Origin of the sequence: Streptomyces sp. NPDC048604 (genome assembly GCF_043199435.1) — a bacterium.
GTDB lineage: Bacteria > Actinomycetota > Actinomycetes > Streptomycetales > Streptomycetaceae > Streptomyces.
The window spans coordinates 1-54,237 of record NZ_JBICVX010000011.1 but is presented as its reverse complement, the minus strand read 5'-3'; the positions used below and the strand labels follow the sequence as shown (position 1 = coordinate 54,237).

Sequence of the window (54,237 nt, the reverse complement as noted above, 5' to 3'; positions counted from 1 at the left end):
CGCGCGGCAGGACGAGGAGCTGGCGCGGCGCCTGGTCGCCGACGTGACCCGGCCGGAGCGCGGTGTCCTCCCCGAGGGCAGGGCGAACGTCGAGGCGCCGCTGGACGCCCTGGTCCGGGATCTGCTGGGCGAGGAGGGCTGGACCACCGACGAGCCGTGGACGCCGCTGTGCCGCGACCTCACGCAGCCGGTCGGGGATCCCGGCGTACGGATCGAAGTGGTCGACGGGCCGGAGCAGGCGCACGCGTACGCAGCCGTGCACCGGGCGGCGTTCGACGGGGCGCGGTTGACCGGGGAGGGCTGGCGCGCGATGGCGTCCGGCTCGGCGTTCGCCGAGGCCCGCTCCCTGCTGGCGTACGACGACGAGGGCAACGCGGTGGCCGGGGTGACCGTGTGGTCGGCCGGCCCGGGTCGGCCGGGGCTGCTGGAGCCGATGGGCGTACACCGGGACCACCGCCGCAACGGCTACGGCGCGGCGATCAGCCTCGCCGCGGCAGCCGCCCTGCGGTGCCTCGGCTCGTCGAGCGCCCTCGTCTGCACCCCGACCTCCAATGCGCCCGCCGTCGCCACCTACCGGGCCGCGGGCTTCCGGCAGCTCCCCGAGGTCCGGGACCGCTGCCGGGCGGCCTAGGGGGCCCGGGTTGGGGCGACCTGCGGGGCGGATCGACCGATACTGAGTACATGACGCGGAATACTGCGAAAACGCACGAGCACTCCACTTTGACCGTCAAGGGGCGAGACGTTCGGTTGCGCACCATCGGCTTCGTCGTGCTCGCCGCTCTGGCCATCTGGTTCATCGCCGCCAACACCGAATCCGTCACCATCCGCCTGTGGGTCTCCGATGTCACGCTCCCGCTGTGGACCGTCCTCACGGGCACCCTCCTTGCCGGAATCGTGCTCGGCCTGCTCATCGCCTACCGTCGCGCCCGGCGCTGACCGGGGGGGCACCGGCCGTCCGAGGCCGGCGTCGCCCCTCGGTGCGCGCCGTACTAGTCGACCGGGCGCCCGGTGTTCCGGAGCATCTGCCGGAGCACCTTGAGCGTGGTGACGTAGTCGGCGTCGTCGATGCGCTCGTGGACGCGGGTGCGGAACCCCGGAACGCGTGCCTTGAGGCCGGCGCGGGCGTCCTCGCCGGCCTCGGTGATCCACAGCCGCGCCGCCTCGTCGCGGGTGAGCCAGCCGCGGCCGACGAGGAGCTCCGACTCGATCGCCAGGTCGTCCTCGGGGCGGAGGTAGGAGCTCATCGCCTGCTCCAGTTCGGGCAGGGTCATGCCCTGCCCGTCCGGGGACAGGTCGTGCTTCGACAGGTTGCGCAGCAGCCAGTACCCGGGCTGGGTGAAGCCGAGTTCGGTCAGCCACACCCGGGTGAAGGCGACGAGTGCCTCGTTGGCGAGGCCGGTCCAGTACGCGGCGGGCTGGGCGGCGAGGTCGGCGTCGGTGAGCTGCTCGGTGTCCATCTGCGGTGCTCCTCCGGTGAGTTGGCACATCGCTGTCCGATGTGCCGTGTCGATGCCGACCGTAGGACCTCAAGCGGACTTGAGGTCAACGCTCACCTTCCGGCCGGCATGCGGGTGAAGAAGCGTCCTCCGAGGTCGGCGCCGATGATCGTCCCCGAGGCGTCGCGGGTGAAGGAGCCGCGGTGGCCCTGGAGTCCGCCCTCGGTGACGATGAACGCGTCCCCGTGCCCGTCCGCGTCCCCGTCGCCGGGCAGCAGGCCGAAGGCGGCGGCCGGGAGGTCCGGGGGCAGCTCCGTGTCGGCGGCGGCGCGCAGTTCGGGCTTGATCGCGCAGGCGATCGACAGGCTCGTGCCGTCCGTCGCCATCGTGACCGTCATCATCTCGTTCTCGTAGTCGCCGACCACCTCCGCGGCCCGCTCCGCGTCGAACGGCAGCGGCTCCGGGTCCTTCTCGACGACACCCAGGTAGTGCTCCAGCGCCCAGCGCAGGGCGGCCTGGTTGAAGGCCAGGCCGCTGTCCGGGCCGGCGTTGGAGAGCGAGACGACGGCGAAGTCGTGCTCCGGCACGATGAGCAGCTCGGCGAACTGCCCGTTGGCTGAGCCGCCGTGCCCGATGGTGGCGATGCCCTCGATGTCGCGCAGGAACCAGCAGAGGCCGAGGGCGTCGCCGATCGAACTGCCGGGCAGTTCGACCGTCTGCTCCCGCATCAGGTGCAGGGCGTCCGCCGGCAGCACACGCGTTCCGTCCGCGGCCGTGCCGTCGCCGAGGTGGAACGCGGCCCAGCGGATCAGGTCCTGCGCCGAGGCCGCGGCGGCGCCGCCGGCGTTGTTGGCGCGGCTGTCCTTCCACTGCTTGGCAGTGGACAGCGTGCCGTCCTCGGCGAGGTTGTGGCCGTTCGCCGAGCGGTGGGTCAGCTTCTCCCGGGTGGCGAAGGTGGTGCGGGTGAGCCCGATCGGCTCGAGGAGCAGCTCGGCGACGGCCTCCTCGTACGTCAGACCGGTGACCTTCTCGATGACGCGGCCGAGCAGGTTGTAGCCCAACTGGCTGTACGAGGCGCGGGTGCCGGGCGGGGCGATCAGCTCCGACTTCGCCATATCCGCGACGTACAGGGCGAGCGCGTCGTCCCCCTCGCCGGTGTCGGCGCTCAGCCGCCAGTCGAATCCGGCGGTGTGGTTGAGCAGGTTGCGTACGGTGATCTCGTCCGCGGCCCGCTCGTCGGCGAGCGTGAACTCGGGCACGTACCGGCGGACCGGCGCGTCCAGTTCGACGCGGCCTTCGGCGACCAGGCGCATGAGCGCGGTCGCGGCGTAGGTCTTGGACACCGAGCCGAGCGTGAAGACCGTCTGCTCGTCGACGGGTTCCGGGGCGTCGATGTCCGTGATCCCGTGGCTCGCGTACACCTCCTGGCCCCTGGACCAGACGGCGACGACGGCGCCGGGCACTCCGTACGCCTCGGCGGTCTCCCGTACGAAGGCGGCCTGGTTCTGGTGCTGAGAGTCCTGCGACATGGTGGTGTTCCCCTCGTTTTCCGTGCGACTTGCACTGTGTTCAAGTGGAACGTTAGGCCAGGACTTGCACGCTGTGCAAGTCATTACTTGAACTTTGTGCAGGGCGGTGGCGTGGTGGGGCGGTGGGGGCGGTGGGGGGCGGTGGGAGCTGGCGCGCATCAGGGCGAACGCGCGGAGCGACGCCGAGATCGTGGGCGAGATGAGTCCGGGGCGGGGTCAGTCGTGCTCGGTCGCGGGCTGCCCCACCGTCCTCGGGCGCAGCATCACGGCCTGCGGTGTCACGGACGACCAGTGGTTCGCCATCTGGTTCGACCACGGTGACGAGATGGTCGCCTATGTCTCCTGGGCCTGCGCCATGTCCCAGCCCTGACGGGGGGCGGGTCCGCGACAGTGCGCCGCCCGCCCGCCGGCCTCACACGCGGCGCGGTCAGTTCCCGTACAGCCTGCTTCCGAACGGGGCGGCGTCCACGAGGTGGTACAGCCCGTACGGCCCGGGGAAGAGGACCAGGCCGAGCACCCCGACCCGGATGAGCGACGGGGCCATGATCGTGACGGCGTCGGTCTGGCCGGTGATGGTGCGGAGGTCCCGCCACCGGCGGATGTCGCCCAGGCAGCAGCCCCAGAAGAACAGACCGATCACGAGGAGCGCGCCGCCGGCGATCAGTCCGAGCCCGGACACGACCGCGAGGTATTCCTCGCGGTCGTTGTGGTCGGTGACGAAGGCCATGCCGAGCGCTGCCAGGGCGTTGGCCGCCAAGCCGTAGAGTGCGCCGCGGCAGGCGACTTCCCAGAAACGCAGCCGCGGCAGCAGGACTCCGTCCTCGTCCCGCTCCCCGTCGCCGGATCCGTTCCGGCCCCCGGCCGTCCGACTGGTCCTGTTCTGAGTCGAAGCCATGGTCGCCCACGCTATCCGATGCGTTGACAGCGCTCCGCACGGGTCCTGATACTGACTGACGGTTCAGTCAGTAGCCAGTCCGTCAGTACCCCTGTCACCATCCCGTCCCGTCGGGTCCGCATCTGGAGGCACCGTGTCCGACCTCCCCACCGAACTGGTTCCCTTCACCGCCGAGCAGCACGGCATCGTCGAGCTCACCCGGGCCTTCGCCCGAGACGAGATCCGCCCCCGGGCGCGCGCCGTGGACGAGGCAGACGTCGAGACGCCGTGGGACCTGTGGCGCAAGGCCGCCGAGGTCGGCATCACCGGCTTCATGCTCCCCGAGGAGTACGGCGGCGGTGGCTTCACCGACGTCTTCACACAGTGCCTGGTGCAGGAGGAGCTCTGCGTCGGCGACCTCGGCATCGGCAACCTGCTCTGCTCCAACGGCTTCTTCGCCGACCCGCTGCTCGACCTCGGCAACGACGAGCAGAAGCGGACCTGGCTCACCCCGCTGACCGGCCCCGACACCCCGATGACGGCCCTCGCCACCACGGAGCCCGGTGCCGGCTCCGACGCCGCGTCTCTCACGACCACCGCGACCCGCGCCGACGGCGGCTACCTGCTCAACGGTCAGAAGGCCTGGATATCCAACGCCGGCGAGGCCGAGCAGTACGTGGTCTTCGCCAAGACGGACCCCGCGCAGCGCTCCCGCGGCGTCACCGCCTTCCTGCTGCGCAAGGGCACCCCCGGCGTCACCTTCGGCGCGCCCATGCGGAAGATGGGCCAGCGGGCCATCGTCTGCCGGGAGATCTTCTTCGCCGACGCCTTCGTGCCCGAGGAGCAGCGGCTCGGCGACGAGGGCCGCGGCTTCCACGGGCTCATGCGGACCTTCGACATCTCCCGCACCGTGCTCGGCGCGGCGGCGACCGGCGTCGCCAGGGCCGCGTACGAGTACGCCCGCGACTACGCGCGCACCCGGCAGCAGTTCGGGAAGCCGATCGTCGAGCACCAGGCGGTCGCCTTCCGCCTCGCCGACATGCGGACCCGCATCGAGCAGGCCCGGCTGATGACCTGGCGCGCCGCCAAGCGCCTCGACGCGGGGCGGCCCGCCACGACCGAGGCCGCCATGGCCAAACTGACCGCCTCCGAGACGGCCGCGTACTGCACCTGGGCCGCCGTGCAGACCCTCGGCGGCTGGGGCTACTCGCGCGAGTACCCCGTGGAACAGTGGATGCGGGACGCGAAGCTGGAGGAGATCGAGGAGGGCACCTCCGACATCATGCGGCTCGTGATCGCGCGGGGACTGTGATGGGGACTGTGACGACGACGCCCGGCACACCCCGCGAGGCCGCGGCGACCGGCGGCGAGGCCGTCGTCCGCGCGCTCGCCGCGCACGGCGTGACCGACGCCTTCGGCATCCCCGGCACGCACAACCTGGAGATCTACCGCCACCTCCCGGCGTACGGCATCCGACATGTGACGCCCCGTCATGAGCAGGGTGCGGGGTGCGCGGCCGACGCGTACGCCCGCGTGTCCGGCCGGCCCGGCGTGGCGATCACCACCACCGGGCCCGCGCTGCTCAACATCGCCGCCGCCGTCGGCCAGGCGTACTCCGACAGCGTGCCGCTGCTCGTCGTCTCGCCCGGCATGCCGCTGCGGCACCCCCGGCAGTCCACCGGGCTGCTGCATGAGATGCGCAGCCAGACCGAAGCGCTGCGCGGCGTCGCCGCGTTCAGCCACCGCGTGTCGTCCGTGGCCGAGATCGGCGCGGCCGTCGCCCGGGCCTTCACCCTGTTCCGCACCGGCCGGCCCCGCCCCGCGCACCTCGAAGTACCCCTGGATCTGCTGGAGTCCATGGAGCCGGCCGGCCCGGTACGGCTCGCCCCGCCGGCCGCCCCGCAGGCGGCGGACGCGACCGCCGTGCGGCAGGCGGCCGACGCGCTGCGCGCGGCCCGCCGCCCCGTCCTGGTCCTCGGCGGCGGTGCGCGGGCGGCCGCCGCGGAGTGCCTGGCCCTCGCCGAGACCCTCGGCGCGCCGGTCGTCACCACCGCCAACGGCAAGGGAACCGTCGACGAGCGGCACCCGCTCGCCCTGGGCGTCTCCCTGCACAGCCCTGCCGTGCAGAAGTGGCTCGCGGAGCGCGACACGATCCTCGCCGTCGGCACCGAACTGGCCGAGTCCGACACCTGGACGCCCCTGCCGCCCCTGGCCGGGATGCTGATCCGCGTCGACGTCGACCCCGCCCAGATGTACGCGGGCCTCCCGGCGGACGTACCACTGACCGGTGACGCGACGGCCGTCCTGCGCGCCGTCCTCGAGGCCACGGCATCGGACGCGAGGGCCCACGCCGCCCTCGACGGAGTCCCCTCCCATGCCGCCGCCCTCGACGCCGCCGCCCTCCGGGCCGCCCGTGACGACGAGACCCGTGCCCGGGACGCGCGCTGGGTCCCGTATCTGCGCGCCCTGCGCGAGGTCCTCGCCGAGGACGCCGTGGTCACCTCCGACAGCGCCCAGTGCTGCTACTACGGAGCCCTGCCCCACCTGCCGCTCGGCCCGCAGGGCCGCTACCTGCACCCCACCGGCTTCGGCACCCTCGGCTACGCCCTGCCCGCCGCGATCGGCGCGAAGACCGCGTACCCGCAGCGGCAGGTCGTCGCCCTCAGCGGCGACGGCGGGCTGCAGTTCTCCGTACAGGAACTCGCCACCGCCGCCGGGCTCGGCGCACCCCTCCCCGTCGTCGTCTTCGACAACGGCGGCTACGGAGAGATCCGCGACGAGATGGCCGCCCGCGGCGACACCCCCACCGCCGTCGCGCAGCCGCCCGTCGACCTGCCCGCACTCGCCCGCGCCTACGGCGGTCACGGCACCATCGCCCGTACCCCCGCGCAGCTCGCCCGCGCCGTGGCCGAAGCGCTCACCACCCCCGGACCGACCATCGTCACCGTCCCCGAGGAACCCGAGGAGATCCCCCGATGACGACGCCTTCCCCCTCCGACGCCCCGCTCCTCTCCCTGACCTGGACGGATCATGTCACCGGCCGCCAGGGCCACCTGGTGATCGACCGACTCGTGCGCGGCGTGGCCAGCGGCGGGCTGCGGATGAGAGCCGGCTGCACCCTCGACGAGGTCGCCGGACTGGCCCGCGGCATGACCATGAAGGAGGCCCTGCACTACAACCCCGAGGCGCGCTACATCCCCCTCGGCGGCGCCAAGGGCGGAATCGACTGCGATCCGCGCGACCCCGAGGCGTACGGCGTCCTCGTCCGCTACCTGCGCGCGACGCGGCCGCACATCGAGCACTTCTGGACCATGGGCGAAGATCTCGGCCTCACCCAGGACCTCGTCGACCGCGCCGCCGCCGAGGCCGGGCTCGTCTCCTCCGTCCAGGCCGTCTACCCGCTGCTCGACGACGAGGCCGCGGCCCGGCAGCGGCTCGCCGACGCGTTCGCCGTGGACGTCGACGGCATCGGGCTCGACGAACTCGCGGGCGGCTGCGGCGTCGCCGAGTCCGTCCTCACCGCGCTGGACCGGGCCGGCGTGCCGCACGCCGGCACCCGGGTCGCGGTGCAGGGCTTCGGGACCATGGGCGGGGCGACGGCCCGCTTCCTCGCCCGCGCCGGGCTGAAGATCGTCGCCGTCGCCGACGTCAAGGGAACCGTCGCCAACCCCGAGGGCCTGGACGTCGAGGCACTGCTCGCCGCGCGGGACGCGTACGGGACGGTCGACCGCTGCGCGCTGCGGGCCGGCGACGTCGAACTGCCCGGCGACGCCTGGCTGTCCGCCGACGCCGACGTGCTCGTCCCGGCCGCCGTCTCGTACGCGATCGACGCGGACAACCAGGCCGCGATCACCGCCCGCTGGATCGTCGAGGCGGCCAACATGCCGGTGCTGCCGGAGGCCGAAGAGCTGCTGACCGCCCGCGGCGTCTGCGTCCTGCCGGACGTCGTCGTCAACTCCGCGACCAACGCCTGGTGGTGGTGGACGCTGTTCGGCGACATCGGCGCGGACGCCGACGAGGCGTTCGCCCACATCCGCCGGTCCATGCGCGCGCTGGTCGAGCAGGTACTGACGCGCGCCGGGGCCGACGGCACCACCCCGCGGACCGCGGCGCACGGCGTCGTCGCGGACCGGCTGCCGGCGATAGCCGAGCGCTACGGCTGGTACGCATGAGCCTCGACGCCCTCTTCGACCCGCGCTCCGTCGCTGTCGTGGGCGCTTCCGCGAACCCCGCGAAGTGGGGGTACTGGCTGGCGTCCGGCGCCCTCGCGGGACGCCGCCGGCGTACGGTCCACCTGGTCAACCAGCGCGGCGGCGCCCTCGACGGCGTACCGTTCCTGCCGGACCTGGGTGCCGTGCCGACCCCGCCCGAGCACGTGGTCGTCGCGGTCCCGCCCCCGCAGGTGCGGTCCGTGGTGGTGGACGGCCTGGCGGCCGGCGCGCGGTGCTTCACCGTCATCACCTCCGGCGGATCGGACCCGGCCGAGGAACGGGAACTGGCCGCACTGGTCACCGCGCACGGCGGGCGGCTGCTCGGCCCCAACTGCATGGGCGTCGTCGACACCACGACCGAACTCCGGCTCAGCTGGGGCGACTTCCCGGCCGGCTCGGTGGGGCTGGTCTCGCAGAGCGGCAGCCTCGCACTTGAGATCGGCCGGCTCCTGGCCCGCGCCGGACAGGGCTTCTCCCGGTTCGTCTCGCTCGGCAACCAGCGCGACATCGACGCGGCGGACGCCCTCGACGCACTGATCGGCCACGAGGGGACCCGCGTGGTCGCCGCGTACATCGAGGACTTCCGCGACGGCCGCCGCCTCGCCCGTACGCTGACCGCCGCGTACGCGGCCGGAAAGCCCGTCCTCCTGCTCACCCTGGGCCGCAGCGCCGCCTCCGGCCGTGCCGCGGCCTCGCACACTGGCGCACTCGTGAGCGCCCGCGCGGTGGTGGCGGCCGTCTGCCGCGACGCGGGAGCGCTGCTCACGGAGTCCGCAGGCGAACTGGCCGACACGGCCGTCCTGTTGGCGGCAGCGGGGGAGCGCATCGGCCGGCTGCCGATACCGAGAACGGACCGTGCCGGCGGCCGTCCTGCCCCACCCCGGCCCCTGCGCGTCTCCGTCGTCGGTGACAGCGGGGGACAGGGGGCGCTGGCCGCCGACGCGCTGGTGTCCCGTGGGCTCGACGTGCCCGTCCTCGACGAGCCCACCCGGATCGCCGTCGCCGCGCACCTGGCAGGGCGCGCCGGGGGCGGCAACCCCGTCGACCTCGCCGGCGCCGGTGAGGCCGATCTGCGGAACTACGCGCGGATCGCGCGGGCGCTCCTCGAGGCCGGGGACACCGACGCCACCGTACTCACGGGCTACTTCGGCGACTACGCCACCGCCAACCCCGCGCAGGCCGGGCTGGAGTGCGGGGTCGCGCGGGAGCTGGGGGAGGCGGCGCGGAAGGCCGGCCGGGTCCTCGTCGTGCACACGATGGCCCGCGACACCCCGGCCCTCGCGGTCCTGCGCGAGCACGGCGTGCCCGTCTACGAGCGCATCGAGCAGGCAGCAACCGCCCTCGCTCATGCCGCCCGTCTGCCGTGCACGCCCCCGCAGCCGCCGGCCGCGCTGCCGAGACGTTCACCCGGCCGCCGTGTGGCGGACGGCGCGTACGAGTCCGTCCGCGAGCTGCTCGCCGCGCACGGACTCGCGTTCCCTGTCGCCGAGTTCGTCACCACCGCCGACGGCGCCGCCGACGCGGCCCGACGCCGCACCGGCTACCCGCTCGCCCTCAAGGCCATGGGGCTCGCGCACAAGTCGGAGGCCGGCGGCGTCGCCCTGGGCATCGCCGACGAGGCCGCACTGCGGGCCGCCTTCGCCCGCATGGGCGCGGCCACCGGCGCGACCCGGTACGCCGTGGAACGGATGGCGGTGCACCCGTACTCCGTCGAGCTGATCGCCGGGGTCCGGTACGACCCGGCGTTCGGCCCGGTCGTCATGGTCGGCCTCGGCGGCGTCACCGCCGAACTCCACGCCGACACCGCCCTCGCCCTCGCCCCGCTCACCCCGGGCCGCGCCCGCGAACTCCTGCTGTCGCTGCGCCACGCCGCCCTGCTCACCGGCTGGCGCGGTGCGCAGCCCGTCGACCTCGACGCCGCCGCCGACGCGCTGTGCGCGCTCGCGCGGGCCGCCGTGGAGCACCCCGAACTCGCCGAACTCGAAGTCAATCCGCTGCTGGTCCATTCCGGCGGCGCCCTCGCCCTCGACGCCCATGGCGTGCTGCGGGGCAGGCAGGTGTACGGCCGCTCAGCCGTCAGATGACGCGGGCCGCGGCGCTCAGGGGGCGGTCCCGGCCGCCCCTCGAGCTGCCCGCCGTCGCCTTCATGCTGCCCGCCGTCCCCTTCGTACCGCCCGCCGTCGCCGCCGGCGTGCACGCCGCGTCGGCGAGCTGCCGCACGGACGCGCGGGGCGTGCCACGACCTCCGACGCCCTCGATGCGGAACGCGAAACACCCGGTCACGAGCGTCTCGTTGACGAAGATGAACGTCGTCGACGGGCCCTGACCCAGCAACTCGGCGGTCACGGTGACCGCGTCGCCCTCCCGCCGGACGGCCACCAGCCCCTCGGCGGGCTTCGCGCGCGGGAAGAGCCGGGTGAGGGCCGCGTCCGGCAGCCCGTCCGCGCCTTGCGCCTCCGCCGCCAGTTCCTGACGCCGTGTCTCGGCGTGCTCGTGCAGGTTCTCGCGTGCCTTCTCCTCGTTGCGCTCCGGCGCCGTCTCCAGCCAGTACATGACGCTCACGACCGCCACCAGCACCAGAGTGAGCACGGTCACGCACCCGTTGAAGAAGTAGCCGCCGACGGTGCCGGCACGGACCGCAGGTCTTCTCGCCATGACGGCAGCCTCCCATGTGTCCGCGGCCACACGGCGCTGTCAACTGCTGTGTAGGGTGACGCCGTGGCCAGAGTCCGGTTGAGCGTGGAGGAACGGCGCGCGGAGATTCTGCGCGTCGCCGTCGAGCAGATCGAGGCCCGCGGCGTGAGCAACGTACGCCTCGCGGACGTCGCCTCCGAACTGGGAGTCAGCAGCTCCCTGGTGCTCTACCACTTCTCCACCAAGGAGCTCCTCGTCGCCGAGGCGTTCGCCCACGCCGCCGCCGGCGACCTCGTCCAACTGCGCGCCCTGCTGGACAAACCCCGGAGCAGCGCCACCCGCCGGCTGCGCGCCGCCCTGCGCTGGTACGCCCCTACGGGACAGGCCAAGGGGTGGCGGCTGTGGATCGAGGGCTGGGCGGCCGCGCTGCGCGAACCCGCCCTGCGGAAGGTCACCCACGACCTGGACCGGCAGTGGAAGGCGGCGATCGCCGGGGTGGTCGCGGAAGGCGTGGCGGCCGGGGAGTTCGTCTGCGACGACCCCGCCGACGCGGCCTGGCGGCTGACCGCGCTCCTGGACGGGCTGGCCGTCCAGACCACCTCGTACCGGGCGCCGCTCACCCGCGCCCGCATGCAGGAGTGGGTGGACGACGCGCTGGCGCGCGAACTGGGCCTCGCCCACGAGGGTCTGACGGCCTCTCGCTGAACCCCGCCTGAAGTCGGCGCGTCGGCCCGCCGGTGCGTCGGAGTGGTTCCGCGGGAGTCCGCGTGTCGGCGATTCACGGCTGATGGAATGGGCATGTCAAGCTCGCCGCGGTGCGCCCACCGCACGAAGACCGGGCGCGCCGCCCCCCCATCCGACCAAGGAGCCGTAGTGAAGCAAAGGCGTTACCTCGTCAAGGGAGCGCTGACCCTGAGCAGTTCCCTCGCACTGCTCATCGCCCTCCCCGGCAGCGCCCTCGCCGCCACCCCGCCCACGGCCCTCCCGGCCAACGCCGACGGCCTGGAGCAGACCTTCCAGCCCGCCTACGACTACGACACCGACGGCTGCTACTCCACGCCGGCGATAGGTCTCGACGGCACGCTCAACGGCGGCCTCAACCCCTCCGGCGCGCTCAACGGCCAGTGCCGCGACTCCTGGGACCTGACCAACACCAACGGATACGCGCGCTACAAGTGCAACAACGGCTGGTGCGCCATCCTGTACGGCCTGTACTTCGAGAAGGACCAGGCGGTCCCCGGGAGCAGCCTCGGCGGCCACCGTCACGACTGGGAGCACGTCGTGGTATGGATCCAGAACAACCAGGCGCAGTACGTCTCCACCTCCGCCCACGGCAACTTCAACATCTACTCCCGCGACCGCATCCGCTGGGACGGCACACACCCCAAGATCGTCTACCACAAGGACGGCTGGAGCACCCACTGCTTCCGTCCGGCCAACAGCAACGACGAGCCGCCGGAGAACCACCAGCACACCTGGCAGTTCCCCGCCCTCGTCGGCTGGAACGGCTACCCGCCCGGTATCCGCGACAAGCTCAGCCAGGCCGACTTCGGCAGCGCGCACTTCGGCCTCAAGGACGGCAGTTTCAACAGCCATCTGGCGAAGGCCAAGCCCGCCGGCATCCCCTTCGACCCGAACGCCTGAGGCGGGCGTACACCTCTGTGCTCCTCGTCGCCGCCTGCGGCGAGGAGCGCGTCCGCCCCCGGGCGCACCGTGGTGGAGTCGGGAAGACGCCATGACGAATCTGTGAAGTTGGCGCGCCACTCTGGTGCTCACGCCAGCGCACTGTGCGCTCATCGATCGGGGGAACAGAACATGAGCACCGTACTGAGAGGCACCGTCGTCCTCGCCGCCCTGTCGGCGCTGACCCTGACGGCCTGCGGCCCGTCCGAGGACGGCGCGGCGGGCGCGCCCACCACCCCGCCGGCGTCCACGCCCGCGACACCCGGCCCGATCCTCACGGAGGTCCCGGACGCCGACGAGCCCTCCACGCCGGCGAAGCCCTCCTGGCCCGCCAAGAAGCCGACGCCGTCGAAGAAGCCGTCGAAGAAGCCGGGCTCCGGCGGCAAGGAGCCCGCGGACCCCGACTTCGACGTCTTCCCGTGCAGCACGTTCGACGTGACGTTCACCGCGACCCTGGCCGAGCCCACCACCAGCAGCTACCTGCTGAAGATCACCAACAAGAGCGGCAAGCCCTGCCGGGCCCTCGGCCACCCGGTCGTCACCTTCGGCAGCCTCGACGGCGCGGCCACGGAGCGCGGCACGGCCCCCGGGATCGAGGACGCCATCCGGCTCGCCCCCGGCCAGTCCGCGTACGCCGGGCTCATGGGCGGGCTCAAGGACGGCAAGGGCAAGACCGTCAACTCCATCGCCATGACCATGAGCACCGAGTCGGACCTCGTGCAGACACCGCTCAAGGCCTCGACTCCCGGTCTGTACGTCTCCCCGGACAAGAACTCCGTGACCGCGTGGGTCACCAACGCGGAGGACGCACTGAGCTAGCAGAAGCCGGCCGCCGCTCAGGCGACCTCGGGCCGCGGCTCCCGCCACATCCCCCACAGGACGGGGCCGCCGCCCGGCAGTCGGACCTCGTGGCGCACGGCGAAGCCGAAGTGGGCGTAGAAGGGGAGGTTGGACTCCTTCGAGGACTCCAAGTAGGCCGGCAGGCCCGCCTCGTCCGCCTTCGCCAGCCCCGAGCGCAGCAGCGCGGCCCCCTGGCCCTGCCCCTGCGCGGCGGGGTCAGCTCCGATCAGGGCCAGGTACCAGTGCGGCTCCTGGGGCGTGTGCTGCGCGGCCGCCCCGACGGCGTCCCGGAACAGGCCGGCGCGGTCGCCGAGGATCTTCTGCAGCTCCTGGATCGTCTCCGCGTCCGGGACGGCCTTGTCCTGCGCCTCCGGCGGCACCCAGAACGCCGCCGCGTCCTCGGTGCGCTCGCACAGCGCGTTGCGCAGGTACTGCCGGGTGAAGATCGTGGCGAAGTAACTGTCCAGCGACGCCTCGCGCGTGGCGCCGTCCGGGAAGAACCACCGCATCATCGGATCGTCGTCGAAGGCGAGTGCCAGAGTCCGACTGATCTGTCCGGCATCGCCGATTGCCGCCGCCTTGGGCGTATTCGTGTTCGACATGCGGACATTGTGCATCGGATGATCTTGGTCGCGGCGGGCGGGGTCGGGCGGGGTCGGGCGGGCGACGGACCGGCTGACATACTCCCGCCATGGAAACCCGGCTGATCGGCAGCGACGCACGGACGAGGAACTGGACGCTGCGGTCCGCGAAGCCGGAGGACGTCGAGGCCGTGGCGGAGCTGCGGGACACGGTCATGCGCGCCGATCTGGAGCGGCTCGGGGTGTACGACGCGCACCGGGTACGGCAGCGCGTGCGGGACGGCTTCTCGCTCGCGTACACCTCGATCATCGAGGTCGACGGCGCCTTCGCCGGAAGCGTCACGATCCGGCCCGCCGAGAGCCGCGAGTGGCTCGAGCACTTCTACGTCGAACCCCGCCACCAGGGCCGGGGGCTCGGCTCGGCCGTCCTGGCCTCCGTGCTGGAGGGCGCCGACGCACGGCGTGCGACCGTCGCGCTCCAGGCACTGCAGGGCAGTGCGGCCCGCCGCCTCTACGAGCGGCACGGGTTCACCGTCGAGAGGGAGGACGCGATCGACGTCTTCATGGTGCGGTCCGCGGGAGCCGGCGCTCCTGCCTGACCCGCCTGCCGTCGGCACTCCGCGCTCCGGGATACTGGCCCGATGCCGCAGTCGGAGTCGCAGTCGCCCGCCATCGCCGAGCCGGCTCCTGAGCCGGCGCCCGAGCCGCGGTCCGAGGTGCTCACCGAGCCGATCACCGCCGATCCGCCGTACGCCACGGACCGGCCCCTGCTCACCCAGTCGTGGCTCGACCTGGCCTTCCTCCACTGGGCCGTCGACCCGGCCGAGGTGGCCCCGCTGCTTCCGCCCGGCACCCGGCCGGACACGCTGGACGGTGTCACGTACATCGGACTCGTCGCCTTCCGGATGCACCGCGTCGGCTGGTTCCGCCTCCCCGGCATTCCCTACCTCGGGTCCTTCCCCGAGACCAACGTCCGCCTGTACTCGGTCGACGCCCACGGCCGCCGCGGCGTCGTCTTCCGCTCCCTCGACGCCTCCCGGCTGATACCGGTGGCCGTAGGCCGCGCCGCGTTCCGCCTGCCGTACGTCTGGTCGCGGATGGAGATCCGCCGGGAGGGCCGCACGGTCGCGTACACCAGCCGCCGCCGCTGGCCCGGTCCGCGCGGCGCGCACAGTGACCTCGCGATACGGATCGGCGAGCCCGTCCTGGAGCCGACCGACGTCGAGCACTTCCTGACCGCCCGCTGGGGCATGCACAGCGCGTTCTTCGGCCGTTCCCTCTACCTGCCGAACGTCCACCCCCGCTGGCCGCTGCACCGCGCCGAACTGCTGCACTGCGACGAATCCCTGATCACCGCCGCCGGCCTCGCCGCCCCCACCGGCCCGCCGGTGAGCGTCCTGTACTCGCCGGGCGTCCCCGTCCGCTTCGGCCGCCCGCCGCGCAAACCCGCCGGGATCCCCACCCCGTAGGGGCGGAGGCCAAGCCGCCCCCGCCGGGCCCGGCCGGCGCCGCCTCTACGATGCGGTACAGGCAGACCACGGCAGGACGAACGGCAGGACGAACGGCAGGCGCCGGGGACAGGAGCGACACCATGGCCACGGCCCGCACCCCGCGCCGCAGGTGGATCGAGGAGGGCATGCGCGCGCTGTCCGCCGGCGGTCCCGACGCTGTCCGCGTCGAGACCCTGGCACAGACCCTCGGCGTCACCAAAGGCGGCTTCTACGGGTACTTCCGTAACCGGGGCGCACTGCTCACCGAGATCCTCGACACCTGGGAGCGCGAGGTCACCGAGGACGTGATCGAACGGGTCGAGGCCGGCGGGGGAGAGGCCCGGGAAAAGCTGATCCGGCTCTTCACCATCGCCAACGCCGGCACCACTGAGGGAGCCGACTCCGCTGAGGATGCCGGTTCAGCCGAGAGCCCGATGACCGGGCTGCCCGCCGAACTCGCCGTCCGTGACTGGGCCCGGCGCGACGAGGACGTGGCGGAACGCCTCCGCCGCGTCGACAACCGCCGCATCGCGTACATGCGCACGCTGTTCGGCGCGTTCTGCCCCGACGAGGCGGAGGTCGAGGCCCGCTGTCTGATCGCCTTCTCGCTGCGCATCGGCAACCACTTCATCGCCGCCGACCACGGCCCCCGCAGCCGCGCCCAGGTCCTCGACCTCACGAGGAAGTGGCTCCTCGGCTAGCGCCGGGCGTCGCGCGATACCGCCTGTGACCTGCGGGAACGTCGCGCGTGTCATCCGATCGGCTGACCTCTGGGTCCGCCGGCCCGCGTGCGTGCAGCCGCCGGGCCGACCGGGCGGGGCCGAGGGCGGGCCCAGGATGGATGACAGAGCGGGACGGCACGACAGCCTCCCGGTCTCCGGCCCCGGGAGACACCTGAGGCGGGACGTACCGACGACCGCGAGGAGTCAGCGACCATGAAGAAGATCTCGATGCGGACCCGAGTCCTGACCGGCGGCCTGACCCTGGCCGCGCTCGGCGCCGGCGCCTTCGGCGCCGTGTCCGCGAACGCCGCCACCCCGGCCGCCGCGCCTGCCGCTGCCGTCGCCAAGGCGGACGCCGCCGCCGGCAACACCGCGCAGAGCACGCACCTGACGATCGAGGCCGCCACCGAGGCCGCGCAGGCCGCCCTCGACGCCGCCGAGAAGGAGAACCAGCGGGTCTCCGTCGCGGTCGTCGACCGCAACGGCAACACCATCGTGACCCTGCGCGGCGACGGCGCCGGCCCGCAGTCCTACGAGTCCGCCGAGAAGAAGGCGTACACCGCCGTCTCCTGGAACGCCACGACGTCCACCCTCGCCGGCCGCCTCGCCCAGGCGCCGAACCTGAAGGACATCCCCGGCACCCTGTTCCTGGCCGGCGGCGCCCCGGTCACCGCCAACGGCGCGCCCATCGCGGGCATCGGCGTGGCCGGCGCCCCGTCCGGCGACCTGGACGAGAAGTTCGCCCAGGCCGGTGTCGCGACCCTCGACTGACGCCACGTACGCAGAAGGGCAGCCCTCGCGGCCCGACTCGTGGCACACTCCCGGAAGAGCCTGGTGTCCCCCGTTCACCGGGCTCCCCCGCAAGGCCCCACCGGCCTCCCCCGTCCGGTGGGGCCGCCCCCTTTTATCTGCCCGTGACCGTGACGCGCAGTGTGTACGGCCGGCCGGTGCTGATGGCCTCAGCCTGTTCGCGCAGGTCGTTCCAGGTGAACCCGAGCAGGGCGCGGTCGGCGGCGTCCTTCAGCGCAGGCAGGATCTCGTGCGGCGGCCGCCCGCGGTGCGAGGCGGCGAGCTCCGCGAACGCCTGCTGATAGGGGACACCGTGCCCGGCCGCGTCGCCGTCGGCCAGCAGACGGTTGAGGTGCTGCCGGTTCACACTGATCCTGCCCATGACCGCTCCCTACGCCGGTGGGCCGACACCACACCGGCCCTGCACCAACGACGTTACGAGGGGGGTCTGACAGTCCCTTTCCGCCAGGCCTCTCCGTCAGGCCGTTCCGTCAGGCCTGTCCGCCGTACTGCACCGGCCCCGTGCCGAAGGGCGGCAGGGCCTTGAAGCCGTCGTGCAGGCCGAGGCCCGGTGTGAGGCGCGCCAGGGTCGCGCGGACGCGGGTCAGGGGGTGCTGGGGGAACTGCGGGTCCCAGTGCTCGTGATCGCCCATGTGGTACGGCAGGCCGCCGGTCGTGTCCGCGCCGTACGGGTGCGGGGCGAAGTAGCGGTCCGGTCCCATCTGCGCCATGACCATGGCCTCGCGCATCCCGGTCGGTTGGCCCTCCGCCGCCTGGACTTTCACCACCGTGCTGCAGGTGGCTCGCGGCACCGTCCAGGAGCCGAGGAACACCTGCCCCTGGCCGTTCGGGCGGGGGACCTTGATCAGCTGACGGACCGCCGGCATCGTGTCCACCTCGCCGATCACCGCCTCGATGAGGCCGCCGCCGGCGCGGGTGGCCAGCCCGGCGAGGCCGTGCTGCAGCCGCTGCGGCTCGGCGAGGGTGGCGGGCAGGTCGGGGACGAGGTCGAAGAAGTGGATCGACAGCACGAGCCCGTGGTCGTCGGTCCACACTCCCGCCTCCCGCTCGGTGAAGCCGGTGAGGTCCATGTGCGTGATCGGAGTCATGGCCCCATGTTCGCCATGAACGCGTCGAACGCCGAATCGAGGGGGAGTTGGCGACCTCACGCCATCGAGTGACGGATCGGTGTAGCCGCTGCGGACGGGGGCAGGACTTTCGTGACCAGTGGATCATCACTGGACGAAACGCACGCACGGGGGTACCACCATGTCATCGTCTCTCCCGACCGCCGAGCCGGTCTTCACCGCCGACTTCACGTCCACGGAGCAGTGGGTCGCCGGCCGTTCCTGGGCCTATCCCGACGGCGGCCCGGTCAACCCCGGCGACAACAAACTCGACCATCTGACCGCCGATCCGGACTACAGCCGCTCGGGGGTGTTCCGGGCGACACGACGCCGCGACGGCCTGTGGGACGCGGGACTTCTGACGACCGAGGGCAGCACCGAGGGCTTCCAGGTGCGCACGGGCGACATCCTGGAGGCCCGGGTCCGCCTCCCCGAGGAGCTCGGGGCCTGGCCCGCGATCTGGACCTGGCGGGACGGCGGCCAGGAGATCGACGTCTTCGAGTACCACCCCGACAACCCCGACCTGTTGGAGCTCTCCAACCATGTGCGCGGCGGCTCCCACTACCACCGCGACCCCGGAATCCGTCCCGGCGGCTGGGTACGGCTGCGCACGGAGTTCGGGGCCGGCGCGGTGGTGTGGTCGGTCGACGGCGTGACGGTCCACTCCGACGGCCGCGGCGTCGGCCGCTCCTGGCACGCCTACCTGATCGTCAACCTCTCGGTCTGCGCCGGCCGTTACCACCCGAAGCCGGACCGGGGGACCAAAGAGATGTCGTACGAGGTCCGGGATCTGCGGGTGTTCCGCGGGGCGAGATCACGGCCGGCGGGATCGGAGGCGGCTACGGTCGCGATTCCCGCTCCCGCCACGCCCGCTCCCACTTCCGGGTCAGCGCCGGATAGACGATGAGGTACCTGAAGGGGGCGATGGCGGCCATGTAGACGCGGCCGAAGCGTCCGTTGGGCTTGACCAGCACGGCCATCCGCAGCTCGTGGTCGCCTTCGTCGCTCGGGGCCCAGCCGAGGTGCATGACGGTGTGGACGGTCTTGTTCGCCAGCTCGCGTGCGCACTCGTGGGAGAGCTCGTAGACGGGCTTGAGGGGCATCGCCGGGTCGTCCGGCCCGCGGGGTGCGGCCAGAAGATCGTCCGGGAGCCGGTCGCGCAGCGAGGCGACCCGCCGTCCGACGCCCGCGTCCGCACGGTCCCAGCCCAGCAGCGCGCCGAGCTTCCACCGCACGGCGAACAGGAAACGGACGGGAAGGGGCTGTTGGGTGAGTCCGCCGGCGGCGCGCATGGCGGCCAGCATCACGGGAAAGTCGTCGGGCCCGGCACCCGGGCACCGGTAGGACCAGACGTCCTCGACCGTGAAGTCGCGGGTGAGGTCGTGGATGCGCCAGGGGAGTTCGGTGTAGGCGGTCGCTGTACGTCGGGACACGGGCGGTCATCTCCTCGTCCAGAACATCTATACGCTGCCGTATATGCGTCGCGACTCACGCTAGCGGATGCCACCTTCGGACAGCACGGGAGGGTCATGTAGAACGAAGGGGCGCTCCGGACTGGATCGCCCACCTGCGAAGGGACCGGCACACCATGACGACCATCCTGGTCACCGGCGGCACCGGAACACTCGGCCGACACGTCGTGGAACGGCTGCGGCAAGACGGCGGGAACGAGGTGCGGGTTCTCAGCCGCAGCTCCCGGCCGTACGCGGTCGACCTGCGCAAGGGCGGCGCCGAGTTGGACGCGGCCGTCGCCGGCGTCGACACGATCGTGCACTGCGCCAGCTCGCCGGGCGGCGGCGACGAGCAGGCGGCGCGGAACCTCGTCGCGGCGGCCCGGCGGGCCGGCGTGCGGCACCTGGTGTACATCTCGATCGTCGGCGTGGACCGGGTGCCGCTCGGCTACTACCAGGCCAAGCTGGCCGTCGAGCGGCAGATCGAGGAGTCGGGCCTCGGCTGGACGGTGCTGCGGGCGACCCAGTTCCACGACCTGCTCGTCCGGTTGTTCCAGGCCATGGCGAAGCTCCCGGTGATGCTCGTCCCCGCAGGCGTCTCCGACCAGCCCGTGGACGCCTCCGAGGTGGCCGCCCGCCTGGCCGAACTGGCCCTGGCCGCACCGGCCGGCCGGGTCGAGGACCTGGGAGGCCCCGAGGTACGGCCCCTCGACGACCTCGCCCGGTCCTATCTCCGGGCCACCGCCCGCCGCCGCCCCCTGATCCGCGTCCCCCTGGCAGGCAAGGCGTACCGGGGCTTCCGCTCCGGCGGCCACCTCGCCCCCGAACACCGCGTGGGCAAGGGCACCTTCGACGACGACCTCGCGGCCCGCTTCAGTTAGGCGGACCGGGGCTACCCGACCCCGCCAGCAGCCAGTGGCGGCCGGTCGTCCAGCCGAGGAAACGGCGGGCGCGGCCGTCGAGCGCCGAGCCGTCCGGCTCGAAGCAGCCGCCCGCCGCCACCAGGCGCAGGCCCGCCAGAGCAGGGGCGAGGCGGGCGGCCGCGTGGGCGGGGTGGCGGGACGCCTCGGCGTCAAGGGCGGCCAGGGACCGCGCCTGGGTCTCCGCGTCGCACAGCGACAACGCGAAGAGCATCTGCCGCCAGGCGTACGCCGCGTCCTTGACGGTCGACAGCGGACGCGGGAGGCCCTGCAGACGGGTCGTCAGGCGGCAGACCGCGGTGAAGCAGCGCAGGGCCAGACCGTCCCAGCCCTCAGGACCGGGACCGATGCCCACGCGGTGGACCAGCGTGGACAGGTTGTGCGTGGTCAGGATCTGCCCCTGCTCGATGATCATGCCGTTGCCGGCCACCGACCAGTCGCGTGAGCCGGCGTCCTGGCCGGCGCGCACCGTGCACAGCGCGGCAAAGTCAGGCGAGACGTGCGGCGTGCGCGTGCGCATCGCGTTCCGGCCGGCCTCCGCCACGGCCGTGTTGCGCAGGGCCGTGTAGTCGATGCCGTAGTACCGCTCGTACAGCGTGCCGCGCAGCAGTTCGGCCGCGAGGCGCGCGGCATGGAGGTACTTGGCGCTGAACGTGCCCATGAAGATGTCCGCCGCCAGCTCCTCAACCAGCGGCGCCCCGAGGTCCGCCTGCCGGGCGAGGACGGAGAGTTCGCGGACCAGCGGGTTCGGCAGGATCGTCCCCGGGAAGCCGCGCACCGCCGTCTCGCCCAGCTCGCGCAGCGCCTCCACGGTGCCGTCCGCGCCGCCGCCGTCCGCGCTGCCGCGCGCGGCAGCGACGGCGCGCACCCACGGAAGCTCCTCGATGCGGACCTGCCGCTCCAGGTTCAGCAGGAGCAGCGAGCGCCGGTTGCGGAACGCCCCGTAGTGCGCGGTCATGAGCGTCCTCAGTGCCCCGTCCGGGTACGCACGGGCCGTCGTCACCGCGACCAGCTGCGGCACCAGCTCCGCCAGCACCTCGGCGGACGGCACCACGCCCCGTTCGACCAGCGTGGCGAGCGGCGCGCTGAGCGTGGCCTCGACCGTCCGGCGCACCGCCTTCGGCAGCGCCGTCCCCGCCGGTACGCCCGACTCCTCGGCCTCCCGCACGGTCACCTCCGCGACGAGCGGGCCGAGGTCCTCGGCGCCGGAGCCCTGCGGCAGCGCGGCGAGCCGCCCCGCCACGACCTTCGCGACGGCGTCGTGCGCGGGGAGCGCCGCCTGCGCGGCCTGCGCCCGGCGCAGCACACCGAGCCGCTCCGAGCCCGGCAGCCCGCGCCGGCGCACCATCGCCTCCACCGCCGTACGCACCAGGCCCAGCCGGCGCGGCTCCAGCGGCCGCCCCGCCGCGCACTCCACCAGCGCCGCGACCAGGATGCCCGTGTTGCCCTTGGGATCCCGGTGCTTGCGGCAGTGGGTGTGCGACGCGGCCAGGTAGCGGTAGCGCAGCAGCAACGTGGCGCCGCGCGCGTACCAGTCCGCATCCGGGACCCGCTCGAACACGCGGCCGTCGCCGGCGGCCTCAAGCCAGTGGGCGAGGAGTTCGTCGGCGAACGGGTTCCAGACCGTCAGCGCCTCCCGCTGCGTCTCCACGGCCTCGTTCGGCGCCCGGCGCTCCAGCGTCCCGCGCGCCTCCCCGACCGTCCGGCGGTGCACCGCCCCCGCGTCGCCCCCGCCGTCGCCCGCGCGGGCGACGGCCGGACGCGGCAGGAACCGCAGCGTGTCCGCGTACGGCGCCAGCTCCTCGACCAGCTCGACCGCAGCCGCGACCTCGCCCGCCCGCACCAGCCACGCCACCGTCAGCAGCGCGGCCTCCTCCGGCACGGTCACCTCGTAGCCGCCGCTGTCGAGCAGCGCCCCGAGCGCGTCCAGACCGGGTTCCGTCAGGCCGTACGCGAACAGTGCCCCGCGCGTCGCCAGGACCCCGAACTGCCGCGCGTACTCCTCCTCGTACGGCTGGACCGGACCTCCCGCGCCCGCCGTGCCGGTGGCGAAGCCGCCGCGCACCACCTCGGGCGTCACCCACGAGGGCAGCCCGGCCACCGGAGTCCGCGAGCCGATCGTCAGCCGGCCCTCGGCGATCCCGGTCAGCACGGCGCGCCAGCGCCGGCCGCGCTCGGCCGCCCGCTCACGGGTACCGGGGTCGGGGTGGAGCACGGCGGTGGCAAGCGCCTTCGCCAACTGGTCCGCCGCATAGGAAGGCGCCGCAGAGGAAGGCGCCACGGAGGCGCGGACCTCGGATCCGGACTCGGAATGCTGCTGCTCAGCGTCGTCGTTCATAGCCGACGTGGCGGGTTCCGCCCCCGCGCCCTCCGGGTCCCTAGCCCGGTGCTCTGCTGCTGAGCTACACGTCGATGTCCCCGGACCCTAGGGCCACCGCCGCGGCCGGCTCAACCGGAATTCCGCGCCGCCGTCGGCCGTGTCGGCGTCCCGCTCGGGCGTCCGGGGAGCAGGATGGGCCCACGTTTCCCGTCCGTCGAGTCGACAGGAGTCGCACCGGCATGCTCGAACGCAAACACCGGAAGAACCGGACCGAGATCACCTTCGTCCTCCCCGCCGACGTCCCGCCCGGCCCCGTCAGCGTCGTCGGCGACTTCAACGACTGGGACCCGTATGCGCACCCGCTGCGCGCCCGCGAGGACGAGACCCGTGCCGTGACGGTCGCCCTGCCCCGCAGGAGCAGCATCTCCTTCCGCTATCTCGCGGCGGGCGACTACTGGTTCAACGACGAGTCCGCCGACGCACAGGACGGCCCCAACAGCCGGGTGGACACCTGACCGTCGCACCCGGAATTCCCCACCGGGAATCCCCGGCCGGGAGGCGCGATACGGTCCCGGCATGGCTGAAGTCCGGTTGACCACACCCTCGTACCTCGTCCTCGGCATCGTCGACAAGCTGGGCGAGGCCACTCCGTACGACGTGAAGGGGGAGGCCGCCCGGACCGTCGCGCCGTTCTGGTCGATGCCGCACGCGCAGGTGTACGCGCAGTGCGACCGGCTGCTCGAAGCCGGGCTGCTGTCCGAGACACGCCAGCCCGGCGGGCGGAACCGTCGCCTGATGAAGCTCACCGACGCCGGCCGCGGCGAGCTGAAAGCCTGGCTCGACGACGCCTCCTTCGTCCCCGTCGAGGCACGCGAGCGCGGCATCCTCAAGCTCTGGTTCGGTGCGGACCCGGACACCCTCGCCCCCGTGCAGCTCGACGAGCACCGTCGCACCCTCGCCGAGTACGAGGGCCTCGCGGAGAGCGTGGGGGACCTGCTGACGGACGGGCAGCGGGGCGCGCTGGAGTTCGGCATCCGCTACGAGCGGATGATGGTCGACTTCTGGCAGTGGGCCCGGCGCACCGAGCCCGGCGACGCCTGAGCTTCCCCAACCTCACTTTGTTACCGACCGGTTGACCGGGACGGTCCACCCCTCTACCGTCTCGATAGTCCAGGATGGACTGTCCAGAAGAGACCATGGGTGACCGAGCGGGGGACTGCGCGTGGACCGACCGAGCCGGCTCGGAGGGGTGTCCTGGCGGCGCGTCGCCACCGTGACCGTCGTGGCCATGTGCCTCGGCTACGCGCCGATCGCGATGACCGAACTCTGGCCCTACGCACGGCCGGGCGCGCCCGCCATCGGCGAGTGGCTGCTCGGCAGGGCCGTGTCCCCGCAGTACGTGGCCGACGCGCTCGCGACGCGCATCGAACCGTACCGGCGCAGCCTCGTCCCGATGATCCTGCACTCGGTCCTGGGCGGGATGTTGATGCTGCTGGGGCCGGTGCAGTTGCTGACGGCGGTCCGCCGCCGGGTCCGCCTGCACCGGACGTTCGGCGTCGTGTACGCGCTCACGGTGTACGCGTCCATGGCCGGCGCGGCGGTCTATCTCGCCCGGACCGCGCCCCCCGAAGCCTTCGACGGGGAGTCGTTCTGGCTGGTCCTCGCCACGATCCTCGTCGGCACCACGCTCAGCGTGACGTTCGGCGTCCTCGCCGCCCTCGGCCGCCTGCCCGACCTGCACCAGCGGTGGATGCTGCTCTGCTACGGCTACCTCATGACGGCCCCGCTGCTGCGCCTGGAGTGGGGCGCACTGCCCTGGATCCTGCCGGACGGGCTGCCGATGGAGGACGTCAACCGGGTCGCGGTCATGCACCTCGGCTCCGTCGTGGTCTTCGGCGCGCTGCTCGCCTCGCGCTCCCTGGACCGGCGGGACTCACTGCCCTCGCAGGGCGGTACCTGGGCGCCGTGGCCGGTCCTCGCCGTCGCGCACGCGGCGGGCGCGGCGGCGCTGGTCCTGCTGGGACGGTCGTTCCTGGAGCACGGCGCAGAGGGACGGCGGCTGCTCGTCGCGTTCCTGCTGCCGTACGCGGCGACCTGGGCCGTCATGGTGTGGCGGCAGCACGCCGCGGGCCGGGACGGGCGGCCCTGGGCGCTCGAGGAGTGGCGGCTGCACCTGACCGCGCTCTGCCTCGCCCCGGTGTTCTCGGCGGCCGCGACCGTGTGCTTCGAGCGGTACATGCGCCTCGACGCGCTCACCGCGCTCTCCGCCGGCGTCGGCATCGGCTGCGGTGTCCTGGCCTTCGCCGCGACGACGGCGGTCAGCCTGCGCGTGCTGTACGCCCGCGAGGTGGTGCGCCGGGCCGCCCCCAAGCGCGACGGCGCACGTCCGGCCGAGTCCCGGCGCGAGGGAGTGGGGACGAAGTGAGCGACGAGACCAGGGAGGCAGCAGAGCCGAAGGGCACGGGGGTGCTGAAGGGCACGGAGGTGCCTTCGGCTCCACAAGTGCCGGGCGGCGGCGGGCGGGAGCTGACCGCCGGCCTGACCGTACTGTCCGCCGTCGTCGCCGTCGTGTCGCTGCTGACGGGCGGTCTGATGGCGGCGGTGAGCCTGACGGACCACGTGTTCGGCGCGTGGACCTCGCCGGAGGCGCTGACGCCCGGGCTGATCGGCGCAGGCATGGCCGGTGTGGCACCCGGGCTGTTCGCGGTCGGCCGGGCGCGGGCGTGGGAGGAGGTCCGCACGCTGGTCGTCCCCACCGTGATCGTCCTCGTCGGCCTCTTCGCCGTGACCGTCCTCAACGCCGGCGAACTCCAGGCGGCCGTGGGCGGCTCGCTGTTCCTGGTCCTGTTCAGCCTCGGCTGGGTCGTCGTGCTCGCGCTACTGGCCTCGGCTGCCGTGGTCTGTGTCCTCCTGCAGTACCGCCGGCCGGCCGCGCCCCGCGCGGCGGCGACCGTGCCCATGCCGGGGTGGAGCAAGCCGTTCCTGGCCGTGCTCGGCTCGGGCTGGCTCGGCATCGGCGCGGGCCTGCTCTTCCTGCCGGGTTTCTGGGCGGAGTTCGTCCCCTGGACCGTGGGCCGCGCCGACGCCCAGGGCCTCGGGGTGTGGGGCCTGGCCCTCGGCGCCGGCGTCCTCGGCTCCCTGGCCGAGGACGACCTCGCCCGCGTACGCCCGGCGCTGATCGCCGTCCCGGGCGTGGCGGTGGCCGCGGCCCTGGTGCTCGCCGCCCATGCGTCGGAGGTCGACTGGTCGTCGGGCCCGGGCCTCTGCCTGGTCGCGCTCCTGACCGGCCTGCTCTCCACCGGCCTGAGCGGCGAGTGGATCCGCCGGCGCGCGACGACGGCGCACAGCCGGCAGGATCCGGCGGAAGCCGAGGGCCCGTCCAGCGGATCAGGACCGGACGGACCCTAGGACCCTAGGACGCCGGCCGACGCGGCGGACTGGCGATGCCCTGCCGGCGGCCGCCGAGTTCGGCGTCGAGGGTCTCCTGCGCCACGCGCATCGACTCCGCGTACACCGGCTCGGACAGACGCTTCCAGGCGACGTCCGGATCGACGTCCTCGGTGCGGGCGGTGACCCACCAGATGTTGCCGAACGGGTCGCGGACCCGGCCGCCGCGGTCGCCCCACGCGCTGTCGGCGACCTCGGTGACGACCGTGGCGCCGTGCGCGACGGCGGCGGCCACGGCGGCATCCGCGTCGGGGACGTAGACGCGGAGCAGCGAGGGCATCCGCGGCCAGTCGGGGCGCCGGTCGAAGGCGAGCACGACGGTGTCGCCGACGCGGATCTCGCCGTGCCCGATGGAACCGTCCTCGACCGGCACCCGCACGAGCTCCTCGCCGCCGAACGCGGCGGTGACGAAGTCGAGCAGAGCGCCGGTGTCGTCGGTGACGACCCACGGAGCGACGCTGGTGTAACCCTCGGGTGCGGTGCGGTTCATGACCGTCCTTCCTGCCGTTCGACGGGGACGGTACGACCGTAGGACGGAAGTAGGGCAGATCCTGACCTGGAAGGGGAGGAAGCGCTCGGACGGACGAGATGGTCGCAGCAGGACACGTGCCCCTCCCCGCACATCGGCAGGCGCGCCCGCCGATGCGCGGCCGACTGCCAGGCCGTGGTGACGGCCTGACGGGCGAGCCGGGTCGCGGCGGCGGCGTCCGGCGGCAGGTGCGCCGGAGTGCCGAGGTGCACGTGCAGCCGGGGGCGGCGCAGGGGCGCGGTGAGCAGTCCGGCCAGCTGCTTGGCGGTGCTGCCCGACGTGATGCGGCGCGCTCCGGCCTGCCCGAGCGGGACCAGCGGCACCCCGGCGGCGGCCGCCAGCCGGGCGGGGCCGGTGCGGAACTCCTCCGGCGGCGCGTCCGCGGAGTCCGGCCGGTCGGGGATGCGGCCCTCGCCGTACACCAGCACATGACGCCCGGCGCGCAGCGCCGCCTCCGCCTCCGCGAGCGCGTCGGCGGCGCGGGCCGTGCCGCGGTGCACGGGCACGTACCCCTCGCGCGTCAGGGCCCGGCCGAGCAACGGGATCCGCCACAGGCCGGCCGCGCACAGCACCACCGGCTCCGCACCCATGCGGCGCAGCGCGGCGAGCACCACCGCCGGGTCGGCGAGGCTGGTGTGGTTGGCGACGATGACCGCGCCGCCCTCGGGCAGCCGCGGAATGTCCGCGGAGACGGTGAGCCGGCCCACGACGGGGACGAGGGCGGCGGCGAGGCGACTGAGCACGTGGATCACTCCTGGCTGGTCCGTGACGTGCCTCCATCGTCGGCCGCCCGGCCCCGCACCGCCTGGGTGCGCGTACTCAACTGCCGCCGCCCGCCCGTCCCATGACGCCTGAGTACCTGCCCCCGGGGAAGCCGGCGCGGGCGGTCACGACCCGCTGTGCACGGCGGTCACGACCTGCTGTGCAAACCCGCCCTGGTGAGTTCGAGCAGCCGACCCATCCAGTTGCGGGCGGCGCCGTGGGAGCCCCAGAAGTCCGAGAACGGGGCGCCGTAGAGCAGCGTGGCGTCGTCCGTCGCCAGCAGGATCGCCGCCAGGTCCGGGTGCTGGTCGTACTTGGCGTGCAGCAGGCGCGTCATGACGGCGAGGCGCTGCCGCTCCCAGCCGTCCCGCCGCGGGGCCTCGGCCGCCAGCCGTTCGGCCGCCGACGGGCTGCCCGCCGCGGCGACCGCGTCGTGGTCCGCCGGATCGGCGACCGACCGGGCCCAGTAGGCGTGGGCCACCGTCGGGTACGTGACGCCGTCGACGACGATGGGGGCGGGGTACTCGTTGAACAGCGCCTGGGTCCCCGGGTTGTCCCGGTGCCGGATCGGGTACGACTGGCGCAGCTGGATGGCCGGAGCGTGCGGGGTGTCCGGGCCGTCGGCCGGGACGCGGGAGTCCGCTTCCGCGATCCACCGGGCGCGGTCCTCGAAGTAGTCGATCGCCTTGTCGTACGCCGCCTGCGCGACGGGCTCGTACGGGAAGTTCGGCGTCCGGCCGCCCGGCCCCGCGACGAGGACCTGGAGGGGGAAGTCCTTGCGGTCCATGTCGCCCAGCGCGTACCGGCGCCGGGTCTCCGGGATCGCCAGGTACGCCTCGCGGGCGGCGGCCCGGTTCTCCTCCGTGCGGTCGGCGAGGAAGACGTCCACCGCCGCGAGGCAGCGGCCGGTCGAGTCGGGGCGGCCGTTGAGCCGGTCAATGGTGTCCCGGACCTCGGCCATCAACAGGTCGGGGGTGAACCAGCTTCTCGGCTCGGCGAACTTCCACCCCGCCAGGTCGTGCGCGGACGCCTGTCCGCCCTCGGGCAGTTCGGTGGCGATCCGGCCGCTGCGGAGCTGGTCGTGGAACTCGTCGAGGGCGACCAGTCCCCAGCAGTCGACCAGCCCGTCGGCGTAGATGAACAGGTCGGTGAGGAAGTAGTTGTCGCCGTTGCGGATGAACGCGGGCCGCCAGGTCCCGGGTATGCGGACGCCGTCCGCGTCGCGGTGGATGAGCCGTTTGCCGATCATGGCGGGGATTGTGCCGTACGGCGGCTGCGCGCCGCCTCCCCATTCAGCCCTTGTCAGGCCCCGCGCGGCCCATCTACCCTGCATCGCACCTATTCAATTTGTTGGGTAAGTCCAGCGAGGGGTTCCCATGCATCCGTTCCGCACCGCGGTCGAGGACCGCGACGCCGCCGCCATCGAGGCGCTGCTCGCCGACGACGTCGTCTTCACCAGCCCGGTGGCGTTCAAGCCCTACGCGGGCAAGGCGATCACCGCGGCCATCATCCGCGGTGTCATGCGCGTCTTCGAGGACTTCACGTACGAGCGCGAGATCGCGAACCCGGACGGCCGCGACCATGCGTTCGTCTTCACGGCCACCGTCGCCGGCCGGCAGATCCAGGGCTGCGACTTCCTGCACTTCGACGACGAGGGCCGGATCGACGACTTCACCGTCATGGTCCGCCCGCTCTCCGCCGCCCAGGCGCTCTCCGAGGCCATGGGTGCCCAGTTCGAACAGATCGCCCGCGAAGCGGCGGAGACGGGACCGCGTGCTGCGGCCCCGTCCCCGCTCGGCTAGCAGGTCAGGACCTGCCGAGCAGCTTGTTCATCTGGGCGATCTCGGCCGACTGCGACGTGATGATCGCCTCCGCCATCTTCTTGGCCCCGGGGAAGGCGCCCTGCGCCTGCTCCGTCTTCGCCATCGCCACGGCGCCCTCGTGGTGCTTGATCATCAGCTCCATGAAGGACGTGTCGAAGGCCTTGCCCGAGGCCGCCTTCAGCCGGTCCATCTCCGCCACGGTCATCATGCCGCCGCCGTGGGCGGAGTGATCCGCGGCCCCCGCGGCGGGCACCTGCTCGCCCCACGAGGTCAGCCAGCCCGAGAGCGTCCTGATCTCGGGGTCCTGGGCCTTCCTGATGTCCGCGGCCAGCTTCTTCACGGCCGGCGACTCGGCGCGGGTGGGCGCGAGGTCGGCCATCTCCACGGCCTGGCGGTGGTGGGGGATCATCCCCTGCGCGAAGGCGACGTCGGCCGCGTTCCGGCCGCCCTGGGTGGCGGCGGCCGGCGTGGACGGGGAGGAACTGGCGGCGCCGTGGCCGCTGTCGTTGTGGCCGCCCGCGGCGTCGGTGTCGCCGTTCCCTCCGCAGGCGGCGAGGACGAGGGCGGCGGCGCCGGCCGCGACGACGGCGGCGGCACGACGGACGTGGGAACGCTTGCTGATCATGATGGTGCAACTCCTTGCCGCGCGACCGGGCCACCGGCCTGCGCGCAGTACGGATTCACGGTTGAAGAGACGCCTCGGAGCACGGCCTGTCGCCGGAGGGCGAGGCAGGCCGCGCGGGCGGCTCTAGATCCGCAGGAGTTGCAGTTCGGCGAGGTCGGGCGGCGCGCGCCCGCTCACGGTGGACGCCGGCGGTGTGCCGACGGCGGCGGCTGTCACGGGGAGGTCCGCGAGGGCCGCGGCCAGGGCCGGAGGAGAGTACGGGGCACTGACGCCTGCGGCAGAACAGGTCGCGTCCGCGTGCTGCAGATGACCGCCGCTGCCCGGACTGTGCGAGCAGCTCAGGGTCTCGTCGGTCGCGTGACGCGCCTCAGACGGCTGTGCGGCGCCGTGATGCCCCGCCGCAGCCTGATGACCGTGGTGACCCGGCCCGGACGGCTGACCGGCCTGGACCGTGTCCGTCGCCCCCTGCCGCACCGCGCCCTGCGCGGGCGACAGGGCGTGCATGCCGAGCAGCCCGGCGAGCACGACCAGCACCAGCAGCACGAGGCCGCGCCCGGCGGGGCGGGGGCGGCTCGTCGGCCGGGCGGTGAGGATCATGGCGCCATCGTACGGGGGACCGGTCGCCGGCCTCGACCGGACTCGTCCGTTCGCCGGAGTCCCAGGTCGGCGGAACGCCAGGGGCCCCCGCCGTGACTCGATGGGCACCTCGCCAACCTCGCCAGTCACTCCGCCTTCCTCATGCTCGGCAAGCAGGGCACGGCGGTTACGTGGTGTCCCTCGGGGTCGCCGTACGCTGACCGAAAGCCGATAGACGATACGGTCCGTCTCGTGTAGCGTCTGCCGTATGACGACCACACCCCCTGCGCACATCGCCATGTTCTCCATCGCTGCACACGGCCATGTGAACCCCAGCCTGGAGGTCATCCGCGAACTCGTCGACCGGGGTCACCGGGTCAGCTACGCGATCCCCGCGTCCTTCGCCGAGAAGGTCGCCGCGACCGGCGCCACGCCCGTCGTCTACGACTCCACCCTGCCGACCGACGACGACCCGGACGCCTGGGGCACCGAACTCATCGACCACATCGAGCCGTTCCTCGACGACGCGATCCACGTCCTGCCGCAGCTCGCCGCCGCCTTCGACGGCGACCGCCCGGACCTGGTGCTGCACGACATCACCTCGTACCCGGCCGCCGCGCTCGCCCACGTGTGGGGCGTCCCCGCGGTCTCCCTCTGGCCCAACCTCGTTCCCTGGGAGGGGTACGAGGAGGAGGTCGCCGAGCCGATGTACGCGCAGCTCAAGGCCTCCCCGCGGGGCAAGGCGTACTACGCGCGCTTCGCGGACTGGCTCGCCGGGCACGGCATCGACACCGACCCCGACCGCTTCGTCGCCCGCCCCCGCCGCGCCGTCGTCCTCATCCCCGAGGCGCTCCAGCCGCACGCCGACCGGGTCGACCACTCCACGTACACCTTCGTCGGTGCGTGTCAGGGCGAGCGCGCCGACCAGGGGGAGTGGCGGCGGCCCGCGGACGCCGGGAAGGTCCTCCTGGTGTCCCTGGGCTCCGCGTTCACCAAGCAGCCCGACTTCTACCGGGCCTCCGTCGAGGCCTTCGGCGGCCTCGACGGCTGGCACGTCGTGCTCCAGATCGGCAGGTTCGTCGACCCGGCCGAACTGGGCGACGTGCCGGACAACGTCGAAGTGCACTCCTGGGTCCCGCAGTTGTCCGTACTGAAGCAGGCCGACGCCTTCGTCACGCACGCCGGCGCGGGCGGCAGCCAGGAGGGCCTGGCCACCGCGACCCCGATGGTCGCCGTCCCGCTGGCCACCGACCAGTTCGGCAACGCCGACATGCTCCAGTCCCTCGGCGTCGCCCGCCACCTGCCGATGGACGAGGTCACCCCGGACCGGCTGCGGGAGGCCGTCCTCGCCCTGGTCTCCGACCCGGAGGTGGCCCGCCGCGGCCGTGAGATCCAGGAGCGGATGGCCGGCGAGGGCGGCACCCGCCGCGCCGCCGACCTCATCGAGGCCGAACTGCCGCCCACGCCGTAGTGCGACCGCGGCGGACCGCCGGCCCTACTTGGCGTGCCACCCGCCGAGGTTGTTCACGTTCGACTCCGCCGCACGCCGCATCGCGTCCGTCGTGCCCAGCAGGGCCTGCGGCAGGTAGCCGGAGCGGACGGCCGGCTCCCAGCCGTGCACCTGGACCGCGAGCGCGGCCAGGGCGAGCGTGTCCAGCGGCAGCAGCGTGCGCGGGGCGGGGTCGGCGCCGACGCTCTCCCGGTGCTCCACGAGCCGGGCCGCCAGGGCCTGCTCGAAGGCGGCCCGGTCGTCGTCGAGCAGGACCCGCAGCAGCCGCTGGTCCGGCGTCGGCTCGCCGACGGCGTCCAGGCGCGCGGCCGCCTCGGCCCGCTCCTGGGCGTCGGGCTTGCGCAGCGTCACGGTCGGCCAGTCGCGGGGCAGGTGCCCCTGGGACTCGGCCAGGTACAGGCACAGCGCATCCATCGCGGCCATGCCGCCCGGGTCCTCCGGCGGCGTGAACCTCGAGTACGGCGCGCCCTTGCGGATCTCGCCGGCGCAGTCGCCGCGCAGCAGCAGACCGACGACCCGCTGCCAGTCCCCCATCAGTCCGCTCACCAGGGACACCGCGAAGGTGTCGAGCCAGGCGCGGGCCGACGGGGCTTCGTCGACGACGTCCTGGAACGAGATGTCCTCGCTGGTCAGAGGCTCGCCGCCCATCGGGAAGGGGATCTCCTGATCGCCGTTGGGCCAGCAGTCGATGCTCAGCACGCCCAGCGAGCACTCCGCCGCCGTCAGCAGCGCGGAGCGCGCCGTGTCGTCGAGCGCGCCCTCCTTCAGGAGCCGTGCCGCGACATGGTCGAGCAGCTCGTCGCCCAACTCCCGCAGCTTCTGCGGGGAGACGTGGTCGTAGTGCATTCTGTGCCACCGGCTCCACGCCCGCCCCTCGATGTCCTCCAGCGCCTGGGCGATGCGCTCCTCGCCGACCTCGTGGTGTGCCACATCCTGCACGGTCTCGTCCCCTCATGATCGTTCGACCGGATGCGTGAACGCTATCAGCGGGCTGTGACACCGGCCGTCACGCGCCCCGGGCCCGACCGTGCAACACGGCCGGGCCCGGGATCCGTCGGCATGAGCGGTCTCAACGACCGTGCGGCTAGCGCGACATGTAGTCCTGACGCAGGGCGTCCAGGATCTGCGCCGCCTCCGGGAGGCCGGCCTTCCGGCAGCGTGCCGCCGCCGTCGTCAGTCGGGCGATGGCCTCCTTGAACCGGCCCAGCGCGTTGCCCTCGATCAGCGCGGCGATCCGCAGCGCCTCGGCCCGCGCCGACTCGCCGTCCTCGCCGCCCTGTTCGTGCGCGGCGGCCGCTGTCTCCGCCTCGGCGAGCGCCTCCTCGAAGCGCTCCGCCTGCGCCAGCACCCGGGCCCGGCGGTAGTGCACCGTGCCCCGCTCGAACCACGGCACGAAGTCCTCCGCGCCCGCCGGCACGGCGGCCGCCAGCGCGTCCGCCTCCGCGAGGTGCTTCAGGGCCGTCTCCAGACCCTCCGGGCCCTGCGCGTTCATCACCAGACGAGCGAACTCGCACATCATGTGCAGCAGCAGCGACGGGTTCGGGGCCTCGGCGTGCGCCGCGAGGGCGCGCCCGTACGCCGTGCCCGCCGCGTCCCAACGGTCCGCCAGGGCCAGTGCGATGGCCGTGTCCGCCGTCACCAGCGTCTTGATCGGCGCGTCGTCCTCCCAGCCGGAGATCGCGTCCGCGAGCCGCACGAACTCCTCCGCCGACGGCAGGTACTCCTCCAGCTCCCGCAGCCCACGAGCCAGCGTCAGCCGGGCCTGCGCGACCATCCGCTCGTCGAGGGCGGCCGCAGCCTCCTCGGCGACCAGCGACTCGAGCACGGCGACGCCGTCGGCGTGCCGGCCCGTCCGCATCAGGACGTCGACCAGCTGCAGCCGCACGTCGGCGGCCTCCTCCGGCGAGCCCGCCTGGTCGAACCGCGCGGCCGCCTCCGACAGGTGGCGCACCGCGCCCGCGAAGTCGCCCAGGTGCGAGACCGCGTGGCCGAGCATCGCGTACGTCGGCGCCATCGGGAAGTCCGCGTCGTCGTAGCGCACCGCGTCCGCGAGGGCCTGGTGCAGCAGGTCCACCGCCTCCGCCTGTCGCTCCTGCGCCATGAGGATCTGCGCGAGCAGGGCCCGCGGCCGCGAACCGCGCCACGGCCGGCCGGCGGACTCCAGGTCCTTCAGGGCCGCCCGCAGCCCCGCCTCGGCGTTCGCGAAGTCGCCGTGCCGGCCGGCCACATCGGCCGCGAACTGCCGCGCGTTGGCGACCTGGTGCGCGAACGCCAGCCGCTCCGCCTCGCTCCGCAGCGCGCCGACGCACGCCTCGAAGCGCGCGACGGCCGCGGGGGAGGGCTCGGGACGCCCGCGCCCCAGCTCCCGGTACGCCGCGTACGTGCGGGAGTAGAGCACCCCCAGGTACGCCAGCTTGCGCTCCTGCGCCAGGTCGTCGCCGGCCGCCGCCTCCGCCGCCCCGAGGGGCTCGCCCGTGAACGGGGCCTCGGTCTGCAGCCGCTCCGCCTCGGCCAGGAGTGCGTCGAGCGCGTCGCGGATACCGTCCGCGTCGATGCGCGCGGCGTCCGTGTCGGCCGTGTCGATGCGCGTGGCCTCCGTGTCGCCCGCGTCGACGTGCGCGGCGTCCGTGTCGGCCGGGGAGTCCTCCCCATCGGCCGGCGGGTTCGTCCAGGCGAGGGCACGGGCTCGCGCCGAGAGCGCCTGCCACGGCATGCCGATCCGCTCGTACAGCTCCGCCGCCCGCCGCATCTCGACGGTGGCCTCGTCGTCGCGGTCGGCCATCGCCAGCTCGCCCGCCCGCTGCTCGGCGAGCTCCGCGCGCAGCAGCTCCTCCGGGCCGAGCCCGTCGGGCACCGCGCCGTCGGCGTCCAGCCGCTCGGCGATCCGGGTCCACAGCCGGGTGTCGCCGGGGTGCCCCAGGTTCGCCATCCGCCGCGCCTCGCGCACCAGCGTGACGAAGTCCTCCGGCACCTCCACGACCGTCGCGGACACCGTCGTCGGCGCCGCGGCGCCGGCCGCCGGCCGGGCGACCGAGGTCCGCAGCCCCAGCGGCAGCGGCGCGTCGAGCAGCGGACGCTGCGCCAGCCGCTCCTTGCGGCGGTCCCCGACCGCCGTGGTGCCGTTGCGCGCGTCGAACGCGGCGGTGAGCCGGTCCGCCTCGGCGCGCACGTGGGCGAGGAGTTCGTCCGCGGTCCAGTTCCGTCCCGGCGGGCCGGCGACGGCCGTGTCGGCGTGCCCGTCCTCGACGATCCGGGCGAGCAGCAGCTCGACGCCGGTGAGGAAGTCCAGATGGGCGTGCGGAGCGCCGGTCGCCTCGAACAGCGGCCGGTTCTCGGCGAGGATCTCCAGCCCGCGGCCCTCGTTGCGGGACAGGACGCAGAACTCCAGGTGCCGGCCGACCCACGCCTGCATGCCGGTGTTCCCGCGGACCCGGCGGTAACCCGTCAGGTGCTCCGAGCGGGCATCGTCGAGCCGGTCGGTGCGCAGCAGGGCCGCCAGCGCGAGCGCCTGGCTCATCTGCGGCTCCTCGGCGCAGCCCACCGTCCCGTCCAGGACCGGCCGCAGCGTGTCGAGGGCCTTGGCGTCGGCGCCCTCGTCGATCAGGTGCGAGGCGAGGTGCCGGGTCTCGCACGCCTCGCAGTCGCTCAGCTCGGTACGCGGCCGGGTGACCCACAGGTCGTACGCGTCGGCCACTCCGACGCCCGTGTGGGCGGCGACGTGGTAGCGCATCGCCGCCACGGGCTGCATGCCGTGCTCTGCCTTCTCGTACCGGCGGCGCATCTCGTCGATCCAGCCGTGGATCGAGGCCAGCGGCACCTCGGGCACGTCGAGCAGCGAGGTCGCCACCCACTTGAACCGCCAGTAGACCTGGTGGCCCTCCCACTCGCTGAACTCCTCGGGGGACTCGTCCCACAGCTTCAGGAGCCGGCCGAAGACCACCGGCGACTTGCGGTACTCGCCGGTGAACTCGTACGCCGACATCAGCTCCAGCAGGGCCGTGACCAGCACGTCCGGCTTCTCGAACTGCCCGGCCGCCTCGACCAGCTCTTCGGCGGCGACGGTGCGCTGCATGCCGTGCGGGCGGTCGTGGTTCTCACGCAGCCCCTCCATCACGGCCTCGGGGGTGTCCAGCATCAGATGTCCTTCCGGGGCCCGGCGCCGTCCGCGTCCGTGCCGGCGTTGTGCATGGCGTGGGTGAGCAGGCCGATGAAGGCCCGGTTCAGCAGGGCGCTCTCGCTCGCCTTCAGCGGGCGGCGGCTGAGCAGCAGGGCCTGCCCGTACAGCGCCTCTGCGGTGGTGACGGCCAGACCGCGCTCGGCGATCGTGATCGCCTGCCGGACCAGCGGGTTGAGGTGGTTCAGGACCAGCTGGGCGCGCGGCGTCTCGTTCCGCAGCGAGCCCAGGATGTCGGCCCACAGGCCGTCGCTCTCGGCGGCCAGGCTCGACCGGGTCCGCTCGTGGCGCGCCTCCCGGTTGTCGAGCAGCAGCGCCGGCGCGGTCACCGGCTGGAAGTCGCGCAGCACGACGTCGCAGTCGTGCACGGCGATCGTCTCGCGGGCGACGGCCAGGAACGCCGCCGCGCGCAGTTCGGCCGTCGGCTCCACCGCGTCCAGGTGCGCGGTGACGGTGGCCGGGTCGAGGTCGCTCACGGACGTGCCGGGGCGGATCTCCGGCAGCCGGTGCACCAGGTCGCGGTCGTACGTGTAGCCGCCGTTGACCACGCCCAGGCCGGCCGCCGCGGCGATCGGGGCGACCTGCCGGAACTCCTCGACGCTGCGGGTGACGAGCAGCGTCGGATGCGTCCGCGCGAACTCCTCCAGCGTCACGTTGCCGTCGGTGGTCTCGAACGGCAGCCACGGCAGCACGACCCGCAGCAGCTCGTCGTCGTACCGGGCCAGCGCCTTCACCGCGAGGTGGTGGGTGTCGATGAACCGGTGCAGCAGCGCCGGGTCGCTGGCCGCGAGCCCGGTGAGCCAGTCCCGGATCCGGTCGCCCAGGGCGTCCCGTACGGCGGACAGCGTGCCGTCCTCGTACAGCGACTCGCGCGAGGCCGTCGGCCGCAGGCTCGTGGTGTCGACCACGCAGCGCACGAAGAACGCCCAGTCCGGGAGCAGTTCCGGCGCCCGGTCGGTGAGCAGCATGCCCTTCAGGTGCACCCGGTGACCGGCGCGCTGCGCCGGGCTCACGGCCGTCGGCAGCACGTACGCGACACCGCGCAGCCCGGCGGCCGGCAGGTCGAGCTCGATGCTGTCCAGCGGCGTGAACTCGAACAGGTCGCGGCAGTACGCGGTCAGCGCCTCGCGGCGGGCGAGCGGGGAGCGGTGGGGCTGCTCCCACGGCGGCGTGTCGTTGATCCGCGTCTTCTCGCCTTGCGCGTCGACGACGGTGACCTCGTGCCGCAGCAGGCTGCCGTAGTGGCGGGCCAGCTCGACGACCTGCCGCGGGCTGGTCCACTCGGCGTTGTCGGCGCGCGGCACGAGCCGCACGGTGGTGCCCGGCTCGGGCACGGCCGACGCCGGCAGCGTACGGATCGTGTACCGGCCGTCGGAGTGGCCGCGCCACTCGACCGCGGGCGCCGCCGGGTCCGCCGCGGACCGGCTGAGCACGGTGATCTCGTCGGCGACGACGAAGCAGGCAAGCAGGCCGATGCCGAACTGGCCGATGAACTCGCCGCGGGCGGCGTCGAGCCCGGCGCCGTCCAGGGCGCCCTCGGCGGTCCGCTTGGAGCTCCGGCCGATGGTGGCGAGGAAGCGGTGGACGTCGGCCTCGGTCAGGCCGATGCCGGTGTCCGTGACGGTGAGCGTGTCACCGGTGCGCACGGTGATCGAGCCGGGCGCGTCCGGGGACACGGCCTGCCGGGCGGTGATGGCGTCCACGGCGTTCTGCAGCAGCTCGCGCAGATAGACCCGGGGGCTGGAATAGAGGTGGTGGGAGAGCAGGTCGACCAGGCCGCGCAGGTCGACCTGGAAGGTGTGGGCGGTCTCGGATGACACCGGACGAAATCCTTCACTGGCGCGCCCGCGCCGGCGAGGCGGTGCGGGCGGGAGGACGGTCGAAACGGGAGGAAAGGGGAGGCGTGCCCCGGGTCAGCGCCCGGCGGACGAGCGGTGCTTGCGGTAGGCCGCGACGGGATCGGAGCCGTTGAGGTAGTCCCACGGGGACTCCGTGACGCGTCCCTCCGTGGCCTGGAAGCACTCCCGGGCGGCGCCCTTGTCCCCGGCCAGCGAGAACGCCATCGCGAAGCTGTTCAGCAGCCCCAGCCAGGAGCCGGCCTCGACGAAGTCAGGGTGCCGGTACGAGTGGTCCGCCGCCTGGCGCAGCGACTCCAGCACATCCGGCCGGCGCATGTACGCGGCGTCCGGCCCCGAGTCGAGCGACAGCCACTCCTCGATGTGCGCGTCCGGCACCAGCTGGCCGAGCAGCGTGCCGCCGGGGGCCCCGGACACGGACGCGCGGGCGAACGCGTGCATCTCCTCGTGCGAGCCGCCCCACTTCTTGCAGATCTGCTGCAACTGCTGCGTGTGCGCCCCCAGGTGGAACGGGTCGCGGCGCACGGTCGCCTCGAACCGGCGGCGCGCCGTGACCTGCCCGACCTCCAGACCGCGGCCGGAGATCTGCAGCGCGTACCAGGGCGAGGTCCAGCCCGGCTCCCGCTCCGCCGCCTCGTACAGGTACTCCTCGGCCTGGCGCAGCCGCGAGTGGAACACCTCGAACTGCTCCCGCGAGACGTCCTTCGCCCGCGCGGCCGTCCGGGCCTCCCAGCCCCAGCTGATGTACCGGATGCCCGCCACCGTGCGCGCCAGCGCCGACTCGGGCTCCGCCTTCAGCACGTCGCCGATCCAGCGTTCCACCCCGGCCGTGTCGGCCACGGCCCACAGCAGCCCCGTACGGTCCGCGCTCTCCGGCCGCGCCTCGAGCACGTCCCGCACGACGGCCCAGTCCGCGGCGGCGGCGGCCACCCGCACGCGTTCCACGTCCGGATCGTCGCCGCCCCGCACCAGTCGCGCATCGGGCCGGCCGGCCCATCGTCCCAGCGTGAGCCCCCAATCACGGAGCAACGCCATGTCCCCACCCCTTGGTGTTCTCGAACGGGGAGGCAGATGATCACCCCCCTCGTGGAGGTAGTGACTATCACGCGCGACTGACATTCGCACATCCGTTTAGTTACCGGTACGTCGGGACGCCCGCCAGGCCCGGGCCGCGTACCCGGCGCCGACCGGGCCGAGCAGCACACCGCCGGCGTCGGCCACGGTGTCCAGGGCCGGAACGGAGCCCTCCGCACGGACGAGCGAGTCGACGCAGGCGAGCCCGATCGCGGGCGCGAACTCCCGCGCTACGACGCGGCGGTGAGGGTGGCGAGCACCTCGGCGGCGACGGCCGGATCGCCGAGCAGCTCGTTGTGCGCCATGTCCCGGGTCCGTACGTTGCGGGCGCCGTCGAGCAGCGTGCTGCTGCGCGGTGAGATCTGCCCGTCGGACGCGGACCAGAAGGTCGTGTACCGGACGGCGCCGGGCGTCTCGTCGCCCTCGTTGAGCCGCGAGACGACGTACGAGCCGGGCGTCATGTCCCGGCAGCCCTGGTCCCACAGGGCGCAGGCCCAGGCGAGACCGGTCCCGTGGTTGGGGCCGGCCAGGGACACCCAGTGGCGCACCTTGGACTGGCCGCCGCCGAACTTCACGTACCAGCGCGTCGGCAGGCTCCCCAGACTGTGCGCCACGAGGTCGACCTGCGCGGCCCCGGTCCGCCGCAGCACCTCGTCGACGTACGCGGCCAACTGCCCCGCCAGCACCTCGTTGGTGGACCGGGTCGTGTCGTAACTCCAGGTGTACAGCCGGTCGGCAGGGGTACCGGCGGCCCGGAACCGCTCCGTCATCGAGCCCCAGACCCCGGGCCCGGCGTTCCTCCCGTGCACGAAGACCACCGGCCGCGGCGCAGCCGCCGCGGCCCGGGGCCCGGCGTGCGCGGAGGCGGGGCCGGAGAACGGGGCCGCGACGAGCAGGCCGGCGAGCAGGGCGGGGGCGAGCGCGTGGGCGAGGGCGGGAGCGAGGACGGGGGCGGCGCTGCGACGCATGGGGATCCTCCGGTGGGGTCGGAGCGGGATCGGTGCGCGGACACAGAGAACATGTTTCACACCACGCCGGCTCAAACACACGCTGCCGGGGCCCGTAGGCTCACAGGCCGACGACAGGACAGGCCGACGACAGAGCAGGAGAGCAGGCATGTGGAAGCGGGCCCTGGACCGGGCCGGGGCCTTCGACGCACGGCTGCGGCGGGACTTCACGGAGCAGCGCCGGGCGGTGCGCCGCTTCAAGCCGGCCGAGTACGCGGCCACGAGGCTGCTGCTGCCCAAGGCGCTGCTCCCGCACGTCGTGGCCGCCGTCGCCTTCATGCACGAGACGGACAACCGCGTCGACAGCGGTTCCCGGCACGACCGGGTGGCCGCGCAGGGAGAATGGGACGGTCTCGTCCGCAAGGCGCTCGACGGAGCCGACACGGAACTTCCCGTACTTCGCTGCCTCGCCCACACCGCGGAGCGCCACCCCGCCCTGCGCGGGCACGTCGAGGAGTTCCTCCGGGGCTGCGAGCGCGAGGCGGAGTGGCGGGCGTTCGCGGACGACGAGGAACTCGCGTGGTACGTACGCGAGTACTCCCTGCCCGCCCTCATGCTCACGGCCTGTCTGATCTCCCCCGAGGAGCCGGCGCGCCGGGCGGCGTACGCGGACGCCTGCCACCGGCTCATCGCCGGCATGCAGCGCCTGGACTTTCTGGAGGACCTGTCCGAGGACGTACGCGACGGCCGCCCGGGCATCCCCGCCGACGCCGTGGCCCGCCACGGCGCGGACCTCACCCGGCCCGACGCGGCCCTGGGCCGGCTCGTCGCGGAGCAGGCGGCCCGGGCGGCGGCGGAGTTGCCGGACACGGACGCGTTCGAAGCCGCGGTGGACCCCGAGTACCGGCCCTTCGTACGCGCCCTCGTCGGCGTGCAGAGGCTCCGCCTGGACGCGGTACGCAGCGCCGGCGCGTCCCTGGCGACGCGCGCCTCGGGTCCCGCGCCGCTCGCGGCGGCGGCACTGCTGTTCAGGGAGTGGAGAAGACGGGCGTGAGCCCGACGCCTCAGGAACTCGTCGCGGCTCGGTCGGACTCGCTGCGCAGGACGCAGAACTCGTTGCCCTCGGGGTCGGCGAGGACGGCCCAGCCGGAACCGTCCGGATTGCGGTGGTCGGCGACGAAGCCGGCGCCGAGGCCGAGCAGCCGTTCCACCTCCTCGTCACGCGAGGTCTCCGGACGCAGGCACAGATGGATCCGGTTCTTGATCTGCTTGGGCTCGGGCACCTGGTTGAAGTACAGCACCGGCCCCTCCGCCAGCAGCACCTGAGTCTCCCGGGCGCCCGGCTTGTCCTCCGGATCCAGCGGACGGCCCGTCACCTCGCTCCAGAACCGCGCCAGCTCATAGGGGTCCGCACAATCGATCGCCACGTTCTGCAATACCGAAACCATGCGCGCGAGCCTTCCAAACTTCCCCTCCGGACGCCACCGCGGGGGTAATCCGATGGCACGACACGGTTCCTGCGTCAAGAATCACCGAATGCCCGAAGTGAAGCTGACCGACGGAATCATCACTCTGACCCCTCTCGGCCCGGACGACGTGGAACCGCATCTCGCGGGGGAGGACGAACAGCTCGTGCGCTGGCTCAACGGCGGTCCCGGCACGCGCGAAGGCGTCGAGGCCTACTTCCGGCACTGCCGGGAACAGTGGGACACGGCGGGGCCGCTCCGCGCGTTCGGCATCCGGGTGGGAGCCGAGGGGACGCTCGCCGGGACGGTCGACCTGCGGTTCGAGGGAGAAGGTCTGGCGCCCGGCCAGGTGAACGTCGCCTACGGCCTGTATCCGTCCTGGCGGGGGCGCGGCCTGGCCACCCGCGCGGTCCTCCTGGCGTCCAAGTACGCGGCGGACGCGGGCGGGGCGGAGGCGGTCATCCAGGTGGAGCCGGAGAATCCGTCGTCCGCCGCAGTCGCGGAGCGGGCAGGGTTCACCCCGCGCCGGGGGACGCAGTGCAAGGACGGCACGCACTTCGACCGGTACATCCGTGACTTGCGCGCCGCCGGAGAGTGACGAACACCGACAGGCCCTCAGGAAGACGTAGCCGTGCTTGACGTCACAGAGTCCGCCACGGCTTGTGCCGCCTGGGCGAGGAACGGTGCCGGCAGTTCATCCGCCGTCCACTGTGACCAGTCGTCCCACTTCTGCTCGGCGATCCTTTCCACCCGGTCGGCGACCTTGGACGGCCTCACCCCGGGAAGTTGCAGCGCTGCCGTCGTCCAGCCGATCAGCTCGTTCACCTCGATGTAGTCGTACCACTCGGCGTCGCCCCAGCCGGTTCTGTGGATGTTCTGGGCCCACGCCCACCTCAGAGCCTCGGCGGTGGCGTGGGAAGCCCGATCCCGGGGGGTTCCCTTCGTCGTCCGGGCGGCGTACTCGGCGTACCTCACCAGGTCCAGCGTGGACCCGAATTCGAATCTGGCGAAGTAGTCGAGGTGCTCGGCGATGGTGTGACGGAAGGCCCGGCCCCGGCCGCGGCTGCTGGAGGCGTCCAGCCACGACCCCAACGAGGACGGCCATCCCCCGCTGCTCGGGGGATAGTGGGCAGCGGGCCGGATCACGGCGTCGAACCAGCCCTGGATGTAGGCGTCACGGGCGGCAACGATCGCATGAACGTCGGCGTCGGTCGCCGGCTTCTCCGGCTCTATGCCGCCCCACAGCACCACGAGCGAGCGTTCCACGGCAGTCCTCACAGCACGGTCGAGACCGTCCTGTCGGGAAGGCTGCGCCCACGGCAGAAGGGCGGGGTAGCAGACAGTGAAAGGATCTTGGTAGTCGGACACGGGTAGAGCCTAGGACTTGTTCGGCCGGACAAGTCCTAGTCGTCGAAGGACCCGTGGCGGCCCGCTCCGCCGGTGAAGCGGGCGGCTCCTGCGAGGGTTTCGCCCGCCGACAGGGGGACCATGCCGTGGCGGAGTTCGGCGGCGAGGGCTTCGGGTTCGGGCAGGCCGTGTTGGCCGAGGAGCGAGAGCCGGTCGTGGCGGAGGCAGAGCTGGGGGAACGCGGCGATCTCCCGGGCGAGTTCCTCCGCGGCCTGCCGCGCCCGGCCGGACGGGACGACGCGGTTCGCGAGCCCGATGGCGTGGGCCTCGTCGGCGGGGACGGGACGCCCGGTGAGGATCAGGTCCATGGCGCGGCTCTCGCCGATCAGCCGGGGCAGGCGGACGGTGCCGCCGTCGATCAGGGGCACGCCCCAGCGTCGGCAGTACACGCCGAGGACGGCGTCCTCCTCGACCACCCGCAGGTCGCACCAGAGCGCGAGTTCGAGCCCGCCGGCCACCGCGTGACCGGCGATCGCGGCGACGACCGGCTTCGTCAGCCGCATCCGCGTCGGCCCCATCGGGCCGTCGCCGTCCGGCTCGACGCGGTTGCCGCGGTCGGTGCCGACGGCCTTCAGATCGGCGCCCGCGCAGAACGTGCCTCCCTCGCCCCACAGCACGGCGACCGAGGCGGCCTCGTCCGCCTCGAACTCCCGGATCGCATCGGCCAGTTGCCGCGCGGTCGGACCGTCGACGGCGTTGCGGGCGGCGGGCCGCGACAGCACCACGGTCGTCACGGGCCCGTCCCGCTCGACGCGGACGGCGGGGGAGTCCTGCTCTGCCGGGGTCACTGAGGTGTCGGTCATCCCGGCATTCTCACGCGTCACCGCACCGAGGGCCAGGAACCTCCGAATCAGCGCCCCGGGGACCCTCGGAACACGGCCGTACGCGACGGAGACGGGCGTGCAGGAGGAACTTCGGGGGTCGTTGCACCCCCGGCTCCGGGCGGGACGAGGCCGCCGCTCACCCGCCCGCTCGCGCCTTCGGGAAAGTGGTGCTGACCTGGTGTTTTCCGGCCGCATCCCTAGGGTGGGGGAACCTGCCGGAACACCTCACGAGGGGGATCTCATGGGTGAGAAAGCCGTGTCGTACGACGCCGCGCGCATCGAGCTGCTGGAGGGCCGGGAAGCCATCCGGAAGCGGCCCGGGATGTACATCGGATCCACCGGTCAACGCGGGCTGCACCACCTGGTGTTCGAACTCGTCACCCCGGCCGTCGCCGACGTCCTGGCCGGTCGCGCGAGCCGCGTCGACGTCGTCCTGCTGCCCGACGGCGGCGTGCGCGTCTCCGACGACGGGCCGGGCGAGGGGCCCGGCGAAGCCCTGCTGACCTACCGGTACCACGACCCGGAGGTGCTCGGCCGCGAGGACGTTTCGGTGGGCGTGCTCACCGTGGGACTGTTCGTGGCCAACGTGCTGTCGCGCCGCATGACCGTCGAGGTCCGGCGGGACGGAGCGCGATGGGTCCAGGAGTACGAGCGCGGCGTCGCGCTCGGCCCGCTCACCGAGACCGGGCCGGCCGCCGGAACCGGGACCACGCTCACCTGCCGGCCCGACGCCGACGTGTTCGAGACGCTGGAGTGCTCCTCCACCGCGCTGGCCGAGCGCTTCCGTGAACTCGCCTTCCTGCATGAGGAATTGGACATCTCGCTGACGGACGCACGGTCTTCCGACGTGTCAGTCCAGGAGGACCGCTTCCGCTTCGCCGGCGGCCTGCGCGACTTCGTCGCCCACCTCGACGCCCAACGTGAGGCTCGGCCCGAGGCTCGTACGGACATCATCGGTTTCGCGTGGGAGGACCCGCGGATGGCGGGGACGGCGGAAGTGGCGCTGCGCTGGTCCGGTTCCGGCGACGAACGCATCGCCTCCTTCGCCAACAGCCGGCGTACGTGGGAAGGCGGCACCCACGCGGCAGGACTCCGGGACGGAATCGCCGCGGCGGTCGACGCGTACGCGCGCGAGCACGGCCTGGCCGTCCCTGCCGCCGACCGGATCGGCCGAGGGCTGACCGCCGCCGTGGCCGTCAGGCTCGACCGCTGCGAGTTCGAGGGATGCACCCGCACCGGGCTCGCCAACCCCGAGGTGCGCGCCTGCGTGGCGGAAGCGGTGCGGGAACACCTCGGCGCCTGGCTGGAGGCGCACCCCGGTCAGGCGCACGCCCTCGTCGGCAGCGCCTGCGCCTGACGGTCACCGTGCCCCCGCCCGGCTCGCCAGGGACGTGACACGGCGGCGGCGTTCCTCGCGGGCCCGGGTGTTGCGGTCCAGCTCCTCCATCAGGCGCCGGCCGCGGTGATCGGGGTCCAGCTCGTCGAGGACGCGGTCGACGTCGGCGAGCAGCGCCCCGTACAGCTGCCACAGCTCGGGCGAGTGGCGGGCCTCCTCCTGCAGCAGGGCGGCGGCGCGGTCGCGGGCGGACCGCGTCGACGCAAGCTCGCTCGCGAGGCGGCTCTCCGCCGTCTCGGCGCCGTCGCTCGCGTCCGTGGTGACGAGGACACCGAAGCTCACCAGCGCGTCCCCGAGGCCGCGCAGGGTCTCCTCGACCGCCGTGCTCGTGTCGCGGCGGAAGAGGGCGGCGCCCCTCCGGTGCTTGGCGAGGTCCGTCAGCGTCCGGGCGAGGACGCGCAGGACGACGGCCGAGATCTCGAGCGTGTCGAGCCCGGTCCGGAGCACGATGCGGTGCAGCAGACCCTCCTTCACACGGGGGTTCAGGCGCAGGCTGTCCTCCGCCTGCCGCAGCGCCGCGTCGACGTCAGCCACGTCGTTGTCGAGCCGTCGCGCCTCGTGGAGCCGGGCGGCGGCACGCTGGAAGGGTTCGGAGGAGGGGAGGGGACTTTCGTCGGGTGTCGGCTCCGGCGGGGTGGTCAGCTCGTCCCCGATGTCGAGGAGCAGCCGGCGCATCTGCCGGGCCAGGTCCACGATCGACTCCCCGGCCGTGTCCACCCAGACGGGCGGCACGAGCACCACGTTGAACAGCAGCCCCACCACCGCGCCGATCAGTGTCTCCAGCACCCGGTCCCACGCGGTGTCGGCGACCTGCGTGACGCCGAGCACCAGCATGGCGCTGATCGCCACCTCGGGAACGAACTCCTCCACCCGCACGAACCGCCCCACCACGAGCGACGCCAGGATCACCAGCGCGAGGCTCCACCACGTCAGCCCGACGAGGACGCTGAACGCGATCGCGATCAGCACGCCGACGACGACCGAGTTCACCCGCCGCAGGCTCGTCGTGAGCGTCGAGTACAGGGTCACCTGGACCACGAGCAGCGCGGTGAGCGGAGCGGTCAGCGGGGCGGGCTCGGAGCTGAGGCCGAGCGCGACGACGTACGAGATCGTCGCCGCGGCGGTCGAACGCACCGTCTGCACCACCGCCGGGTCCCGCCGCCACCGCTCCCACAGGCGGGCCGGCGAGAACTGGGCCGAGCGCAGCGACATGGGACGACTCCTCCTCCGGCGGGCGGCGCATCCGCACACGCCTTCCCGCCCCGTACCTGGTCGAATCACCCCGCCCCGGCATTACCCCCGCTTCAGCGCCCGCCACGGCGACCTGTGCGGTGGTGGGTGATTGGTTCATAGGGTGACAATTCGGGGCGAGGTGCGGAGTGCGGTGTGTCCCGGTCGGAGGAGCCATGAGTCACGAGCCACCAGCGTCGCCGGACGACGAACAGCCGACCGGCGACGCGCACACCCCCGACCCGGGCCGGCCCGAACCCCACCATTCCCACCGCCGCACCCGCCCCCACCGCCCCTGGGCCGCCACCCTCCCCGGCGCCTGGGGAGCCCTGCTGCTGGCCTGTCTGTCCTTCACCCCCTCCCTCCTCCCGCGCGGCGGCGTCCTGCAGGGAGTGATCACCGGAATCCTCGCCGCGATCGGGTACGCCCTCGGTCTCATCGGCGCATGGATCTGGCGGGCCTTCGCCGACCGCGGTCCACGCCGGCCGCGGCGGTGGTCCTGGCCGGCCTACTTCGTCGCCGGGTTCGTCCTCGTCGGCGTCGCGTTCGGGCTCGGCCAGTACTGGCAGCACCGGATCCGGGAGCTCCTCGGCGTCACGGAGTACAGCGTCCCCCAGGCCGTCGCCACGCCGTTCATCGCCCTGGTGCTCTTCTGCGCCGTCATCCTGGCCGCCCGCGGCATCCGCCGCGTCTACCGCTGGGTCGCCCGCCTGCTGCACCGCTTCATCGGCCCGCAGGCGGCGAAGGCGGTCGGCGGGATCCTCGTAGCCGTCGGAACGTTCCTGCTGCTCAGCGGCCTGCTCGTCGATGGCCTGGTCTCCGCCGCCAACCAGGCCTTCTCGCTGCGCGACACCGAGACGAAACCAGGAGTGAGCCGCCCCACGACCGCGCTGCGTTCGGGCGGCCCGGGCTCGCTCGTCCCGTGGGACTCGCTCGGCAGGGAGGGCCGGAGCTTCGCCGGCACGGGTCCCACGGCCGCCGACATCACGGCCCTCACCACCCGTCCGGCGAAGGAGCCCGTCCGTGCGTACGCGGGGCTCAAGACGGCGCCGGACACCGAGTCCCGCGCCGCACGCGCGGTGGCCGACCTCCGGCGCGCCGGCGGCTTCGACCGCACGAACCTCCTCGTCGTCACGACGACCGGCAGCGGCTGGGTCGACCCGGCGTCCGTCGACTCCTTCGAGTACCTCACCGGCGGCGACAGCGCGACCGTGGCGCTCCAGTACTCGTACCTGCCCTCCTGGCTGTCGTACCTCGTCGACCAGTCCAAGGCCCGCGAGGCCGGGCGCGAGCTGTTCGACGCGGTCTACGACGAGTGGTCGAACCTGCCGCCGGACGACCGTCCGAAGCTGTACGTCGCGGGCGAGAGCCTGGGCTCGTTCGGCGGGGAGACGGCCTTCAGCGGCGAGTACGACCTGAGCAACCGCACGTCGGGCACCCTGTTCGCCGGTCCGCCCAACTTCAACACCCTCTTCCGCCGCTTCAGCGACGACCGCGACGCCGGAAGCCCGGAGGTCCAGCCGGTGTACAAGGACGGCCGGACCGTCCGGTTCGCCGACGACGCCAGTACGGACATCCCGCCGTCGGAGGCACCCTGGGACGACACGCGCGTGCTGTACCTCATGCATGCCTCCGACCCGATCGTCTGGTGGGGCCCGCACCTGATGTACCGCGAGCCCGACTGGATCGGTCAGCGGCCGGGCGAGGACGTCCTGGAGAGCATGTTCTGGGTGCCGTTCGTGACGTTCTGGCAGGTCACCGCCGACCTGCCGTTCGCCACGGGGGTGCCCGCCGGGCACGGGCACACGTACAAGGGCGAGTACGTCGACGGCTGGAACGCGATCCTGCGGCCCCCCGACGTCACCGAGGCCGAGCTGGCCCGGCTGAGGGAGATCGTCACACAGGAGGGGTGACGCGCACGCAGGGGCGCAGCTGCACGAAGCCGCCCCCGTTCGTCATGCCGCTCACCTCAGGGCCGCCTGCGCCGTCGCCGTCGCGCGGTGGTGGCTGGGGCGGGTGCCGTAGACGCGTTTGAAGGCGACGCTGAGGCCGAACGCGCTCTGGTACCCGACCCGTCGGGCGATCGTGTCGACGGTGGCGTCGGTGCGCGCCAGCAGGTCGGCGGCGAGGGCCAGCCGCCAGTCGGTCAGATAGGCCATGGGCGGCCGGCCCACGAGGCCGGTGAAGCGGCGGGCGAGCGTGGCCCTGGACACGCCGCTCTCCTCCGCGAGCCCGGTCACCGTCCACGGATGGGCCGGCCGGTCGTGGATCAGCCGCAGCGCCCGGCCCGCGACGGGATCGCCGAGGGCCCGGTACCACGCGGGCGGATCGGCCTCCGGGCGGGTGAACCACTCCCGCAGCGTGGACAGCAGCAACAGATCGAGAAGCCGGTCCAGTACGGCCTGCTGCCCCGGGTCGTCGCGGCTGATCTCGGCGGCGGTGAGCTGCAGGATCGGTTCGGGCTCGTCGTGGCGGACGACGAGCACGCGCGGCAGCGCGCTCAACAGGCGTTCGGACACCCGGCCGTCGACCTTGTAGCTGCCGGTGAGCAGCACGGTCGGCCCGTCGGGGCAGTTGCCGCAGGTGCGCAGACCGAGATACACGTCGTCGCTGACGTCCGCGCCGTCGGCCGTCGTGCACCGGTCGGGGTGCACGACGTAGAGCGGCGGCGCCTGCGCGCCGGGGTCGTCGGCGATGGAGAACGGCTCCGCGCCGGCCACGACGGCCACGTCACCGGGCCGGAGCGCGACGGGCTCGGCGTCCGGCCGCCCGTCGCCGTCCTCGGGCACGATCCATGCTTGCCCGCGCAACAGGGTGACGATCGTCAGCGGCGTGCCGTCGGCGAAGCGGACCGACCACGGCGGGGCCAGGAAGTTCCGGCCGAACAGGGCGCCGTTGCTTCGGACTTCGTGCAGCAGACTGGCCAGCGGATCCATCCGGCGAGTCTAGACTCTGAGACATCGGATTGAGCGTCCGAGCCATTCCAGGGCTCACCCACCCGGACGTTGACTGGGTGCATGAAGACGCAACCGATTCTGATCCTCGGCGGTACGGGCAAGACGGGACGCCGCGTGGCCGCCCGCCTGAAGCAGCGGGGCCACGAGGTCCGCGTGGCCTCCCGCAAGGGCTCGACCCGCTTCGACTGGACCGACGAGAACACCTGGGAGCCCGCCCTTGTGGGCGTCGGCGCGGCGTACCTGGTCGACTCCATGGACGGCGACGCCGCAACGTCGATGAGCGCGTTCGGCAAGCTCGCCGCGGCGAGCGGCGTGCAGCGCCTGGTGCTGCTCTCCCACCGCGACTGGGTGGTCCCCGAGGGGGAGGAGAAGCTGCCCTGCGAGCGTGCGGTGAAGGAATCCGGCGCGGAATGGACTCTGCTGAAACCCTCCTGGTTCGCGCAGAACTTCAGCGAGGACGCGTTCTTCCGGGGCCAGGTCCTGGCGGGCGAGGTCAAGTGGCCGGTCGGCGACGGCGTCGAGCCGTTCGTCGACGTCGAGGACATCGCGGACGTCGCCGTGGCCGCCCTGACGGAGTCCGGCCACGCCGGCGAGGCGTACGAACTGTCCGGGCCGCAGCTGCTGGGCCTGGCCGACGTGGCCGCCGAGCTCGCCCGCGCGACGGACCGCGCCCTCGCGTACCGTCCCGTGTCGCCGGAGGACTTCGCCTCCCTCGCGGCACGCGAGGGCCTGCCGGACGACTTCACGGCCCTGCTCAACGAGCTGTTCTCCTGGATCGAGGCCCGCCGTTTCGCCACCCTCGCCGACGGCGTCCAGCGCGCCCTGGGCCGCGAACCCCGCGCCTTCGCCTCGTACGCCACCGCCACCGCTCAGACGGGCGTCTGGCACCCCTGACCGGCGGCCGAGATGCGGAGCAGCCGCGGTCGCCGTTGACTGGAGCGGTCGATCACCTGGTACGTGAGGGGTAAGGACATGACCGGACGCTGGGCACGGGCCGCCGCCGCGGGGGCCCTGGCGGGCATCGTTCTGACGGGCCTGACCGGCTGCTCCGACGGCGACAATCCGGTCTCGGGCGTGGTGAGCCAGGCCGCGTCCGCGGCCGAGTCGGCCGCCGCCGGCGTCACGGACGCGGCCTCGAAGGCCGCCGACCGGGCGAAGCAGCAACTGTCCGAGGTCAAGGACGGCGTCGAGGCCAAGGACGAGGTGACGCTCGGCAGCCCCGCCACCGACGCCGACGGCCGGACGACGGTGCAGGTCACCGCCCGCAACACGGACGACTCCGCCAAGTCCTTCACCATCCAGGTCGTCTTCAAGGACTCCGGTGGCGCACTCGTGGACACCGTCGTCCTGACGATCTCCGACGTGGCCGCCGGACAGTCCAAGGACGGGACGGCCCGCAGCACGCACAAGCTGCCCGACACGGTGACCGCGTCGGTGGCGACGGCCCTGCGTCACTGAGGGCGGCCCGTACGACCGAATGGCCCCGGAAGGAGCGATGAGTTCCGCTCGCCGGGACAGTCTCCTCCGTGTCGGCCACGACATGGACAGGAGACAACCCGTGGTGCAACTGCTGCGCGTGCAGAACTTCAGCGTCTCGAGCGACGGCATCGCCGCCGGCGAGGACCAGACCTTCGAGCGGCCGTTCGGCCATGTCGACCCCGGGCGGCTGTTCGCCTGGGCCGGCGCGACCGCCAGTTGGCCGATGCGTACGGATCCCGGGGGCAGCCGCGGCCTCGACGACTACTTCACGCGGGACTACGCGCGGAACATCGGCGCCGAGATCATGGGGCGCAACAAGTTCGGGCCGCAGCGCGGCCCGTGGGAGAACTACGAGTGGCGCGGCTGGTGGGGCGACGAACCGCCGTTCCGTACGCCGGTGTTCGTGATGACCCACCACCCGCGGCCGTCGTTCACGCTCTCCGACACCACGTTCCACTTCGTCGACTCCGACCCGGCCTCCGTCCTGGAGGAGGCGCGCCGGGCGGCCGGCGGCAAGGACGTCCGGCTCGGGGGCGGGGTGACGACGATCCGGGAGTTCCTCGACGCCGGTCTCGTCGACACGATGCACATCGCCGTCTCGCCGGTGAAGCTCGGCTCGGGGCTGCGGCTGTGGGAGTCGCCCGAGGAACTGCTCGACCGGTTCCACCTGGACGTCGTGCCCAGCCCCAGCGGTGTGACGCACCACCTGTTCTGGCGCAAGTGACCCCGTGCCCCGGGGCGGGCCGCGCGGTCAGTCCCTGCTCAGCACCGACTTCAGCACGTCGCTCAGCGCCGCCTCGGCGTCCGCCGCCGCGCCCTCCGACCGCCACGCGACGAATCCGTCCGGGCGCACCAGCACCGCGCCGTCCTGCGTCACGCCGTACGCCTCCGCCCAGTCCCGGTCGCCGGCGGGGGAGAGGTCCGCCTCCGGACCGGAGCCGACGAGGTACGCGTCCAGGGGGACCGACAGCCGCTGCGCGGCCGTCTGCGCCGCCGCGTGCCAGGCCCGGCCGGCGGCCGAGTCCGGGGTCAGCAGCACGAGGGAGCGCTCGTACAGGTCCAGGGCCGACACCCGGGAACCGTCGCGGTCCAGCCACACGTGCGGCGCCCGCGTCCCCGGCTCGCCCGACAGCCGCAACTCCTCCGGCACCACCGGAACCGTCCGGTCCGCACCGACGACCGCGCCGTGCGGGTACCGGTGGCCCAGCACCACGTTGAGGATGCCGCCCTTGCGTCCCGCGGGGCCGCCCGGCCCGGGCGCGAACCCCGGGTGGCTGTGCTCGACCGACCGCGACGACGCCCGCCCGCTCGTCGCCTCCGCGACCGGCCGGCGCTCGGCGTCGTACGAGTCGAGCAGCCCCGGGCCGGCCCAGCCGCCGAGGACGGCGGCGAGCTTCCAGGCCAGGTTGTGGGCGTCCTGGATGCCGGTGTTGGAGCCGAAGGCCCCGGTCGGCGGCATCTCGTGCGCGGAGTCGCCGACGAGGAAGACCCGTCCGTCCGCGTAGCGCTCGGCGACCCGCTCCGCGGCGTGCCAGGGCGCCCGGCCCGTGATCTCGACGTCGAGGTCGGGCACACCGATCGCCCGGCGGATGTGCTCCCGGCACCGCTCGTCCGTGAACTCCTCCAGCGTCTCGCCGCGCTCCGGGTGCCAGGGCGCGTGGAACACCCAGCGCGTCCGGTTGTCGACCGGCAGCAGCGCCCCGTCGGCCTCCGGGTTCGTCAGGTAGCAGACGATGAAGCGCCGGTCGCCGACGACGTCCGCGAGGCCGCGGGACTCGAAGGTGATGCTCACGTTGTGGAACAGGTCGCCCGGGCCGCTCTGCCCGATGCGGAGATGTTCGCGGACCGGGCTGCGCGGACCGTCCGCCGCCACGAGATAGTCGGCCCGGATCGTGCTGTGCTCGCCCGTCTCACGGCTCTTGACCTGCGCGGTGACGCCGTCCGCGTCCTGCTCGAACGACATCAGCTCGGACGAGAACCGCAGGTCCCCGCCCAGCTTGCGGGCGGTCTCCAGGAGGACCGGCTCCAGATCGTTCTGGCTGCACAGACACCATGCGGCGGGGCTGAAGCGCGCCAGCCCGCCACCCGGGTCGATCTCCTTGAACAGCCACTCGCCGTCACCGTCACCCCGGGCGCCGCCCACCAGGGCGGGCGTCTGCAGGATGCCGTTGTTCTGCGCCAGGACCGACGCGGCCTCCTCGATGCGCTGCTGGATCCCGGCCTTCCGGAACAGTTCCATCGTGCGCACGTTGTTCCCCCGGCCGCGCGGGTGGATCGAGGTGCCCGCATGACGCTCGACGAGGATGTACGGCACGCCCAGCCGGCCCAGGAACAGCGCGGTGGACAGGCCCACCAGCGAGCCGCCGGCGATGAGAACGGGCGTGCGGTGACCGGCCTCGCCGGCCCGATCGCGTGGGTTCATTGCTTGCCTCCGGCGTCCCCGAGGACGCCACTGTGGGGGGTGGGACCGCTATGCCTTCCCGCTCGGGGCGCAACCCGCATGCCCGGGGCACCCGGATGACGCGCAGTTCACTCGTCCGCCCCGTGGGGCTCGCGCGCGACCACGCCTCATGTCGACGATCGGCTATGACGACCCCGGCCTCCCGGACGGCCCGGTCCCTGACGGACGGCCCGCTCCCCGACGGACGGTTCGACTCCGCCCGGCCGGTGCGGTCGTCATTCCCCCGATCCCCCCGACTCTCCTTGACCAAGAGAAGAGGTGCGCGCCGGATGACCAACTCGGGACGTGTGTCGCAGTCGGCGTTCGACGGCAGCAGGCTCAGAGTGATCCTGCTGCTCGACCTGTACGACGGAGCCCAGGAGCAGTTCCTGGAGGCGTACGAGCTCATGCGCAGGCAGGTCGCCTCCGTGCCAGGCCACATCAGCGACCAGCTCTGCCAGTCCATCGAGAACCCCTCGCAGTGGCTCATCACCAGTGAGTGGGAGAGCGCTCCGCCCTTCCTCGCCTGGGTGAACAGCGAGGAGCACGTGGAGACCGTCAAGCCGATGCACGCCTGCGTGCGTGACACCCGGTCGATGCGCTACAGCATCCTGCGGGAGACCGGGTACGACGGGCGGCGTCCGACGGAACGGCCGTCGGGCGCGCAGGTGTCCGCCCGCGTCGGCGACGGCGTGGCGCGTCACGCGCTCACCTTCACCGTCAAGCCCGGCTCAGAGTCCAAGGTCGCGGAGATCCTGGCCGCGTACGAGTCGCCCGAGGCCCAGGTCGACGAGAAGACCAGGCTGCGCCGCACCTCGCTGTTCATGCACGGCAACCGCGTCGTCCGGGCCGTGGAGGTGGAGGGCGACCTGCTCGCCGCGCTGCGGCACGTGGCCCGCCAGCCCGAGGTGCGGGCGGTCGAGGAGGCCGTCAACCCGTACCTGGAGCAGGACCGCGACCTGACCGACCCCGAGTCCGCGCGGGTCTTCTTCACCCGCGCCGCGCTCCCGGCCGTGCACCACGTGGCCTCGGCCCGGCCGGTGCCCCCCGGCGGCCTGCGGCGGCACGCGCTGTACTACCCGGCCAGGGAGGGCCGCGGCACGGACCT

At 73.3% G+C, this 54,237-nt stretch carries 54 protein-coding genes, 1 tRNA gene and 1 pseudogene (1 of these 56 only partly in view); 30 read left to right on the top strand and 26 right to left on the bottom strand.

The window, feature by feature from the left end; genetic code table 11:
* Together ACGFMM_RS22600 and ACGFMM_RS22595 are read left to right on the top strand one after the other, a co-directional pair.
* On the top strand, positions 1-631 hold the 3' portion of the coding sequence (locus ACGFMM_RS22600; protein ID WP_393648203.1) for a GNAT family N-acetyltransferase. Its footprint begins 239 nt before the window's first position; the window shows 631 of its 870 coding nt (coding positions 240-870); its start codon lies beyond the left edge, outside the window; it ends in the stop codon at positions 629-631.
* 116 nt (positions 632-747) lie between these two features.
* The gene (locus tag ACGFMM_RS22595; RefSeq protein ID WP_393648202.1) at positions 748-936 is read left to right on the top strand and encodes a LapA family protein; all 189 of its coding nucleotides are present in this window, start codon (positions 748-750) and stop codon (positions 934-936) included.
* A gap of 53 nt (positions 937-989) precedes the next feature.
* Here the strand turns inward: ACGFMM_RS22595 and ACGFMM_RS22590 are convergent, their stop codons facing one another.
* Both ACGFMM_RS22590 and ACGFMM_RS22585 read right to left on the bottom strand, forming a co-directional pair.
* Positions 990-1,457: a MarR family transcriptional regulator gene (locus tag ACGFMM_RS22590; RefSeq protein WP_393648201.1), complete on the bottom strand. Its 468-nt coding sequence runs from the start codon at positions 1,455-1,457 to the stop codon at positions 990-992.
* 92 nt (positions 1,458-1,549) lie between these two features.
* Positions 1,550-2,965, bottom strand: coding sequence for a serine hydrolase domain-containing protein (locus ACGFMM_RS22585; protein WP_393648200.1), 1,416 nt, complete (start codon positions 2,963-2,965; stop codon positions 1,550-1,552).
* A gap of 199 nt (positions 2,966-3,164) precedes the next feature.
* On the opposite strand from ACGFMM_RS22585, the gene ACGFMM_RS22580 reads away from it, so the two are divergent.
* Positions 3,165-3,335, top strand: a complete 171-nt coding sequence (locus ACGFMM_RS22580) for a hypothetical protein (protein WP_393648199.1) — start codon at positions 3,165-3,167, stop codon at positions 3,333-3,335.
* A 57-nt stretch (positions 3,336-3,392) separates the two neighbouring features.
* On the opposite strand, the gene ACGFMM_RS22575 is transcribed toward ACGFMM_RS22580, so the two are convergent.
* On the bottom strand, positions 3,393-3,860 hold the full coding sequence (locus tag ACGFMM_RS22575; protein WP_393648198.1) for a DUF6336 family protein: 468 nt from the start codon (positions 3,858-3,860) through the stop codon (positions 3,393-3,395).
* Between the two features lie 133 nt (positions 3,861-3,993).
* Between ACGFMM_RS22575 and ACGFMM_RS22570 the strand changes: the two genes are divergently transcribed.
* From ACGFMM_RS22570 to ACGFMM_RS22555, 4 genes are read left to right on the top strand one after another with little or no spacing between them, the layout of a single operon-like run.
* Positions 3,994-5,151: an acyl-CoA dehydrogenase family protein gene (locus ACGFMM_RS22570; protein ID WP_393648197.1), complete on the top strand. Its 1,158-nt coding sequence runs from the start codon at positions 3,994-3,996 to the stop codon at positions 5,149-5,151.
* Between the two features lie 8 nt (positions 5,152-5,159).
* Complete coding sequence (locus tag ACGFMM_RS22565) at positions 5,160-6,818, top strand: thiamine pyrophosphate-binding protein (protein ID WP_393648196.1); 1,659 nt, start codon at positions 5,160-5,162, stop codon at positions 6,816-6,818.
* Positions 6,815-8,011 carry a Glu/Leu/Phe/Val dehydrogenase dimerization domain-containing protein gene (locus tag ACGFMM_RS22560; RefSeq protein ID WP_393648195.1) on the top strand — a complete coding sequence of 399 codons (1,197 nt, stop codon included), beginning with the start codon at positions 6,815-6,817 and terminating at the stop codon, positions 8,009-8,011. The genes ACGFMM_RS22565 and ACGFMM_RS22560 overlap by 4 nt, the downstream gene beginning before the upstream one ends.
* Positions 8,008-10,134 (top strand): acetate--CoA ligase family protein, encoded by a 2,127-nt coding sequence (locus ACGFMM_RS22555; RefSeq protein WP_393648194.1) that lies wholly within the window; start codon positions 8,008-8,010, stop codon positions 10,132-10,134. Before ACGFMM_RS22560 ends, ACGFMM_RS22555 begins: the two co-directional genes overlap by 4 nt.
* On the opposite strand, the gene ACGFMM_RS22550 is transcribed toward ACGFMM_RS22555, so the two are convergent.
* Positions 10,127-10,705, bottom strand: a complete 579-nt coding sequence (locus tag ACGFMM_RS22550; RefSeq protein WP_393648193.1) for a hypothetical protein — start codon at positions 10,703-10,705, stop codon at positions 10,127-10,129. The two genes, ACGFMM_RS22555 and ACGFMM_RS22550, sit on opposite strands and share 8 nt — an antisense overlap.
* A 63-nt stretch (positions 10,706-10,768) precedes the next feature.
* On the opposite strand from ACGFMM_RS22550, the gene ACGFMM_RS22545 reads away from it, so the two are divergent.
* From ACGFMM_RS22545 to ACGFMM_RS22535, 3 genes are all read left to right on the top strand, one after another.
* Entirely contained in the window at positions 10,769-11,389 is a 621-nt protein-coding gene (locus tag ACGFMM_RS22545) for a TetR/AcrR family transcriptional regulator (RefSeq protein ID WP_393648192.1), read from the top strand.
* 93 nt (positions 11,390-11,482) lie between these two features.
* Positions 11,483-12,328: an NPP1 family protein gene (locus ACGFMM_RS22540; RefSeq protein ID WP_393648191.1), complete on the top strand. Its 846-nt coding sequence runs from the start codon at positions 11,483-11,485 to the stop codon at positions 12,326-12,328.
* A gap of 171 nt (positions 12,329-12,499) precedes the next feature.
* Positions 12,500-13,186 carry a DUF4232 domain-containing protein gene (locus tag ACGFMM_RS22535; RefSeq protein ID WP_393648190.1) on the top strand — a complete coding sequence of 229 codons (687 nt, stop codon included), beginning with the start codon at positions 12,500-12,502 and terminating at the stop codon, positions 13,184-13,186.
* Between the two features lie 17 nt (positions 13,187-13,203).
* Here the strand turns inward: ACGFMM_RS22535 and ACGFMM_RS22530 are convergent, their stop codons facing one another.
* Complete coding sequence (locus tag ACGFMM_RS22530; RefSeq protein WP_393648189.1) at positions 13,204-13,809, bottom strand: GNAT family N-acetyltransferase; 606 nt, start codon at positions 13,807-13,809, stop codon at positions 13,204-13,206.
* Positions 13,810-13,898: 89 nt separating this feature from the next.
* Here ACGFMM_RS22530 and ACGFMM_RS22525 point away from each other — a divergent pair, with 89 nt between their 5' ends.
* From ACGFMM_RS22525 to ACGFMM_RS22510, 4 genes are all read left to right on the top strand, one after another.
* The gene (locus ACGFMM_RS22525) at positions 13,899-14,387 is read left to right on the top strand and encodes a GNAT family N-acetyltransferase (protein ID WP_393648188.1); all 489 of its coding nucleotides are present in this window, start codon (positions 13,899-13,901) and stop codon (positions 14,385-14,387) included.
* Positions 14,388-14,429: 42 nt separating this feature from the next.
* Positions 14,430-15,257, top strand: coding sequence for a YqjF family protein (locus ACGFMM_RS22520; RefSeq protein WP_393648187.1), 828 nt, complete (start codon positions 14,430-14,432; stop codon positions 15,255-15,257).
* Between the two features lie 122 nt (positions 15,258-15,379).
* On the top strand, positions 15,380-15,979 hold the full coding sequence (locus ACGFMM_RS22515; protein ID WP_393648186.1) for a TetR/AcrR family transcriptional regulator: 600 nt from the start codon (positions 15,380-15,382) through the stop codon (positions 15,977-15,979).
* 234 nt (positions 15,980-16,213) lie between these two features.
* Positions 16,214-16,771 carry a heme-binding protein gene (locus ACGFMM_RS22510; protein WP_393648185.1) on the top strand — a complete coding sequence of 186 codons (558 nt, stop codon included), beginning with the start codon at positions 16,214-16,216 and terminating at the stop codon, positions 16,769-16,771.
* Between the two features lie 133 nt (positions 16,772-16,904).
* On the opposite strand, the gene ACGFMM_RS22505 is transcribed toward ACGFMM_RS22510, so the two are convergent.
* Positions 16,905-17,171 carry a hypothetical protein gene (locus ACGFMM_RS22505; RefSeq protein ID WP_393648184.1) on the bottom strand — a complete coding sequence of 89 codons (267 nt, stop codon included), beginning with the start codon at positions 17,169-17,171 and terminating at the stop codon, positions 16,905-16,907.
* Between the two features lie 109 nt (positions 17,172-17,280).
* Positions 17,281-17,898, bottom strand: a complete 618-nt coding sequence (locus ACGFMM_RS22500) for a hypothetical protein (protein WP_393648183.1) — start codon at positions 17,896-17,898, stop codon at positions 17,281-17,283.
* A gap of 160 nt (positions 17,899-18,058) precedes the next feature.
* Between ACGFMM_RS22500 and ACGFMM_RS22495 the strand changes: the two genes are divergently transcribed.
* Positions 18,059-18,823: a beta-glucanase gene (locus ACGFMM_RS22495; protein WP_393648182.1), complete on the top strand. Its 765-nt coding sequence runs from the start codon at positions 18,059-18,061 to the stop codon at positions 18,821-18,823.
* Here ACGFMM_RS22495 and ACGFMM_RS22490 read toward each other — a convergent pair.
* The gene (locus ACGFMM_RS22490; RefSeq protein WP_393648181.1) at positions 18,756-19,349 is read right to left on the bottom strand and encodes a DUF2867 domain-containing protein; all 594 of its coding nucleotides are present in this window, start codon (positions 19,347-19,349) and stop codon (positions 18,756-18,758) included. The two genes, ACGFMM_RS22495 and ACGFMM_RS22490, sit on opposite strands and share 68 nt — an antisense overlap.
* Positions 19,350-19,504: 155 nt before the next feature.
* Here ACGFMM_RS22490 and ACGFMM_RS22485 point away from each other — a divergent pair, with 155 nt between their 5' ends.
* Positions 19,505-20,248 carry an SDR family oxidoreductase gene (locus ACGFMM_RS22485; RefSeq protein WP_393648180.1) on the top strand — a complete coding sequence of 248 codons (744 nt, stop codon included), beginning with the start codon at positions 19,505-19,507 and terminating at the stop codon, positions 20,246-20,248.
* On the opposite strand, the gene ACGFMM_RS22480 is transcribed toward ACGFMM_RS22485, so the two are convergent.
* Entirely contained in the window at positions 20,241-22,625 is a 2,385-nt protein-coding gene (locus tag ACGFMM_RS22480) for a hypothetical protein (protein ID WP_393648179.1), read from the bottom strand. The genes ACGFMM_RS22485 and ACGFMM_RS22480 overlap by 8 nt on opposite strands.
* A 2-nt stretch (positions 22,626-22,627) precedes the next feature.
* Positions 22,628-22,699, bottom strand: a tRNA-Pro gene (locus ACGFMM_RS22475).
* A gap of 147 nt (positions 22,700-22,846) precedes the next feature.
* On the opposite strand from ACGFMM_RS22475, the gene ACGFMM_RS22470 reads away from it, so the two are divergent.
* From ACGFMM_RS22470 to ACGFMM_RS22455, 4 genes are all read left to right on the top strand, one after another.
* Positions 22,847-23,122 (top strand): isoamylase early set domain-containing protein, encoded by a 276-nt coding sequence (locus tag ACGFMM_RS22470; RefSeq protein WP_393648178.1) that lies wholly within the window; start codon positions 22,847-22,849, stop codon positions 23,120-23,122.
* A 61-nt stretch (positions 23,123-23,183) separates the two neighbouring features.
* Positions 23,184-23,708, top strand: coding sequence for a PadR family transcriptional regulator (locus ACGFMM_RS22465; RefSeq protein WP_393648177.1), 525 nt, complete (start codon positions 23,184-23,186; stop codon positions 23,706-23,708).
* A 121-nt stretch (positions 23,709-23,829) separates the two neighbouring features.
* On the top strand, positions 23,830-25,032 hold the full coding sequence (locus tag ACGFMM_RS22460) for a DUF2306 domain-containing protein (RefSeq protein WP_393648176.1): 1,203 nt from the start codon (positions 23,830-23,832) through the stop codon (positions 25,030-25,032).
* Positions 25,029-26,015, top strand: coding sequence for a hypothetical protein (locus ACGFMM_RS22455; RefSeq protein WP_393648175.1), 987 nt, complete (start codon positions 25,029-25,031; stop codon positions 26,013-26,015). Before ACGFMM_RS22460 ends, ACGFMM_RS22455 begins: the two co-directional genes overlap by 4 nt.
* A 4-nt stretch (positions 26,016-26,019) precedes the next feature.
* On the opposite strand, the gene ACGFMM_RS22450 is transcribed toward ACGFMM_RS22455, so the two are convergent.
* The 3 genes and pseudogenes from ACGFMM_RS22450 to ACGFMM_RS22440 all read right to left on the bottom strand — a co-directional run bounded on the left by ACGFMM_RS22450 (position 26,020) and on the right by ACGFMM_RS22440 (position 28,594).
* Positions 26,020-26,544 (bottom strand): VOC family protein, encoded by a 525-nt coding sequence (locus ACGFMM_RS22450; RefSeq protein ID WP_393648174.1) that lies wholly within the window; start codon positions 26,542-26,544, stop codon positions 26,020-26,022.
* A gap of 155 nt (positions 26,545-26,699) precedes the next feature.
* Positions 26,700-27,326, bottom strand: a pseudogene (locus ACGFMM_RS22445) (lysophospholipid acyltransferase family protein); the annotation flags it as partial.
* A 167-nt stretch (positions 27,327-27,493) separates the two neighbouring features.
* Positions 27,494-28,594: an NADAR family protein gene (locus ACGFMM_RS22440; protein WP_393648173.1), complete on the bottom strand. Its 1,101-nt coding sequence runs from the start codon at positions 28,592-28,594 to the stop codon at positions 27,494-27,496.
* A gap of 127 nt (positions 28,595-28,721) precedes the next feature.
* On the opposite strand from ACGFMM_RS22440, the gene ACGFMM_RS22435 reads away from it, so the two are divergent.
* Positions 28,722-29,147, top strand: coding sequence for a nuclear transport factor 2 family protein (locus ACGFMM_RS22435; protein WP_393648172.1), 426 nt, complete (start codon positions 28,722-28,724; stop codon positions 29,145-29,147).
* A 4-nt stretch (positions 29,148-29,151) separates the two neighbouring features.
* Here the strand turns inward: ACGFMM_RS22435 and ACGFMM_RS22430 are convergent, their stop codons facing one another.
* Together ACGFMM_RS22430 and ACGFMM_RS22425 are read right to left on the bottom strand one after the other, a co-directional pair.
* Positions 29,152-29,793 carry a DUF305 domain-containing protein gene (locus ACGFMM_RS22430; RefSeq protein WP_393648171.1) on the bottom strand — a complete coding sequence of 214 codons (642 nt, stop codon included), beginning with the start codon at positions 29,791-29,793 and terminating at the stop codon, positions 29,152-29,154.
* 123 nt (positions 29,794-29,916) lie between these two features.
* Positions 29,917-30,390, bottom strand: coding sequence for a DUF6153 family protein (locus tag ACGFMM_RS22425; RefSeq protein ID WP_393648170.1), 474 nt, complete (start codon positions 30,388-30,390; stop codon positions 29,917-29,919).
* Positions 30,391-30,637: 247 nt separating this feature from the next.
* Between ACGFMM_RS22425 and mgt the strand changes: the two genes are divergently transcribed.
* On the top strand, positions 30,638-31,840 hold the full coding sequence (gene mgt, locus ACGFMM_RS22420) for a macrolide-inactivating glycosyltransferase (protein WP_393648169.1): 1,203 nt from the start codon (positions 30,638-30,640) through the stop codon (positions 31,838-31,840).
* Positions 31,841-31,864: 24 nt separating this feature from the next.
* On the opposite strand, the gene ACGFMM_RS22415 is transcribed toward mgt, so the two are convergent.
* From ACGFMM_RS22415 to ACGFMM_RS22395, 5 genes are all read right to left on the bottom strand, one after another.
* Positions 31,865-32,818 carry an immunity 49 family protein gene (locus tag ACGFMM_RS22415; RefSeq protein WP_393648168.1) on the bottom strand — a complete coding sequence of 318 codons (954 nt, stop codon included), beginning with the start codon at positions 32,816-32,818 and terminating at the stop codon, positions 31,865-31,867.
* A gap of 145 nt (positions 32,819-32,963) precedes the next feature.
* Positions 32,964-36,014 (bottom strand): hypothetical protein, encoded by a 3,051-nt coding sequence (locus ACGFMM_RS22410; protein WP_393648167.1) that lies wholly within the window; start codon positions 36,012-36,014, stop codon positions 32,964-32,966.
* On the bottom strand, positions 36,014-37,873 hold the full coding sequence (locus ACGFMM_RS22405) for an HSP90 family protein (RefSeq protein ID WP_393648166.1): 1,860 nt from the start codon (positions 37,871-37,873) through the stop codon (positions 36,014-36,016). The genes ACGFMM_RS22410 and ACGFMM_RS22405 overlap by 1 nt, the downstream gene beginning before the upstream one ends.
* 93 nt (positions 37,874-37,966) lie before the next feature.
* Positions 37,967-38,944 (bottom strand): hypothetical protein, encoded by a 978-nt coding sequence (locus tag ACGFMM_RS22400; protein WP_393648165.1) that lies wholly within the window; start codon positions 38,942-38,944, stop codon positions 37,967-37,969.
* A 269-nt stretch (positions 38,945-39,213) separates the two neighbouring features.
* Positions 39,214-39,951, bottom strand: a complete 738-nt coding sequence (locus ACGFMM_RS22395; protein WP_393648164.1) for an esterase/lipase family protein — start codon at positions 39,949-39,951, stop codon at positions 39,214-39,216.
* A gap of 148 nt (positions 39,952-40,099) precedes the next feature.
* On the opposite strand from ACGFMM_RS22395, the gene ACGFMM_RS22390 reads away from it, so the two are divergent.
* Positions 40,100-40,984, top strand: a complete 885-nt coding sequence (locus ACGFMM_RS22390) for a squalene/phytoene synthase family protein (RefSeq protein ID WP_393648163.1) — start codon at positions 40,100-40,102, stop codon at positions 40,982-40,984.
* 10 nt (positions 40,985-40,994) lie between these two features.
* Here the strand turns inward: ACGFMM_RS22390 and ACGFMM_RS22385 are convergent, their stop codons facing one another.
* On the bottom strand, positions 40,995-41,378 hold the full coding sequence (locus tag ACGFMM_RS22385; RefSeq protein WP_393648162.1) for a VOC family protein: 384 nt from the start codon (positions 41,376-41,378) through the stop codon (positions 40,995-40,997).
* 88 nt (positions 41,379-41,466) lie between these two features.
* Here ACGFMM_RS22385 and ACGFMM_RS22380 point away from each other — a divergent pair, with 88 nt between their 5' ends.
* Complete coding sequence (locus ACGFMM_RS22380; RefSeq protein WP_393648161.1) at positions 41,467-41,994, top strand: GNAT family N-acetyltransferase; 528 nt, start codon at positions 41,467-41,469, stop codon at positions 41,992-41,994.
* A 17-nt stretch (positions 41,995-42,011) separates the two neighbouring features.
* On the opposite strand, the gene ACGFMM_RS22375 is transcribed toward ACGFMM_RS22380, so the two are convergent.
* On the bottom strand, positions 42,012-42,764 hold the full coding sequence (locus ACGFMM_RS22375) for a hypothetical protein (protein ID WP_393648160.1): 753 nt from the start codon (positions 42,762-42,764) through the stop codon (positions 42,012-42,014).
* 35 nt (positions 42,765-42,799) lie between these two features.
* Positions 42,800-43,606: a crotonase/enoyl-CoA hydratase family protein gene (locus tag ACGFMM_RS22370; RefSeq protein WP_393648159.1), complete on the bottom strand. Its 807-nt coding sequence runs from the start codon at positions 43,604-43,606 to the stop codon at positions 42,800-42,802.
* A gap of 262 nt (positions 43,607-43,868) precedes the next feature.
* Between ACGFMM_RS22370 and ACGFMM_RS22365 the strand changes: the two genes are divergently transcribed.
* Positions 43,869-44,984: a DNA gyrase subunit B gene (locus tag ACGFMM_RS22365; protein ID WP_393648158.1), complete on the top strand. Its 1,116-nt coding sequence runs from the start codon at positions 43,869-43,871 to the stop codon at positions 44,982-44,984.
* A gap of 3 nt (positions 44,985-44,987) precedes the next feature.
* On the opposite strand, the gene ACGFMM_RS22360 is transcribed toward ACGFMM_RS22365, so the two are convergent.
* Complete coding sequence (locus ACGFMM_RS22360; RefSeq protein WP_393648157.1) at positions 44,988-46,235, bottom strand: aromatic acid exporter family protein; 1,248 nt, start codon at positions 46,233-46,235, stop codon at positions 44,988-44,990.
* A gap of 194 nt (positions 46,236-46,429) precedes the next feature.
* Between ACGFMM_RS22360 and ACGFMM_RS22355 the strand changes: the two genes are divergently transcribed.
* On the top strand, positions 46,430-48,166 hold the full coding sequence (locus ACGFMM_RS22355; protein WP_393648156.1) for an alpha/beta hydrolase: 1,737 nt from the start codon (positions 46,430-46,432) through the stop codon (positions 48,164-48,166).
* A gap of 51 nt (positions 48,167-48,217) precedes the next feature.
* On the opposite strand, the gene ACGFMM_RS22350 is transcribed toward ACGFMM_RS22355, so the two are convergent.
* Positions 48,218-49,189, bottom strand: coding sequence for an AraC family transcriptional regulator (locus tag ACGFMM_RS22350; RefSeq protein ID WP_393648155.1), 972 nt, complete (start codon positions 49,187-49,189; stop codon positions 48,218-48,220).
* Between the two features lie 81 nt (positions 49,190-49,270).
* Between ACGFMM_RS22350 and ACGFMM_RS22345 the strand changes: the two genes are divergently transcribed.
* From ACGFMM_RS22345 to ACGFMM_RS22335, 3 genes are all read left to right on the top strand, one after another.
* Positions 49,271-50,104 carry an NAD(P)H-binding protein gene (locus tag ACGFMM_RS22345; protein ID WP_393648154.1) on the top strand — a complete coding sequence of 278 codons (834 nt, stop codon included), beginning with the start codon at positions 49,271-49,273 and terminating at the stop codon, positions 50,102-50,104.
* 78 nt (positions 50,105-50,182) lie between these two features.
* Entirely contained in the window at positions 50,183-50,668 is a 486-nt protein-coding gene (locus ACGFMM_RS22340) for an FxLYD domain-containing protein (protein WP_393648153.1), read from the top strand.
* A 100-nt stretch (positions 50,669-50,768) separates the two neighbouring features.
* Positions 50,769-51,413, top strand: coding sequence for a dihydrofolate reductase family protein (locus ACGFMM_RS22335; protein WP_393648152.1), 645 nt, complete (start codon positions 50,769-50,771; stop codon positions 51,411-51,413).
* Positions 51,414-51,440: 27 nt separating this feature from the next.
* Here ACGFMM_RS22335 and ACGFMM_RS22330 read toward each other — a convergent pair whose 3' ends face one another.
* Positions 51,441-53,111, bottom strand: coding sequence for an FAD-dependent oxidoreductase (locus ACGFMM_RS22330; RefSeq protein WP_393648151.1), 1,671 nt, complete (start codon positions 53,109-53,111; stop codon positions 51,441-51,443).
* Positions 53,112-53,419: 308 nt separating this feature from the next.
* Here ACGFMM_RS22330 and ACGFMM_RS22325 point away from each other — a divergent pair.
* Positions 53,420-54,237: SchA/CurD-like domain-containing protein (locus tag ACGFMM_RS22325; RefSeq protein WP_393648150.1), on the top strand; the 818-nt coding region annotated here is incomplete at its 3' end.

Coding starts and splice junctions, on each gene's coding strand:
- ACGFMM_RS22590 (WP_393648201.1), bottom strand. CDS start 1,457: ATGGACACCGAGCAGCTCACCGACGCCGACCTCGCCGCCCAGCCCGCC.
- ACGFMM_RS22585 (WP_393648200.1), bottom strand. CDS start 2,965: ATGTCGCAGGACTCTCAGCACCAGAACCAGGCCGCCTTCGTACGGGAG.
- ACGFMM_RS22580 (WP_393648199.1), top strand. CDS start 3,165: ATGAGTCCGGGGCGGGGTCAGTCGTGCTCGGTCGCGGGCTGCCCCACC.
- ACGFMM_RS22575 (WP_393648198.1), bottom strand. CDS start 3,860: ATGGCTTCGACTCAGAACAGGACCAGTCGGACGGCCGGGGGCCGGAAC.
- ACGFMM_RS22560 (WP_393648195.1), top strand. CDS start 6,815: ATGACGACGCCTTCCCCCTCCGACGCCCCGCTCCTCTCCCTGACCTGG.
- ACGFMM_RS22555 (WP_393648194.1), top strand. CDS start 8,008: ATGAGCCTCGACGCCCTCTTCGACCCGCGCTCCGTCGCTGTCGTGGGC.
- ACGFMM_RS22550 (WP_393648193.1), bottom strand. CDS start 10,705: ATGGCGAGAAGACCTGCGGTCCGTGCCGGCACCGTCGGCGGCTACTTC.
- ACGFMM_RS22540 (WP_393648191.1), top strand. CDS start 11,483: ATGTCAAGCTCGCCGCGGTGCGCCCACCGCACGAAGACCGGGCGCGCC.
- ACGFMM_RS22535 (WP_393648190.1), top strand. CDS start 12,500: ATGAGCACCGTACTGAGAGGCACCGTCGTCCTCGCCGCCCTGTCGGCG.
- ACGFMM_RS22530 (WP_393648189.1), bottom strand. CDS start 13,809: ATGTCGAACACGAATACGCCCAAGGCGGCGGCAATCGGCGATGCCGGA.
- ACGFMM_RS22525 (WP_393648188.1), top strand. CDS start 13,899: ATGGAAACCCGGCTGATCGGCAGCGACGCACGGACGAGGAACTGGACG.
- ACGFMM_RS22520 (WP_393648187.1), top strand. CDS start 14,430: ATGCCGCAGTCGGAGTCGCAGTCGCCCGCCATCGCCGAGCCGGCTCCT.
- ACGFMM_RS22515 (WP_393648186.1), top strand. CDS start 15,380: ATGGCCACGGCCCGCACCCCGCGCCGCAGGTGGATCGAGGAGGGCATG.
- ACGFMM_RS22510 (WP_393648185.1), top strand. CDS start 16,214: ATGAAGAAGATCTCGATGCGGACCCGAGTCCTGACCGGCGGCCTGACC.
- ACGFMM_RS22505 (WP_393648184.1), bottom strand. CDS start 17,171: ATGGGCAGGATCAGTGTGAACCGGCAGCACCTCAACCGTCTGCTGGCC.
- ACGFMM_RS22500 (WP_393648183.1), bottom strand. CDS start 17,898: ATGACTCCGATCACGCACATGGACCTCACCGGCTTCACCGAGCGGGAG.
- ACGFMM_RS22495 (WP_393648182.1), top strand. CDS start 18,059: ATGTCATCGTCTCTCCCGACCGCCGAGCCGGTCTTCACCGCCGACTTC.
- ACGFMM_RS22485 (WP_393648180.1), top strand. CDS start 19,505: ATGACGACCATCCTGGTCACCGGCGGCACCGGAACACTCGGCCGACAC.
- ACGFMM_RS22480 (WP_393648179.1), bottom strand. CDS start 22,625: ATGAACGACGACGCTGAGCAGCAGCATTCCGAGTCCGGATCCGAGGTC.
- ACGFMM_RS22470 (WP_393648178.1), top strand. CDS start 22,847: ATGCTCGAACGCAAACACCGGAAGAACCGGACCGAGATCACCTTCGTC.
- ACGFMM_RS22465 (WP_393648177.1), top strand. CDS start 23,184: ATGGCTGAAGTCCGGTTGACCACACCCTCGTACCTCGTCCTCGGCATC.
- ACGFMM_RS22450 (WP_393648174.1), bottom strand. CDS start 26,544: ATGAACCGCACCGCACCCGAGGGTTACACCAGCGTCGCTCCGTGGGTC.
- ACGFMM_RS22440 (WP_393648173.1), bottom strand. CDS start 28,594: ATGATCGGCAAACGGCTCATCCACCGCGACGCGGACGGCGTCCGCATA.
- ACGFMM_RS22435 (WP_393648172.1), top strand. CDS start 28,722: ATGCATCCGTTCCGCACCGCGGTCGAGGACCGCGACGCCGCCGCCATC.
- ACGFMM_RS22430 (WP_393648171.1), bottom strand. CDS start 29,793: ATGATCAGCAAGCGTTCCCACGTCCGTCGTGCCGCCGCCGTCGTCGCG.
- ACGFMM_RS22425 (WP_393648170.1), bottom strand. CDS start 30,390: ATGATCCTCACCGCCCGGCCGACGAGCCGCCCCCGCCCCGCCGGGCGC.
- mgt (WP_393648169.1), top strand. CDS start 30,638: ATGACGACCACACCCCCTGCGCACATCGCCATGTTCTCCATCGCTGCA.
- ACGFMM_RS22410 (WP_393648167.1), bottom strand. CDS start 36,014: ATGCTGGACACCCCCGAGGCCGTGATGGAGGGGCTGCGTGAGAACCAC.
- ACGFMM_RS22400 (WP_393648165.1), bottom strand. CDS start 38,944: ATGGCGTTGCTCCGTGATTGGGGGCTCACGCTGGGACGATGGGCCGGC.
- ACGFMM_RS22395 (WP_393648164.1), bottom strand. CDS start 39,951: ATGCGTCGCAGCGCCGCCCCCGTCCTCGCTCCCGCCCTCGCCCACGCG.
- ACGFMM_RS22390 (WP_393648163.1), top strand. CDS start 40,100: ATGTGGAAGCGGGCCCTGGACCGGGCCGGGGCCTTCGACGCACGGCTG.
- ACGFMM_RS22385 (WP_393648162.1), bottom strand. CDS start 41,378: ATGGTTTCGGTATTGCAGAACGTGGCGATCGATTGTGCGGACCCCTAT.
- ACGFMM_RS22380 (WP_393648161.1), top strand. CDS start 41,467: ATGCCCGAAGTGAAGCTGACCGACGGAATCATCACTCTGACCCCTCTC.
- ACGFMM_RS22370 (WP_393648159.1), bottom strand. CDS start 43,606: ATGACCGACACCTCAGTGACCCCGGCAGAGCAGGACTCCCCCGCCGTC.
- ACGFMM_RS22365 (WP_393648158.1), top strand. CDS start 43,869: ATGGGTGAGAAAGCCGTGTCGTACGACGCCGCGCGCATCGAGCTGCTG.
- ACGFMM_RS22360 (WP_393648157.1), bottom strand. CDS start 46,235: ATGTCGCTGCGCTCGGCCCAGTTCTCGCCGGCCCGCCTGTGGGAGCGG.
- ACGFMM_RS22355 (WP_393648156.1), top strand. CDS start 46,430: ATGAGTCACGAGCCACCAGCGTCGCCGGACGACGAACAGCCGACCGGC.
- ACGFMM_RS22350 (WP_393648155.1), bottom strand. CDS start 49,189: ATGGATCCGCTGGCCAGTCTGCTGCACGAAGTCCGAAGCAACGGCGCC.
- ACGFMM_RS22345 (WP_393648154.1), top strand. CDS start 49,271: ATGAAGACGCAACCGATTCTGATCCTCGGCGGTACGGGCAAGACGGGA.
- ACGFMM_RS22340 (WP_393648153.1), top strand. CDS start 50,183: ATGACCGGACGCTGGGCACGGGCCGCCGCCGCGGGGGCCCTGGCGGGC.
- ACGFMM_RS22330 (WP_393648151.1), bottom strand. CDS start 53,111: ATGAACCCACGCGATCGGGCCGGCGAGGCCGGTCACCGCACGCCCGTT.